The 57,671-nt window shown below is 37.4% G+C and carries 55 protein-coding genes, 6 tRNA genes, 2 pseudogenes and 1 riboswitch (1 of these 64 running past the window's edge); of the genes and pseudogenes, 7 read left to right on the forward strand and 56 right to left on the reverse strand.

Features of this window, described 5'->3' with window-relative positions; translation table 11 throughout:
* The 9 genes from B2C77_RS19550 to sigW form a co-directional block, all read right to left on the reverse strand.
* Positions 1-84 carry the beginning of an ABC transporter ATP-binding protein gene (locus B2C77_RS19550; RefSeq protein ID WP_077706568.1) on the reverse strand. The gene continues 576 nt to the left of window position 1, outside the view, so only the first 84 of its 660 coding nucleotides appear in the window; the start codon lies at positions 82-84; its stop codon lies beyond the left edge, outside the window.
* Positions 81-1,118, reverse strand: coding sequence for an ABC transporter permease (locus B2C77_RS19555; RefSeq protein WP_077706569.1), 1,038 nt, complete (start codon positions 1,116-1,118; stop codon positions 81-83). Before B2C77_RS19555 ends, B2C77_RS19550 begins: the two co-directional genes overlap by 4 nt.
* Before the next feature lie 63 nt (positions 1,119-1,181).
* Positions 1,182-2,561 carry a sensor histidine kinase gene (locus tag B2C77_RS19560; RefSeq protein ID WP_077706570.1) on the reverse strand — a complete coding sequence of 460 codons (1,380 nt, stop codon included), beginning with the start codon at positions 2,559-2,561 and terminating at the stop codon, positions 1,182-1,184.
* On the reverse strand, positions 2,561-3,250 hold the full coding sequence (locus B2C77_RS19565) for a response regulator transcription factor (RefSeq protein WP_176087408.1): 690 nt from the start codon (positions 3,248-3,250) through the stop codon (positions 2,561-2,563). Before B2C77_RS19565 ends, B2C77_RS19560 begins: the two co-directional genes overlap by 1 nt.
* 356 nt (positions 3,251-3,606) lie before the next feature.
* Positions 3,607-4,953, reverse strand: coding sequence for a phosphoglucosamine mutase (glmM, locus tag B2C77_RS19570; protein ID WP_077706572.1), 1,347 nt, complete (start codon positions 4,951-4,953; stop codon positions 3,607-3,609).
* 51 nt (positions 4,954-5,004) lie between these two features.
* Positions 5,005-6,246 carry a CdaR family protein gene (locus tag B2C77_RS19575; RefSeq protein ID WP_077706573.1) on the reverse strand — a complete coding sequence of 414 codons (1,242 nt, stop codon included), beginning with the start codon at positions 6,244-6,246 and terminating at the stop codon, positions 5,005-5,007.
* Positions 6,239-7,060 (reverse strand): diadenylate cyclase CdaA, encoded by an 822-nt coding sequence (gene cdaA, locus B2C77_RS19580; RefSeq protein WP_077706574.1) that lies wholly within the window; start codon positions 7,058-7,060, stop codon positions 6,239-6,241. Before cdaA ends, B2C77_RS19575 begins: the two co-directional genes overlap by 8 nt.
* Before the next feature lie 436 nt (positions 7,061-7,496).
* The gene (rsiW, locus tag B2C77_RS19585) at positions 7,497-8,129 is read right to left on the reverse strand and encodes an anti-sigma-W factor RsiW (protein WP_077706575.1); all 633 of its coding nucleotides are present in this window, start codon (positions 8,127-8,129) and stop codon (positions 7,497-7,499) included.
* A 15-nt stretch (positions 8,130-8,144) separates the two neighbouring features.
* Positions 8,145-8,708 (reverse strand): RNA polymerase sigma factor SigW, encoded by a 564-nt coding sequence (gene sigW / locus B2C77_RS19590; protein ID WP_073012397.1) that lies wholly within the window; start codon positions 8,706-8,708, stop codon positions 8,145-8,147.
* 146 nt (positions 8,709-8,854) lie between these two features.
* On the opposite strand from sigW, the gene B2C77_RS19595 reads away from it, so the two are divergent.
* On the forward strand, positions 8,855-9,022 hold the full coding sequence (locus B2C77_RS19595) for an aspartyl-phosphate phosphatase Spo0E family protein (RefSeq protein ID WP_077706576.1): 168 nt from the start codon (positions 8,855-8,857) through the stop codon (positions 9,020-9,022).
* Positions 9,023-9,147: 125 nt separating this feature from the next.
* Here the strand turns inward: B2C77_RS19595 and rocF are convergent, their stop codons facing one another.
* The 19 genes and pseudogenes from rocF to B2C77_RS19690 form a co-directional block, all read right to left on the reverse strand.
* Positions 9,148-10,050 carry an arginase gene (gene rocF, locus B2C77_RS19600; RefSeq protein ID WP_077706577.1) on the reverse strand — a complete coding sequence of 301 codons (903 nt, stop codon included), beginning with the start codon at positions 10,048-10,050 and terminating at the stop codon, positions 9,148-9,150.
* Between the two features lie 424 nt (positions 10,051-10,474).
* Positions 10,475-11,521: an ABC transporter ATP-binding protein gene (locus B2C77_RS19605; RefSeq protein ID WP_077706578.1), complete on the reverse strand. Its 1,047-nt coding sequence runs from the start codon at positions 11,519-11,521 to the stop codon at positions 10,475-10,477.
* A complete protein-coding gene (locus tag B2C77_RS19610; protein WP_237342805.1) occupies positions 11,518-13,257 on the reverse strand; it encodes an ABC transporter permease in 1,740 nt (579 codons plus the stop codon). The genes B2C77_RS19605 and B2C77_RS19610 overlap by 4 nt, the downstream gene beginning before the upstream one ends.
* 25 nt (positions 13,258-13,282) lie before the next feature.
* Positions 13,283-14,277, reverse strand: a pseudogene (locus B2C77_RS19615) (ABC transporter substrate-binding protein).
* Positions 14,278-15,051 (reverse strand): 5'/3'-nucleotidase SurE, encoded by a 774-nt coding sequence (surE, locus tag B2C77_RS19620; protein ID WP_077706579.1) that lies wholly within the window; start codon positions 15,049-15,051, stop codon positions 14,278-14,280.
* On the reverse strand, positions 15,048-15,845 hold the full coding sequence (locus B2C77_RS19625; protein ID WP_141130775.1) for a sugar phosphate isomerase/epimerase family protein: 798 nt from the start codon (positions 15,843-15,845) through the stop codon (positions 15,048-15,050). The genes surE and B2C77_RS19625 overlap by 4 nt, the downstream gene beginning before the upstream one ends.
* On the reverse strand, positions 15,842-16,669 hold the full coding sequence (locus B2C77_RS19630; protein ID WP_077706581.1) for a PHP domain-containing protein: 828 nt from the start codon (positions 16,667-16,669) through the stop codon (positions 15,842-15,844). Before B2C77_RS19630 ends, B2C77_RS19625 begins: the two co-directional genes overlap by 4 nt.
* 493 nt (positions 16,670-17,162) lie before the next feature.
* Positions 17,163-18,733, reverse strand: a protein-coding gene (locus tag B2C77_RS19635; protein WP_141130726.1) for an IS3 family transposase whose coding sequence is annotated in 2 segments (ribosomal slippage) — positions 17,163-18,070 and positions 18,070-18,733 — 1,572 coding nt in all. Because the reading frame shifts where the segments join, the coding sequence is not laid out codon by codon here.
* Positions 18,734-18,822: 89 nt separating this feature from the next.
* Positions 18,823-19,947, reverse strand: coding sequence for a phosphomevalonate kinase (locus B2C77_RS19640; RefSeq protein ID WP_254844010.1), 1,125 nt, complete (start codon positions 19,945-19,947; stop codon positions 18,823-18,825).
* A 12-nt stretch (positions 19,948-19,959) separates the two neighbouring features.
* Positions 19,960-20,934, reverse strand: coding sequence for a diphosphomevalonate decarboxylase (mvaD, locus tag B2C77_RS19645; protein ID WP_077706582.1), 975 nt, complete (start codon positions 20,932-20,934; stop codon positions 19,960-19,962).
* 104 nt (positions 20,935-21,038) lie between these two features.
* A complete protein-coding gene (gene mvk, locus B2C77_RS19650; protein ID WP_077706583.1) occupies positions 21,039-22,007 on the reverse strand; it encodes a mevalonate kinase in 969 nt (322 codons plus the stop codon).
* Entirely contained in the window at positions 22,004-23,293 is a 1,290-nt protein-coding gene (locus B2C77_RS19655; protein ID WP_077706584.1) for a hydroxymethylglutaryl-CoA reductase, degradative, read from the reverse strand. Before B2C77_RS19655 ends, mvk begins: the two co-directional genes overlap by 4 nt.
* A gap of 754 nt (positions 23,294-24,047) precedes the next feature.
* Entirely contained in the window at positions 24,048-24,638 is a 591-nt protein-coding gene (locus B2C77_RS19660; RefSeq protein WP_176087376.1) for a DUF2785 domain-containing protein, read from the reverse strand.
* 392 nt (positions 24,639-25,030) lie between these two features.
* A tRNA-Lys gene (locus tag B2C77_RS19665) sits at positions 25,031-25,106 on the reverse strand.
* 86 nt (positions 25,107-25,192) lie between these two features.
* Positions 25,193-25,267: transfer RNA gene (locus B2C77_RS19670), tRNA-Gln, on the reverse strand.
* Positions 25,268-25,278: 11 nt separating this feature from the next.
* A tRNA-Tyr gene (locus B2C77_RS19675) sits at positions 25,279-25,363 on the reverse strand.
* 44 nt (positions 25,364-25,407) lie between these two features.
* Positions 25,408-25,483 (reverse strand) — tRNA-Thr (locus B2C77_RS19680).
* Between the two features lie 2 nt (positions 25,484-25,485).
* A tRNA-Val gene (locus B2C77_RS19685) sits at positions 25,486-25,561 on the reverse strand.
* A 1-nt stretch (position 25,562) separates the two neighbouring features.
* Positions 25,563-25,637, reverse strand: a tRNA-Glu gene (locus B2C77_RS19690).
* A gap of 317 nt (positions 25,638-25,954) precedes the next feature.
* On the opposite strand from B2C77_RS19690, the gene fabI reads away from it, so the two are divergent.
* Complete coding sequence (fabI, locus tag B2C77_RS19695) at positions 25,955-26,731, forward strand: enoyl-ACP reductase FabI (RefSeq protein WP_077706586.1); 777 nt, start codon at positions 25,955-25,957, stop codon at positions 26,729-26,731.
* A gap of 84 nt (positions 26,732-26,815) precedes the next feature.
* Here the strand turns inward: fabI and B2C77_RS19700 are convergent, their stop codons facing one another.
* The 15 genes from B2C77_RS19700 to B2C77_RS19765 form a co-directional block, all read right to left on the reverse strand.
* The gene (locus B2C77_RS19700) at positions 26,816-27,736 is read right to left on the reverse strand and encodes an N-acetylmuramoyl-L-alanine amidase family protein (RefSeq protein ID WP_077706587.1); all 921 of its coding nucleotides are present in this window, start codon (positions 27,734-27,736) and stop codon (positions 26,816-26,818) included.
* 66 nt (positions 27,737-27,802) lie between these two features.
* The gene (locus B2C77_RS19705) at positions 27,803-28,027 is read right to left on the reverse strand and encodes a phage holin (protein WP_077706588.1); all 225 of its coding nucleotides are present in this window, start codon (positions 28,025-28,027) and stop codon (positions 27,803-27,805) included.
* Between the two features lie 19 nt (positions 28,028-28,046).
* Positions 28,047-28,319, reverse strand: a complete 273-nt coding sequence (locus B2C77_RS19710; protein ID WP_073012430.1) for a hypothetical protein — start codon at positions 28,317-28,319, stop codon at positions 28,047-28,049.
* Between the two features lie 78 nt (positions 28,320-28,397).
* Positions 28,398-28,727 carry a hypothetical protein gene (locus B2C77_RS19715; RefSeq protein ID WP_077706589.1) on the reverse strand — a complete coding sequence of 110 codons (330 nt, stop codon included), beginning with the start codon at positions 28,725-28,727 and terminating at the stop codon, positions 28,398-28,400.
* A gap of 87 nt (positions 28,728-28,814) precedes the next feature.
* The gene (locus B2C77_RS21815) at positions 28,815-28,979 is read right to left on the reverse strand and encodes a hypothetical protein (protein ID WP_164085351.1); all 165 of its coding nucleotides are present in this window, start codon (positions 28,977-28,979) and stop codon (positions 28,815-28,817) included.
* A 7-nt stretch (positions 28,980-28,986) separates the two neighbouring features.
* Positions 28,987-33,498, reverse strand: a complete 4,512-nt coding sequence (locus B2C77_RS19720) for a phage tail spike protein (RefSeq protein ID WP_077706590.1) — start codon at positions 33,496-33,498, stop codon at positions 28,987-28,989.
* A 2-nt stretch (positions 33,499-33,500) separates the two neighbouring features.
* A complete protein-coding gene (locus tag B2C77_RS19725) occupies positions 33,501-33,833 on the reverse strand; it encodes a phage distal tail protein (RefSeq protein ID WP_077706591.1) in 333 nt (110 codons plus the stop codon).
* A complete protein-coding gene (locus tag B2C77_RS19730; protein ID WP_077706592.1) occupies positions 33,833-34,306 on the reverse strand; it encodes a rhoptry family protein in 474 nt (157 codons plus the stop codon). The genes B2C77_RS19725 and B2C77_RS19730 overlap by 1 nt, the downstream gene beginning before the upstream one ends.
* The gene (locus B2C77_RS19735; protein WP_077706593.1) at positions 34,296-34,841 is read right to left on the reverse strand and encodes a distal tail protein Dit; all 546 of its coding nucleotides are present in this window, start codon (positions 34,839-34,841) and stop codon (positions 34,296-34,298) included. The genes B2C77_RS19730 and B2C77_RS19735 overlap by 11 nt, the downstream gene beginning before the upstream one ends.
* 10 nt (positions 34,842-34,851) lie before the next feature.
* Positions 34,852-36,441, reverse strand: coding sequence for a phage tail protein (locus B2C77_RS19740; RefSeq protein ID WP_077706594.1), 1,590 nt, complete (start codon positions 36,439-36,441; stop codon positions 34,852-34,854).
* A complete protein-coding gene (locus tag B2C77_RS19745) occupies positions 36,422-36,718 on the reverse strand; it encodes a hypothetical protein (protein ID WP_206193300.1) in 297 nt (98 codons plus the stop codon). The genes B2C77_RS19740 and B2C77_RS19745 overlap by 20 nt, the downstream gene beginning before the upstream one ends.
* A gap of 77 nt (positions 36,719-36,795) precedes the next feature.
* Entirely contained in the window at positions 36,796-37,161 is a 366-nt protein-coding gene (locus B2C77_RS19750) for a tail assembly chaperone (protein ID WP_077706595.1), read from the reverse strand.
* Between the two features lie 503 nt (positions 37,162-37,664).
* Entirely contained in the window at positions 37,665-38,186 is a 522-nt protein-coding gene (locus B2C77_RS19755) for a phage major tail protein, TP901-1 family (RefSeq protein ID WP_073012457.1), read from the reverse strand.
* Positions 38,187-38,522: 336 nt separating this feature from the next.
* Entirely contained in the window at positions 38,523-38,939 is a 417-nt protein-coding gene (locus B2C77_RS19760) for a helix-turn-helix domain-containing protein (RefSeq protein WP_073012460.1), read from the reverse strand.
* Entirely contained in the window at positions 38,899-39,087 is a 189-nt protein-coding gene (locus B2C77_RS19765; protein ID WP_073012464.1) for a hypothetical protein, read from the reverse strand. The genes B2C77_RS19760 and B2C77_RS19765 overlap by 41 nt, the downstream gene beginning before the upstream one ends.
* Before the next feature lie 283 nt (positions 39,088-39,370).
* On the opposite strand from B2C77_RS19765, the gene B2C77_RS19770 reads away from it, so the two are divergent.
* Together B2C77_RS19770 and B2C77_RS19775 are read left to right on the forward strand one after the other, a co-directional pair.
* Positions 39,371-39,742 (forward strand): helix-turn-helix domain-containing protein, encoded by a 372-nt coding sequence (locus B2C77_RS19770; protein WP_254844011.1) that lies wholly within the window; start codon positions 39,371-39,373, stop codon positions 39,740-39,742.
* Between the two features lie 83 nt (positions 39,743-39,825).
* The gene (locus B2C77_RS19775; protein ID WP_077706598.1) at positions 39,826-40,284 is read left to right on the forward strand and encodes an ImmA/IrrE family metallo-endopeptidase; all 459 of its coding nucleotides are present in this window, start codon (positions 39,826-39,828) and stop codon (positions 40,282-40,284) included.
* A gap of 210 nt (positions 40,285-40,494) precedes the next feature.
* Here B2C77_RS19775 and metE read toward each other — a convergent pair whose 3' ends face one another.
* The 3 genes from metE to B2C77_RS19790 all read right to left on the reverse strand — a co-directional run bounded on the left by metE (position 40,495) and on the right by B2C77_RS19790 (position 45,115).
* Positions 40,495-42,783 carry a 5-methyltetrahydropteroyltriglutamate--homocysteine S-methyltransferase gene (gene metE, locus B2C77_RS19780; protein WP_077706599.1) on the reverse strand — a complete coding sequence of 763 codons (2,289 nt, stop codon included), beginning with the start codon at positions 42,781-42,783 and terminating at the stop codon, positions 40,495-40,497.
* A gap of 146 nt (positions 42,784-42,929) precedes the next feature.
* Positions 42,930-44,777, reverse strand: coding sequence for a bifunctional homocysteine S-methyltransferase/methylenetetrahydrofolate reductase (locus B2C77_RS19785; protein ID WP_077706600.1), 1,848 nt, complete (start codon positions 44,775-44,777; stop codon positions 42,930-42,932).
* 164 nt (positions 44,778-44,941) lie between these two features.
* Positions 44,942-45,115 (reverse strand): YezD family protein, encoded by a 174-nt coding sequence (locus tag B2C77_RS19790; RefSeq protein WP_077706601.1) that lies wholly within the window; start codon positions 45,113-45,115, stop codon positions 44,942-44,944.
* Between the two features lie 158 nt (positions 45,116-45,273).
* A riboswitch (SAM riboswitch) is annotated at positions 45,274-45,378 on the reverse strand.
* Positions 45,379-45,811: 433 nt separating this feature from the next.
* Between B2C77_RS19790 and B2C77_RS19795 the strand changes: the two genes are divergently transcribed.
* Positions 45,812-46,606 carry an ABC transporter ATP-binding protein gene (locus B2C77_RS19795; protein WP_077706990.1) on the forward strand — a complete coding sequence of 265 codons (795 nt, stop codon included), beginning with the start codon at positions 45,812-45,814 and terminating at the stop codon, positions 46,604-46,606.
* A complete protein-coding gene (locus B2C77_RS19800; protein WP_077706602.1) occupies positions 46,599-48,224 on the forward strand; it encodes a hypothetical protein in 1,626 nt (541 codons plus the stop codon). The genes B2C77_RS19795 and B2C77_RS19800 overlap by 8 nt, the downstream gene beginning before the upstream one ends.
* A 123-nt stretch (positions 48,225-48,347) precedes the next feature.
* Here B2C77_RS19800 and B2C77_RS19805 read toward each other — a convergent pair whose 3' ends face one another.
* The 7 genes from B2C77_RS19805 to B2C77_RS19835 all read right to left on the reverse strand — a co-directional run bounded on the left by B2C77_RS19805 (position 48,348) and on the right by B2C77_RS19835 (position 54,439).
* Positions 48,348-49,052, reverse strand: a complete 705-nt coding sequence (locus B2C77_RS19805; RefSeq protein WP_077706603.1) for a Crp/Fnr family transcriptional regulator — start codon at positions 49,050-49,052, stop codon at positions 48,348-48,350.
* A 149-nt stretch (positions 49,053-49,201) separates the two neighbouring features.
* Positions 49,202-51,073 carry a heavy metal translocating P-type ATPase gene (locus B2C77_RS19810; RefSeq protein ID WP_077706604.1) on the reverse strand — a complete coding sequence of 624 codons (1,872 nt, stop codon included), beginning with the start codon at positions 51,071-51,073 and terminating at the stop codon, positions 49,202-49,204.
* Positions 51,074-51,474: 401 nt separating this feature from the next.
* On the reverse strand, positions 51,475-51,696 hold the full coding sequence (locus B2C77_RS19815; RefSeq protein ID WP_077706605.1) for a heavy-metal-associated domain-containing protein: 222 nt from the start codon (positions 51,694-51,696) through the stop codon (positions 51,475-51,477).
* Between the two features lie 136 nt (positions 51,697-51,832).
* Positions 51,833-52,036 carry a hypothetical protein gene (locus B2C77_RS19820; RefSeq protein ID WP_176087377.1) on the reverse strand — a complete coding sequence of 68 codons (204 nt, stop codon included), beginning with the start codon at positions 52,034-52,036 and terminating at the stop codon, positions 51,833-51,835.
* A gap of 466 nt (positions 52,037-52,502) precedes the next feature.
* On the reverse strand, positions 52,503-52,829 hold the full coding sequence (locus B2C77_RS19825; protein ID WP_077706607.1) for an AzlD domain-containing protein: 327 nt from the start codon (positions 52,827-52,829) through the stop codon (positions 52,503-52,505).
* Positions 52,826-53,542 carry an AzlC family ABC transporter permease gene (locus B2C77_RS19830; protein WP_077706608.1) on the reverse strand — a complete coding sequence of 239 codons (717 nt, stop codon included), beginning with the start codon at positions 53,540-53,542 and terminating at the stop codon, positions 52,826-52,828. The genes B2C77_RS19825 and B2C77_RS19830 overlap by 4 nt, the downstream gene beginning before the upstream one ends.
* 93 nt (positions 53,543-53,635) lie before the next feature.
* Positions 53,636-54,439, reverse strand: a complete 804-nt coding sequence (locus B2C77_RS19835; protein WP_077706609.1) for a TrmB family transcriptional regulator — start codon at positions 54,437-54,439, stop codon at positions 53,636-53,638.
* Positions 54,440-54,629: 190 nt separating this feature from the next.
* Here B2C77_RS19835 and B2C77_RS22605 point away from each other — a divergent pair.
* A pseudogene (locus B2C77_RS22605) lies at positions 54,630-54,818 on the forward strand (tyrosine-type recombinase/integrase); the annotation flags it as partial.
* 298 nt (positions 54,819-55,116) lie between these two features.
* Here the strand turns inward: B2C77_RS22605 and B2C77_RS19845 are convergent.
* The 3 genes from B2C77_RS19845 to B2C77_RS19855 are packed head-to-tail and all read right to left on the reverse strand — an operon-like array spanning position 55,117 to position 57,154.
* Positions 55,117-55,566 (reverse strand): SMI1/KNR4 family protein, encoded by a 450-nt coding sequence (locus tag B2C77_RS19845; RefSeq protein ID WP_077706610.1) that lies wholly within the window; start codon positions 55,564-55,566, stop codon positions 55,117-55,119.
* A gap of 14 nt (positions 55,567-55,580) precedes the next feature.
* A complete protein-coding gene (locus B2C77_RS22230; RefSeq protein WP_254844012.1) occupies positions 55,581-56,969 on the reverse strand; it encodes an HNH/ENDO VII family nuclease in 1,389 nt (462 codons plus the stop codon).
* A complete protein-coding gene (locus B2C77_RS19855) occupies positions 56,966-57,154 on the reverse strand; it encodes a hypothetical protein (RefSeq protein WP_077706611.1) in 189 nt (62 codons plus the stop codon). The genes B2C77_RS22230 and B2C77_RS19855 overlap by 4 nt, the downstream gene beginning before the upstream one ends.
* Between the last annotated feature and the right edge of the window lie 517 nt (positions 57,155-57,671).

A 57,671-nucleotide genomic window follows, 5' to 3' on the forward strand; every position in this document is an offset into this window, starting at 1 on the left:
CTGTAAAGAAGCATCATTTAAAGCAACATACTCTTTTGGTCCATCTTGATATACTTTATGGACATGCTCTAATACTAACGTCATGTTGCCACCCCCTCAATCGCTTCTAGTGGATCAATCTGGATCACTTGATAAAGCGATACGACTGCCCCTAACACAGATACCACGATAATAATAATCGCTGGTTGTACAATTGTTGCCATGTTCAAAATAAATGGCATATCAGCTGGGAATAATGCGCCGAGTCCAAAGCTAATCGCTGTAGCAATCCCTACGCTAACGATAGAAAGAAGAATAACCTGGGTGATTAATCCCGAAATTAAATATTTATTATTCGCACCAAGCGCTTTTAAAACACCGAATTGGTCTCGTTTTTGTAACGTCATTACATAGAAAAACACGGCTAGTACAAACGCAGTAATGACATACAAAAAAATAATCATCATGTTGAGGGAAGCTTGTTCTTGTGAATAACTTGGAATACCATGAAGAGCATCCATTTTAGGAATAGTGGAATAAGCACCATCTGCTACTGATTCCCCTTTTACCGCCACCGCATTCACTTGTTCCAAATCATCGCTTTTAACAAACACAACTGGTGTATGGCTATAACGTTGCTCTGTTGTAAACCCAGCTACGACATAGGTCGTTTCCTCACCCAACTGTAATTCATCACCTAATTGAATGCCATCCTGCTTTAGACTTTCATCCGCTAGCACTTCATTTTCTTGCTTAGGAGACCTCCCTTCCGTTACTTCCGGAATTAACATACCATCACGTTCTGTTGCAAATAATGCTAGGCTAATTTGCTTGTCTCCACCACCGACTGTTGCATTCATCATTTGGATAGAGAGCGTATTAGCCTCCTGTTCTTGATCATTTATTATTTCCTTTGCTTGATGCATTGGAATAAATGAGCTGCCTAACTCGCCTTCTGCTTCCGCTTCTAAGACAAGGGAGTCGGCTGTTAAACCTTGAATAGAAGATGCATTATCTGCAGATAAGCCTTCAGCTAAACCAGATACAATAAAAATAAGACTTACCGTTAACGTTGTAATTAAGCCGATTAAAATATATTTTGTTTTTGCAAATAAGAGTTCTCTAATGGCCAGAAACATGTTGTTCCCTCCCGTTCTGACCATAGTATAGCTCCTATATATGAACAGAGGATGAACGAATCGTTACACTTGCGGTAGGATGACGACTACCTTCGTCCCTTGACCGAGTTCGCTATCCACCATAATTGTCCCCTCGTGCAACTCCACAATCTTCTTCGCAATCGCTAATCCAAGACCCGTACCTCCTTCTTTCCTCGTTCGAGCCTTATCCACTTTATAAAAACGGTCAAAGATTTGACGCAGATCTTCCTCAGCAATGCCAATCCCAGTATCCGACACCACCACTTGCACGTCATTTTTTCGCTTTTGTACATGGATGAAAACATCTCCGCCATCTGGCGTGTAACGAATCGCATTCGTCATCACATTCATCCATACTTGATAAAGAAGCTTTGGCTCACCTTTCATCCATGTATCATGGTTATCAAATTGTATGGTTATATGTTTTTGTCTCCATTGCCATTCCAATGTGGATATAATATCTTTCCATTGTTCATTAACATGAAACGTTGTAAATTCGAACTTTTCCTCCGTTTGGTCTAGCTGGGATAGTGTTAGTAATTGCCTGCTTAAAGCAGATAGCCGTTTACTTTCTTTCTCTATAATGGATAAGTAATAACGTCTCGCATCCTCCGTTAATTCTTCTTCTTGCAGCGCTTGAGAAAATCCTTGAATCGAGGTAAGTGGAGATTGAATCTCATGAGACACACTGGACACAAAAGCTTGTCTTTTTTCTTCCGTTTGCTGTAGACTCTGACTCATTATGGAAAAGTCTTTGGCTAAACGACCAATTTCATCTTTTCGATGAACAGATAGCTTAATATGATAATTTCCGGCGGCTATTTTTCTTGTTGCTGCCTTTAGTAATTGAATTGGTTTCACTATCCATCGTGTACTAAACAAAATAAATAGAAAACTAAGCAATAAGATTAAAACAATAAGCACAGCAAAGAAAAGCCGCATTTCTCCAAATTGCTGCGCGGAATTAGGGCGCACAAATAGTGCATATTCCGATCCCTCATTGCTTTCAATAGGAATACCAATTGTATTTGCCAGCGTATGATCAAAAAAACCTGTTACAAATAAACGCCACGGATAGTTTTTTATACCATGATAGATTTCGCCAGCCAATACGCGATCTACCACTTCCCTAGAGGTTTGCTCTTCATCGAATGGCTTTCCAAAGGATCGATCACTTCCATATGGATCGGTTAAATAAAATGAATAACCTAAATCCGTTATTTCAGACAAATATTCATCCAGTGGCTGCTCACTACTTTTATATAAATCAACAATATTATGCGCAATGTCTGTAACTTTGGCATCGTTTTTTGGCTTTAAAACATATTGGTAATATCCATTACTCACAATAAAAGCAATAATAGAACTGGCAATCATAATAACGAAAGTGGTTACTATAATACGAAAATATAATGTTCGCATTAAGACTGTCCTCCCGCCTTTAGCGTTTCTAGCTTATATCCAACCCCTCGCACCGTTTGGATCGTAAAATCGCTTTGACAATGGGAAAACCGTTTCCTTAACCGTTTAATATGTACATCTACTGTACGATCATTTCCTTCATATCCTAACCCCCACACATGCTCAATTAATTGCTCTCTCGTAAATATTTGATTAGGATAACTAGCTAATTGTGCTAACAGCTCAAACTCTTTTAAAGGCAGAATAATTGTTTTCCCACCTACTTGTACTTCATAATTTTTACGATTAATACACATCGTGCCAATTTGAATCTTATCATCATGGATCATTTGAAATCTCCTGAGCAATGCCTTTAAGCGAAAAAGCACTTCTTTCGGCTCGAACGGTTTCACAATATAATCATCTGTTCCAGCACGATAAGCTTTTTCCTTATCTGCAAGCTCTCCCTTTGCCGTCAACATAAGTACTGGAATATTATAAAATGTACGCATATGTTTACATAGATCAAATCCGTCCAGCTTAGGCATCATAATGTCGACAATAGCTGCTTGTACATCTGTTTGTTCCATGATGGATAATGCTTCTTCCCCATCCTCCGCTTCCACCATTTGATAACCTTCCTTTTGTAAATACAATCGTAATAGTTCTCGAATATGCGCATCATCATCTACAACTAATACCGTAATCAAGTTTTTCACCCCTACTAACATATATTTTGCATCTACTTCTCCATCTATAAGTAAATTGAACCATTTAATTATAGTATAAATAAGCGATGACCTCAGCCAATGATGAAGAACTTAGCTTTTCGCTAAATTTCACGGTAATAAACATTTTCTTTTTCTATAATCCAGAAAAAAAAGCCGAACAATTGCATGATCATTGTTCGGCTTTTTGTATAAAAAATGCTAACCATCGCTATAGCACATCTCTTCGATTCCGTGCCTGTTCCTCAACAAACGCTACTCACAAAGTGTTCTACCAAATAGGCTTCGTTTTGCATTCGTTCTCTGCGTTATGTCCTAGCTTTTCTTATACCTTTTTATTATTCATCTCTTCCAAGTAGCTTTTCAATCACATCGACAATTCGCTTCACATATAAATCACATTCTTCCTTAGTTGGGGATTCAACCATGACACGAACAAGTGGTTCTGTACCTGAAGGACGAACGAGCACGCGACCTTGTGTACCTAGCTCCTGCTCCACCGCATCAATTGCTTGCTTTATGTCTGGATGATGCATTGCTTTATCCTTATCTGTTACACGAACATTTTTTAGTACTTGTGGATAAATTTTCATTTCATCGGCAAGTTCTGACAAAGGCTTGCCTGTCTCTTTCATAACATTGACCAATTGTAGTGCGGATAACATTCCATCTCCGGTTGTATTATAGTCTAGGAAAATAATATGCCCTGACTGTTCTCCACCAAGGTTGTAACCGCCTTGGCGCATTTCAGCCATCACGTAACGGTCACCAACTTTTGTTTTGTCGCTACGCATTCCATTTGCCTCTAATGCTTTATAAAAACCAATATTGCTCATTACTGTAGACACAACGGTACTATGACGAAGCACGCCCTTTTCATTCATGTACTTCCCACAAATAAACATGATTTGATCGCCGTCAACAAGTTTCCCTCGTTCATCTACAGCAATTAAACGATCACCGTCACCGTCAAAAGCTAAACCAACATCTGCGCCTTTTTCAAGGACAAATCCCTGCAACTTTTCTGGATGAGTCGATCCTACTCCATCATTAATATTTAGTCCATCTGGGGAAGAACCGATAGAATAGATATCTGCTTCTAGATCAGCGAATAAGTGCGTAGCAAGGGCTGAAGTAGCACCATGTGCACAGTCAAAAGCAATTTTTAATCCATCAAATTCATTATCAACCGTATCTTTCAAATAAGAAAGATACTTTTGTCCACCTTCAAAATAATCATTAACCGTCCCTACTTCTGCACCAATTGGTCTAGGGAGTTCATCCTCACCATCCAAAATGGCTTCAATTTCTAATTCCTGATCATCCGTCAATTTAAATCCATCTGGTCCAAAGAATTTAATCCCATTATCTTCTACAGGATTATGAGATGCCGAAATCATAACACCTGCTTGTGAACTAGTTGCTTTTGTCAAATAAGCAACTCCTGGAGTGGAAATAACACCTAAACGCATTACTTCTGCTCCAATAGATAGCAATCCAGCTACAAGTGCTCCTTCAAGCATATGACCAGATACACGGGTATCGCGTCCTATTACGATTTTGGCACGTGGTGTTTCTTTCGTTAACACGTAACCTCCAGCTCGTCCAAGCTTAAAAGCTAACTCTGGTGTAAGATCTTTATTTGCCACTCCTCGTACACCATCTGTTCCAAAATATTTTCCCATGTAATTTCTCTCCTTTTTATCAATTCCACCAATTCTTAAATAAAAAGCTAATCACGAAGTTTCATTAATTTCTATGGATGCTTGCTCAAATTCTGGTTCAACCGACAAGCCATCTGGTGATTCCACATTAATAGAAACGTCATGTGTACCTGGTTCTAAATCTTTAACATCAATAAACACTCGAAAGTCTTCCCGATTTAACTCTGCTATATCTGATTGTTTTCCTGTAACTGTTAATTTCATCTCTGGATCAGCTGGATTTTTAAATGCCACTTCCAGATCATCTTGTAATCCTTCTATTTCAATTGGTACTTCCTCTAACACCTTTGTCTGTTCCAATTCAACAGTAACTTCAACCTTCTTTCCATTAGAAACAGTTGCACCATCAGGTAATGCTAAGTTTGTTTCTATTGTACCCGATTTCTTAATGTCCGCTAAATCAATTTCCTCCGTAGAAACTTTTTCTAAATCTTTTAGTATACTGCTTCTCGCAAACACTTCCACTTCCTCTACATTAGCAGAAATCGTGGATAATGCATACCCCTCAGGAGGCTCGCCAGTTGTCTGGACGCTAACCGGTACTTTTTTACTTGGATTAGTAATGTTTGCTGAAATAACTACATTTTCTGGCTCTACATTCACACTCAATTCATTGCCTTGGCTATCGTAGACATTTACAGGAACTTCTCGATTATCAATCGATTCGTCTAAGCCACTTACATCGACATAAGCTTTGACAATACCAATTTTTTCAATTACACTTTTGGCACTCGTAATTGTTACCTTCTGCGGACTTACTTCATAATCACCAAGCTCATACCCATCTGCCATGTCATCTGTATTTATAAAGTCAACTTTTACTGGAAATTCTTGGGTGGATTTCTCTTCAATCATTACATCTACTCGTTTCGGCTCAATAAATACATCTAGTTTATCAGAAATATCATGTTGAAGCTCTACGGTATGTTCACCAGCCTCCAACTCTTGTAAATCTACCCATACATCAAAATTCCGATTACGTAGGGTTGGTTGTAAAACAGCTGCTGACCCTTCTAACGTGACAGAAACATACTCTGGAACACCACTAACTACATACTTTTCACTATCAATATCTATATTCACGGGAACTTCATCCAGTGTTTCTAAATTTTGCGTCTCATCTCCAGAAGGAAATGTGGAATCGCCATTATTTGGTACACTATTTTGATCAACCGTTACAAAGATATAAAAGAAAACGGCAAAAGCTAATGAAACGACACGGACAAACCACTTACTTCGAAACCAACTATCCATTTTTGTTTGCCCTCCCTTTTTTTGACTTTTTTTCAGGGGCTTTCAAACTTAATGATAGGTTCTTGTGTAATAAATCTCTTAAGCTTTCCTGACTTAGCTCTCTATGTAGCTCGCCATTTTTCGTGCAAGATATATCACCCGTTTCTTCGGATACTACAATGGTTAATGCATCTGTAACCTCACTAATGCCCATTGCAGCACGGTGCCTTGTTCCTAACTCTTTGGAAATAAAAGGACTTTCGGACAAAGGCAAGTAGCATGCTGCAGCAATGATTTCGTCACCTTTTAAAATAACAGCACCATCATGCAATGGCGTGTTTGGTGTAAATATATTTGTTAACAGTTGATGTGTTAGTTTTCCATTAATGGGAATACCAGTTTCTGCATAGTCTCCTATTCCTGTTTCACGTTCAATGGTGATCAGCGCACCAATTCGTCGTTTAGCCATATAATTACAGGATTGGATAATGGCATCAATATTCTTTTCAATAATTTCTTCTTCCGAGCGAGCACTTCGTCCAAATATATTGCCACGCCCTAATTGTTCCAATGCCCTACGCAACTCTGGTTGGAATAGAATAATAATAACGATAAGCCCCCAGTCAATCGCCTGGCTTGTAATCCACCGCACTGTTTGTAAATCCAAAACAATGCTTAACAACCACACTGCTAGTACCACTGCAATCCCTTTAAGAAGTTGAATAGCCTTCGTACCTCTTATCAGCATGATTAATTTATATAAAACATACCAGACGAGAGCGATATCCACGCCTATCCTAAGGAGCTGTATTAGGTCAAATCCCCCATCAAGCATGATGTACACATCCTCTACAGTATTTTCTTATTGCATGTTATATGCAAGCATATAATATAATGCTTCATTTCATCTAATTTTGTTAGAAAAACTTGGCTTGTCGCCAAGTCTTATAATATAAACCCTAGACACCTTTATGCTTTCCTATAGTGTAAAACTCGATTCTATTAGCGAAGTTTTAAGATAAAAAAGGTGTAATTTCCTTCTGCTATAGCGTTACATTTTACACTTTTCTTATAGTGAAAAATAAGACTATATAGCATTCCTATTGTAACATAAAAGATCCAATAAGATGTAAGATTTTATCAGGACACTTTTAGAAAAACATGTCTATGGATAACCCGAGTCTATATGGCGGAAAAAGCCATCATTTACTATACTTATCGTACAATAAAAAACCTGAATTCGGTTTTCCGTTTTCAGGTTCATCATCCTTTTAAAATGAGAAGATATTTTCGAACAATTCCTTAATGGAATACCACACCCACTCAAACATTTGATCTACATGTTCTATCTCTCCATTGATTTCACCAACAGAAGCCATCAAGCCATCACCTTCTATCGGTTCTTCAATGAGTTCACCATTAATTAACGTAACATTTCCATCAATCGTCCCGTTAATAATGAGGTCGCCATTTTTTACGACTAAGTCCCCTTCAACCGTCACATCAGCAGGTACAATTACCGTATCCCCTTGAATAACTAAATTATCCTGTTTAGAGACACTTAACTGATTATCTTGATTCCATACTGAAAACATACCGCTAATCATAAAAATAAAAAATATCGCTGCCGCAGTTAAAATTGGATGGGCTTTAAACCATCTTCTATATTTAAATCGCTTCCGCTCTGTCGGAAGGTTATTCATCACATTTGCAGTGAAATTAGCAGGGGCTTTTATTTGTTCTGTGCTTTGCAAAAGTGTAATCGTACGTTTCAATTCGTGAAAATGTTTTTGACACGCCTCGCAATTCTCCAAATGCGCACTGAGCGCCTGCTCCTGCTCTTTTGTAATATCTCCATCTAAATAACAATGCATCAATTCTACTGCTTCTTTATTACAATTCAAGTGAGTCACACTCCTTTACACGTGACGAAGCTTTTTCCTTAAGGTTTCCCTTCCACGATGAATACGGGTTTTTACAGTCCCAAGTGGAATATCCAGAATTTCACTAATTTCCTGGAGGGAAAATTCTTCAATATACCGCAACATTATGATACTGCGATACTTCGGAGGAAGCTGTGAAATTTCGTAATGAATATAGCGTTTAAGCTCAATTCCTTCGACTTCTTCTTCTGGTAGTCTCCCCTTATCGGCTATCTGGGAATACATATTCAATCCTTCCGTTCCTTTTACCTCTGCATCTAGATAATGATCTGGTTTTCGTTTACGAATACGGTCTATCGTTAAATTCGTTGCAATTCGATATAACCACGTCGAAAATTTCCTTTGATCATCAAAAGAATGGATATTGACATATGCACGAATAAAAGCCTCTTGCGCTATATCTTCCGCCTCGTGTGCATTACCAAGCATGCGAAAACAGTGCTGGTAGATCCTATTTTGAAAGAATGAGACCACATCTTCAAAAGCGGATTGATCTCCTTTTTTCACTTGTTTAATTCTATCTTTAATCATTTCATCCATATTGGTACCTCCGCTTTACTATGCGGTAATATTGTTACGATTTAACCGATCAATAAGTTTCAAAAAAAAATAATAAAATGTAAATATTTATGATTGCAAATTTCCGGCTACTATCCTACCATTATACTAGATAGGAGGATAGATTTGTGAGTAATTCTAAATTATTGGAAAGAATTGAAATGAAAAGAGAAAAAATGCTCTCTCTCAGTAACTCGCATGCATTGACCTCTGAAGCAGTAATTAACTCAAGTATTGAATTAGATGCATTAATCTTGGAATATGTAACAACAACGAACTACAACAGGAAAAATTAACAAAACACGACTACAAAAAAAAATAACACTTCTTCGTACGATTATGAAATTTAAAAAGAGAGACTATAGGGTAAAAAAGACATGAAAAAATCATGTCTTTTTATTTTAACATATTTTTACAAACTTCACTTTAATTTTTCACCAAATAATGATCCCATTAAACCGACAGCAAGCGCTGCCGTTTTATTTTTCTCATCTAGAATTGGGTTGACTTCCACAAATTCGGCGGATGTAATGATGCCTGCCTCTGCTAACATTTCCATAGCTAAATGGCTTTCGCGATAAGTCATGCCACCGATAACTGGTGTACCTACTCCTGGCGCCTCAGACGGATCAAGACCATCTAAGTCTACACTTACATGCACCCCATCAGTACGAGGACTTAAATAAGCAACCGCTTTCTCAATGACGTTCGACATGCCTATTCGATCTACTTCATGCATAGTATAAACTTGTATTCCCTTCTCGCGTATTAACTCTCTCTCTCCAGGATCAAGGGAACGAGCTCCAATAATAACAATGTTTTCCGGCTTTACCTTAGGTGAGTACCCTGCAATCGACGTTAATTGTTCATGACCGAAGCCTAAGCTTACAGCAAGTGGCATTCCATGAATGTTACCTGATGGAGATGTCTCCGTCGTATTCAAATCCCCATGCGCATCATACCAAATAACTCCAAGCTGTTCATAATGTTTAGCAATCCCAGCTAAACTTCCAATAGCAATGCTATGGTCACCCCCAAAAACTAACGGAAAATACCCTTTTTCTATTGTTTGATCAACCATCGTTGCTAATTTTTCATTTGCTTCAACTACTTGAGGTAAATTCTTTAGTTGATAACTTTGTCCGGCTGCTTGTTTGTCAGGTCGAGTAATACCAATGTCACCATGATCATGTAACGTATACCCCAATGCTTCTAACCTTTGCACCGCTCCAGCATAACGCATTGCACTCGGCCCCATATCTACCCCACGTCTGCTTTGCCCCAAATCCATCGGAACCCCAATAATTGATATCGTTGATTTCATGAAAAATGCCTCCCTTCTCCTTTATTGTAGACAAACGAAAGGTTATGACTCAACTCAACAAAAAATTGCATATATATGCAAAATTCTTATACTATAAACCTTAAACTTTTATACCTTCCTATAGTGTAACAAAGGAGAAAGCGACCGTTTAACAACGTAGCGACTGGAACGAATCAACTAAAGGTTTAGTAATCATGGTGATGCACGAACCAACGATGACTTATCGTAGAGCATTTCGTGAAGTCGCCTAATTGCTGGGCGATGGAGCCGGATGAGGCTTTATTCGGTTATGTTATAAAACACAAGCCACCAATTTTATGCTTTCTTATCTTATAACCAAACAACGAGCAACCACATTGTACATGGCTGCTCGTTGCTATTTTATAGTTTATGAAACTTCTTTTCCACTTACATTATTTTTATATCAACTTTCATCTGAAATCATCGGTATAAGTGCAACTTCCTCACCTACATGATATTGTTCTAGTATTGGAGCATGAGCAATAATTACCTGTCCATTTACTTCAATGGAGTAATGATATTCTTTGCCTTGAAATTGCTTTGTTTTAATCGTACCCGTTAATTCGTTAGCAATTTTTGGCGATAACTTCAATTGCTCTGGCCTTAAAATATACATTTGCTCCCTTTTTAACGCTTCTGCTATTCCCCAATCTTTCCAAGTTACCTTTCCTTGCTGTAGCTGAAAGACATCTTTTTTCCATTCACCTGTAAATATATTTGCTTTTCCAACAAATTTTGCTACAAAAGGCGTTTCAGGATGATAGTAGATTTCTTCTGGTGTCCCTATTTGTTCTATTTTCCCTTTATTCATCACAACAATTCGGTCCGCCATCGCTAACGCTTCGCCTTGATCGTGTGTAACGTAAACAATAGAAGCTTTTGTTAAAGCATGAAGACGTTGAATTTCACGACGCATATCCATACGTAGCTCGGCATCTAAATTGCTCAGCGGTTCATCCATTAGTAATAACTTAGGTTTGGGGGCAATTGCCCGTGCCAGTGAGACACGTTGTTTTTGCCCACCTGATAATTCTCCAGGCATGCGATCGGCAAATTCTTTTAAATTCACAGTTTCTAACACCTCTAAAATACGTTTTTCCTTAGCAGATGTAACTGCTTGATCAGCAAACCTGTGATGATCAAGCGGAAACGCAATATGCTCCTTCACATTCATGTGCGGCCATAAAGCAAAAGACTGAAAAACCATACTCACATTCCGCTTTTCTGGGGCAACCACCTTTTTTGCATTAGCTACTTCTGTACCCGCTAATGAAATTGTGCCATCTGTTGGTGAGTCAAAACCTGCCAATAATCGCAACAACGTCGTTTTTCCACAACCCGAAGGTCCTAAAATGGCAAGGAATTCCCCATCTTTTATTGATAAGTTAATATGATGAAGTGCTTGAAAACCATCAAAGCTTTTCTTTAGATTTTTGACTACGGTACTCATTTTCGCTTATCCACCTTTCTGTTCCAGCTATACTGAACAGCAAATAGTAACAAATATCCCATAATAATTAGCCCAACAATAATTGTGGAGAAGGCTGTTGCATATAAAGAATATCCAGATTGCTGAAAACTCAAAATCGACACCCCTATCGTCTCAGATGTAGACGAGTATAATATAGAAGAAACAGTTAATTCTGCTAATGCATTCAGAAATACAAGCAGCGCTCCCCCTAAAACACCTGGAGTAATTAACGGAATAAGCACCTTTTTCCATTTACCAAATCCATTCGTTCCACTTATTCGCGCAGCTTCTTCCACTTCTATATTTACTTGTTGAAAGGCGGTAACACTACTTCTAATCTGTAAAATAAGAAACCGCGTCATGTATGCAATATAAAGGATGAGCGCAGAACCATAAATCCCTGGGTTCCAACCAGGTAAAGGCTCCATCCATGCGAAAATCATCGCTAAGGCTAGTACCATTCCTGGTAATGCGTATGGAATAGTAATAGCTGTTTCCATTATTTTTGTCGTTGCACCTGAATTACGGACGCGCTTGTAAGCAAATGCAGTGCCAACGACAATCCCTACTACGGCTGTGACACCTGCTAGTTGAATACTATTTATAATAGCCTCCAACGTGGAATTACTGGTTAAAATATAGGCATAATTTTTCCAAGAAAAATTCTCCCATGCAAAATCCAATCCATAGGCACGCAAAAACGATAGCAGCCCCATTGAAATAAGAGGAAAAATACTCGTTACCGCAAAAAACAGCCAAATCACGATCTCTACGATTGGTCGCTTTTTCCCCAAATCATATCTAGGAGAATGATCGACGCTGCTTGTCTCCACTTGCTTGGACTTTCGCAAAACAAGCCATTGAAAAAATAATCCTACGACGGCAACAACGCCTAAAATCATGGAAAGAACGGCCGCACGTTGAAATGCGGAAGTACCAAAGCCGATTACTTGCTGATAAATATATGTAGATAAGACTGGAATATCTGCTGGTGTTCCAAGAAATGCAGGTATACCAAAATTATCTAAACTTCCTAAAAAAGCAATAAATGAGCCGCCAACAATTCCTGGCAACGCCATGGGAAGAATAATTTTTCTAAAAGCTTTCCACCGGGATGAGCCTGAAATTTGTGCGGCTAATTCCATTTCTCGTGGTATTTTCCGAAACACATGGACAGAAAACAAATACACTAATGGAAAATGACTAATCGCCATAACAAAAATGATGCCTGACATACTATATAAATCCCACGATATTGCGGGAAGAGATACATAGGTTAACATTCGTTCCATTAATCCACCAGGTCCAAAGAATTGCACCCATGCTAAAGATGTAATATAGGAAGGTATAATGAAAGGCAAAAACACAAAAAGCTGCACAAGCTTTTTCCAACGAATATTTGTATACGCCACAATCCAAGCAAAAGCTGTTCCTAAGATAAAAGCAATTGCCGTCGACAGCACTACAATAATCATCGTATTTTGTAAAACTTCCCATGTCCTTGGCTCTCGTAATATATCCTTGTAAAATTGAAGCGTTATTCCTTGATCAGATGAAAAGCTCTTCCATATTAATCGAACGATAGGAACGATGAAAAAGATAACTACTACGATTAGTCCGATCGTTTTCGTTGATAGTTGAAATAGGTTTGTAGGGGACGCTTGGTGCTGCGTTCCCCTATTATTTGTTTGCGACTTTCCTAGCAATCTTCTCAATACAATCACCTACAATTGGATAACCTTAGTTAGAAAACAATTGATCGAATTGTTCCTTATCGGCTGTACGATTTTCATACAATTCTTGCACAGGAGCAGATATAGCTTTAATCTCTTCAATTGATTTTAAGCCTTCTGGTGGTTCAATGCCTTCACGAATAGGCGTGTAACCAATTTCTGCCTGCATTTTTTGTCCATCTTCAGATAAAATAAAATCAACAAATGCTTTTGCCGCTTCTTCTTGATCCGTATCTGCCATAATGCCTACAGGTTCCGTAATTACCGGCACTCCTTCATCTGGATATACTAGCTAGCTGCTCGCGCTGCTAAATAATCTACAACCATTCCATATGTTTTTTGCCCAGAAGAAACGTTTTCCATTACTGCCCCATTTCCTTCTGTAATCATTGGGGTATTTGCTTGTATTTTCTCATAAAATTCCCAACCAAACGCATCATTACGAGTTAAAACACTTAAATTATATGCAGCAGCGCCAGAATATAACGGGCTTGGCATCACTACTTGCTCTTTCGCTGCTTCAGAAGTCATTGCGTCCCATGAAGTCGGCATTTCACTCACATTACCTGTATGGACGACTAAACCTGTAGCCATAATTTTTGTTCCTGTATACATACCATCTGCATCAACAAATTCATCTGCAATATCTTCTGCTTCTTTTGATTGATAAGACATAAGCAGCTCTTCTTGCTTCAAACCTTCAAATGTTACTGCATCTGCAACTAATAACACATCTGCTTGTACTTCTCCTGCTTCTTTTTCCGCTTTGATTTTACTTACTACTTCTTCTGTGCCCGAACGGAAGATGTTAACTTTTACATCTGGGTGTTTTTCATTAAACGCACCTACTAATTTTTCTGCGTCTACATCTGGTTGAGAAGTGTAAAATTCCACTTCTCCACGAATGGTATTCTCTGCGTCTGATGTTTCTTCTTTTTTATCGCCACAAGCTGCTAAAAATAGCAAGACCAATGCAAAAACAATAACCATTACTTTTTTCATTTACTTTACCTCCTTAAAATATTGAAACCAACGAGTAAGTTGATCAATTCTCCTTTTCTTTGTGTGTACTAACTCAATAGGGGAAATGGTAATAAACCCTTGCCGCAGCAGATCATAATCGGTCCCTTCATTAAGCTCTAATTCATGGTAATTATCTTTTAACCAGTAGTATATTTGACCATGTGGATCATTTAACCCCGTAAAGTTATATCGAGAGACGGTTAAATCCATTGGCACAACGCGCACTCCTTTACACAACTCTTTCGATGTATAAGGAAGATTTACATTTAACATCAAATTTTTCGGGATCTTATTTTGAATAATAACCTCTGCAACTTGATAGAATAATTGTTTAACAACGTCGAATTTTATTTTTCTACTATCAAATGTCTCCAACGATACAGATATCGAAGGAACTTGGTATAACATCGCTTCTTGTGCAGCAGCAATCGTTCCTGAGTAATATAAATCTCTTCCAACGTTAGGGCCAATATTAATTCCAGAAAATACGATATCTGGCTCGCCTTCTAACACATCCATCCCAAGCTTTACACAATCTGCAGGCGATCCATTGACTGCATAGGCTTCTGCCGTAGAAGAGAAGTCTACTTTTTTTAAATTTAATGGTTGACGTAATGTGATTTTATGACTATAGGCACTCTTTTCCGTGTCTGGACAAATTACGGTTACCTTACCAAAATGGGAAAGCAACTCAGCTAACGCCTTCACACCAGGTGCAAAAATGCCATCATCATTTGTAATTAATATGTTCAAGCATCTATCTTCCTTTCAAGCCAGTGATGATGATTCAAATACGCTATATGTTGTTTTAAAAATGCTAATTCCTTTGTTGTATCCATTCCTTCTAACACAATCGGTTTATCTAGCTTACTAAAATAAGTTAGAACCCGATGTAGCTCCACGCTCCCTTTTCCAAGCGGAACATGATATTGCGTTTTCGTAGAATCGCTTAAATGAATGCTATTCACATGTTGAAGATGTTCAAAATAGTTAATGGGATCATCCTGTAAAGGGACATGGGCGATATCTAAGGTAACGCAAAGCTCTCCATTTAACTTCGCTTGAAACTGTGTCATTTGTTCTGGATATGTCAACATTTCTTTTGGAATAACTTCCATTAATTCTTGAGATAAAGTAACCTGCTTCTCTTTTGCGTAATCTAAAAGCAATTGCGTGTTGGTTACTAAATTCTCCTGATGACATGCGGTCAAATAATTTTTAACGGTATATTTTCCAGGGTGAAATGTCATGTGCAAAGCACCTAATTTCGCAGCCAGATCAATCGATTTTTTCAACTCTACGATGGACTGCTGCTGAATACCCTGATTAAGCGAACAAATATTTAAATCCCAACTAGCAGCATGTAATGTGATATCCACTTGCTCCGCTTTAGCAGTTTCTCTTATATCCTCCGGACTAGCTTGATGATAATACATATGCTCTGCCCACATTTCTACTCCAATACACCCATATTGTTTAGCAATGTGTATCACTTCCTGTGGATGAAAACTCCAGCATAAGGATGAAGAAATATAAAATGTACTCAAGATTCTTCAGCTCGCTTTATCCAGTAGTTTTTTGAATCCGTGTCTAATTGCACACTTCCAATGGCAATCTCCTTCTTCTTTCTAGCGCTTGTTCCGTGATAGTCCGATCCGCCTGAAACGAGTAACCCATATTGCTTCGTAACTTCTAGCCAATAGACACTATCCTCATCAGAGTGCTCGGAGTGATAAACCTCAATTCCATCTAATCCATACGACAGTAATCGTTGCAAAGGAACGGACGAACGATAAATAGCTGGATGTGCTAAAAATGCTTTCCCTCCACATTCATGCACTAATTGAATGGCTTTCTCTGCAGAAAAAGCAACACGTTCCACAAATGCGGGTTTCCCTTTTTTTAACAGTGCTTGATAAGCATCATCTGCAGTAGGAAAATAACCTTGTCTTACGAGCTCTGCTGCAATATGCGTTCGTACAATCACATCGCCAGGTACATGTCGCCTAACATCTGCTAAGGAGATCGCATATCCTAGATTGTTTAATTGAGAAACGATTTTGGCAGCCCAGTTATTACGCTGTTTTGTCCTCCAATAGATGTGCTCTGTCATTTTAGGATGTTGCGGATCGAAGCAATAACCTAAAATATGCAATTCACCGTCGATACCATCCGTATTAAGCTCTATTCCTGGCACCAATGATATTCCTACATGCTCGGCTTCAGGCAAAGCAGTATGATACGCTCCGATGGCGTCATGATCCGTTATCGACAAAATTCGCACCCCTTTTGCACTCGCCTCCTTAACGATTTCTTTTGGAGTTAAAGCACCATCTGAAAAGGTGGAATGTATATGTAGCTCTGTCTTCATCTAATTCCCTCCCTCGTTTAATGCCTACTTTAAGTATAGTTAACAATTATGAAGGAAGATTAAAGGTGAAATTAAATAACAGCTACATTTTTGTAAATAAAAGTTAACATTCCATTATTTAACCTAAATAATGGAATGATCTTCGCAGCGCTTGCCTGCTGGATTTTTTGCCTTTATTCTAAATTGGCGATTTTTACTATTAAATGAATGTAAATTTTTTACTCGAAATTAATATTACTATCTTTTTTGTGCTTTGAATGTAAATGGAATGTAAATATTAAAATGAGGTTGTAAACATGACAAAGTATGCCCTATTGTAGGAAAGTAAAGAGAGACGATTGATGAAGAAAACACATGTAACTCATGCGAACCTCACTGATTCTAAAGAAGTTTTATTCCTAGATAGGAATAAAACCCTAACACAAAAAGCGCATGGATGTTGTCCACGTACATGATCTGCGCCCTGTCAAGTAGACAGTTAAAAAATAAAAAATTATGCCACAGTCTGGCGCCGGTATTCTAATGGTGCTAGGCTGTTTAATCTCTTTTGGTATCGTTCCTCATTATAAAATGTAATATACTTATCAATATCTTTTTCTAGCTCCTCAAAGTTCTTGTAATTCTTTAAGTCATAGCTTTCACATTTAAAATGACCAAAGAAGCTTTCAATTGGTGCGTTATCAATACAATTACCTACACGTGACATACTACGTTTCATCCCAGCTTCTGCCGTAAGATAACGATATTCCTTTGATGTGTATTGTGAACCACGATCGCTGTGAATTAAAGGGGCTGCATCGGGATTTGCCTTTATAGCTTCTTTTAGCGTGTTCATAACCAAAGGATTGTCATTATAGCGCCCAACCTGATAGGCGACAATCGAACCGTCATAAAGATCTTTAATAGCACTTAAATAAGCCTTGTTACCAAAGCCATACGTCATATGCGTAATATCCGTTACCCACTTCTCATTCGGATTCTCCGCAGTAAATTCACGATTCAAAATGTTTTCTTCAATATTGATATAGCTTGTCTTTGTGGAATAGCCATTCGAGCGACGAATATGCGATTTTAAGCCCATTTGAATCATTAAGCGTCTAATTCTTTTCTCGTCATATTGTTTCTTATATTTGCGATTGATCACCATAGTTATTCGACGATAGCCGAAGTTACCGTTATACTTTCTGAATTCCTCTTTCACTTTTTTCATGAGCCACTCATTTTCCCTTTGTCCTTCTGTAGGTTCATGTTTCAACCATTTATAGTATCCAGATCGGGATACATCTAAAATTTCACAGAGTAATAGAATGGGTATTGTTGTCTCCTTGTGATAGTCATGAATCGCTTGAAATTTAGCTAGATGTTTACCTAGTCGCGCTGTCCCATCCCCCTTTCGATTTCCTTCAACTTTTTTAATAAGCCATTCTCCGCCTCTAAATACTGATTACGGTGTTCCAATTCTTTAATACGAAGTTGTAATTTCTCCTCTTCGGTAAAGCTAGCCTTTGTTTCTAGTGTTTTTCCACGACGATCCTGAAGACCCTGTTTCCCATCTTTTTCATATTTACGCAGCCAGCTATATACTTGTTGATAAGAAACGTTATACTTTTTAGCCACCTCATGATAATTGCGCTCGTTCGCAATCGTATATTGCACAATTTCAATGCGTTCTTGAAGTGTGGTTTTACGCCCTTTTGTCATGGTTTCTCTTCCTTTACTAGTAGATTTTATCTCTTTCCCACTAGTATACTGGTTTATCCATTGACGTAAAACCGAATTAGATGAAATATTAAACTTCTCACAAGTCATTCTCAGACTGCCTTCTCCATTTAGATAAAATTCAACAGCTTCCCTTTTCAGTTCGCCGGAATACTTCTTCCATGTCCTCGCTTCCTTTAAACCATCCACCCCATCTGCTTCGTATTTACGCACCCATGAGTTAATCGTAGTACGGTCAACAGCGTATTCTTTAGCAATCGTACTGACAGACGCCATCCCCTCAATCACACGTAATACCGCCTCGATTCTTTCATCTAACGTATGTTTACTTCTTCTTTTAGACATAGAAAATGCCCCCAATATCGTAGTAAAGAGTTTTTATTATTTCTCTGTCTACCATAGTGGGAGCATATCACAACATCCATGCGCTTTTATCATTTCATTTCATTTATATATTTGATGTCACTAACCACTGCTCCATGCGGATAGGGATGTAACGCGAGTGGTTTTATCCCTGCTTTTTCCCAGGCTGCTAATACAGCCTCCGCAGCTTGGTTAGAAGGCATAAAAGCAATGCCACAATCGCCTCCACCAGCTCCAGAAGGCTTCCCTGAACCTCCAAATTGTTCCGCTATATCACAGAGTGTCGTTAATAACGGTGTTTCAATAGCAACATTTGCATCCCGTCCAACAGCTGCTAGCGCGTGGCGATTTTCTTTTATCCCTTGAAGCAATAACTGCGGGTTGTTCTGCTTCATTCCTGCCAACACATTCGCAACTGCCTGCTCACTATGCCTAATAAAGCTAGTAAATCTTTTAGAATTGGTTGTCTTTAACTTTAAAATTTGCTCCACCAGTTTTTTGGTAGAAGCTGGTTTTCCTGTCCAACCGATACAAACATGAACAGAATCCGGCAATGAAATGGGCTCCAAAGAAGCATACTTCCAATCTCGATGAATGAGTTCCGTTAATGTTTGTGATTCCTCGTACGCTTGCCGAAGCCATTCCGCCTGAAATGAGGAATAGTTTAGGAAACCACCATAAGAAGAAGCAGCGACATCGGCTCCCGAACCGTTACCTTGCGTTACAACATGAGCGATCGCTGCTAATTGATAAATGAGCTTTGCTTCTGGTTTCTTAGGCATAAACTTATTTAAAATGGCGGAAATAACAGATGTAGAGACAGCAGCGCTTGAACCTAAGCCATATTTCACCCCTGATTCATCATCAAGTTCGCTTTTGATCGTTAATTCAAAAGGGGGTATCGCAATATGCTGTTCATTTAAATAGTTACATGCCGTTGTCATAGATGTTTGAACAAATGTCGTTCTTTTATCTTTAGAATAAAGTTCAACTTTATCCCCATTATATTCCCAACCTATATTTTGTAATTGGAAATCCATTAAATGTAAATCGTTTGTTGCACTATCTTTTATCGTTGCATAAACAAAACGATCTACAGCCATTACAACTAATTGTTGATACGGCTGTAGTACAGCAAACTCCCCCGCAACCATTAACTTTCCGGGGGTTTTAATTATCATAGATGATTGTGGCAATAGATTCAGCCCCTATATATACGTAATCCCTTGACCTGGTTTACTCAAACGAATATCTGTAACACCTTGTAATTCGCCCAATGTTTGCTCAATATATGCTTCATGCTCAGGTAAATAAAGCACCTTTACATTAGGGCCAGCATCAATCGTAAAATAAACAGGTATACCTTGTGAGCGCATTTCCCAAACTTTTTGCATCACTACTAGCGTCGTGTCATGCCAATATGTAAATGGGGGTTTTGCACCTAACGTCGTCGCATGCATCTTCATACAGTTTGCCTCAGCAATTTCACCGACTTGTTGAAAATCACGAGCCTTAATTCCTTGTTTTATTTCCGCTAAATCATAGGAAATACTATCCAGCCAGCCTTGAAAAAATGGTGATGTTTCAACTGTTCTACGCATTCCCGCACGACTAGAAACACTTTTTTTCGTCGCAGATAACACCACAGCCGCCACACGAATATCCCAATAATTTGCTGGAGCAATAGGTATAGCGTAAGAATCTTCTCCGTCTTCACGCATCCCCATTTCCCACTCTGCAAAACCACCATAAATAGATCTACAAGCTGACCCGGAGCCTCGACGAGTTAATCTAGAGAGCTCTTTCTCTGATAAATGTAAACCTATGGCTTTCGATCCAGCCGCTGCTAACGCGGCAAACCCAGAAGCAGAGGAGGCAAAACCAGCGGCAGTTGGCACTTCATTCACCGATGTTACATTAGCAAATAGCTGTTTACCTGCCATTTGTCTTATAATATCAAGAAATGCCGTTACCCGATTGTACTGCTCTCCGGATGCGATTTGCTCATCTAATATGAATTGATCTTGGGAAAGCGACTCATCAAATTCCACTGTCGTTGTCGTATAATAGCCATCTAAAGTAAGTGACAAACTATTATTCGTAGGTAAAATAATCGCTTCATTTCGCTTTCCCCAATATTTAATAAGGGCAATATTTGTATGCGCCTTTGCAGTTGCTTTCATGGTCATTCCCCTTCTGTTTACGCTCTTCTTAGAAAAACTTGACTACTGCCATAGTTTTTATGCTGATAAAACGCCGATACGATAATATTTTCCTATAGTGGAAATTAATGATCTTGGCTCTCTTTCAACACAAATGGCCATACTGCATGTGCGCCAAATGTTCTCAGTTTCTCCGCTAATTGTCTGGAATGAACTTCATTTTGGGCAAGGGCAATGATACAGCCACCATTACCTCCGCCTGTTAACTTAGCTCCGAGCGCGCCTTCTTGTCTGGCAAAATCGATTAAACGATTTAACCCAGTGTCGCTCACACCTAAAGCTTCCAATTCTTTTTGCGCTTCATTTAGCATATGCCCCAAGATATGCTTTCCTTTTTTCTCCAAAGCCTGTTTTGCATCATGCGTCAGTTTTCCGATTCGTTCTAGTTTACGCTGAATTCGTCTTGGCGCGGTTTTTAATAAATTTGCTACGGACTCCACTGCTAGACGCGTATCTCCTACACGACCAGAATCCGCTACAACAAAATGAAAGTCCTCACTTAAGTGAATAAAATCAATCGGGTGTTCCTTTTCATACCAGACAGGGGACTGTGATGTGATTGTCAATGTATCAATCCCTGACGGAGCCCCGTGTGCAAACGTCTCCGCTATATTCGCCAGTTGCAGTAATTCTTCATCTGTATAATCCTCATCAAAATAAGCAAATAAGGATCGGACAACGGATATCGCCACAGAAGCACTGGAACCTAACCCTTTACCAGGTGGAATCGTTGATGTAATGCGTATAATCATATCCTCACAGGCTATATTTAAATAATCCATCGTACCTTCAATGCATTTTACAATACCCTCTAATGATTCTGGTGCATCAGCAATAGAGCCATGATAGAAAGTTGTATCAATCTTGACCGGTCCTGGGAAATGTTCAACGGCAGTCTCTACACCTACCAATGGAAATGGAATAGCAATAGCCGGTTGTCCGTGTACAACTGCATGCTCTCCAATTAAAATTAGTTTACTATAAGCTACACCGATAGCTGTTTTTTCTGTGGTTGTTACTTTTTCTGCACTCATTTTATATACTCTTCCACCAGTTCTTGAGCTTTGCCAACACGGATTTCGTTTATTTCTACTAATTTTTTCGACACGATATCAATCAACTCCCCAGTAGCTCCTGCTGCTATGGCAACAGAACGAGAATGTAAAGCCATGTGGCCTTTTTGTATACCATCGGTAGCTAACGCTTTTAATGCGCCTAAATTCTGTGCGAGACCGACTGCAACAATTACCTGTGATAGCTCTTGGGCAGACGATACATGTAATATATCTAACGCAGCCTTTGCCATTGGGTGAACATTGATAGAACCCCCAACGATCCCAACAGACATCGGCAACTCCAATTCACCTACAAGATTTCCCTCTGCATCAACAGACCACGTTGTCATTGAGGTATACTGTCCATCACGAGCTGCATATGCATGCGCACCTGCTTCAACCGCACGCCAGTCATTTCCTGTTGCAATAACAACCGGATCAATCCCGTTCATAATTCCTTTGTTATGCGTAACTGCTCGATACGGATCAGACGCAGCAAATTCGTATGCGTGAATGACGCCGTCTCTTACTTCTTCGCCAGAGAAGTCACCTGTTTTCAACAAATGAGGCGGGACTGTACAAGTAGCACGAGCTAAGCACCGATCGGCTAAATTCGACAATATGCGCAAATACACCTTCCCACCAGTCAACGCTTCTACTGTTGGAGCAAGCGATTCAACCATTGTATTAATAATATTTGCTCCCATAGCATCACATGTATTAATGTATAAGTGAAGAACGAGCATTTGCTGGTAGCTCGACGTAGCGTCTTCATTAAGTATCCTTACATCGATTTCTTTTGCGCCACCACCACGTTTCACAATGCTTGGATAAGAAGCATTAGCCTGTTCAATTAATGCGTCTTCCGCGTAAAGTAGAGCAGCTTTTGCTTTGTGAAAATCTGTACATCCAACTACTTGAATTTGTCCAATCATTACTCTTTCCGTAGCTTCCGTAGTAAAGCCTCCTGCTTCACGTACAATTTTAGCAATATGACTAGCAGATGCTACAACAGATGGTTCCTCAATAACCATCGGCACTATATATTCTTTCCCATTTATAAGAAAGTTCAATCCTGTTCCTAAAGGAAGGGGAAAAGTTCCAATAACATTTTCGATCATGTTATCAGCTGTATCAAGCGGAAGAGGTTCTGGTGAAGAAAGGACATGAAAAGCTTCTTCCGTAAACGCCTCCACGTTTTTTAGCAATTCTCTTCGCTTTGTAACTGTTTGCTTATAAAAACCAGGAATTCTGGAAGTCTGCATCGCCGATCATCCTTTTATATTAATATACACAACATCATATCTTAATTTTAATGTGGGCAGGTTAGGAAAACTTGCTTATCACTAAACAATGATTAACGTAAATACTTTATTCTCCTAATAATGTAACAAAAGAAAAAAGGAAATATGTCTTAGGTTTTTAACAACCATCTTGTACATAAATTCAAACAAACGTTTGAAGAAATTACAATTTTCATTTCTCCAATGCTTTTAATTAGAATTGGTTATTACGTTATTACGTCAGACGCTAAGTAAGCTATTAGCATGCCCTCAAATATTTTACCATCTTTATGCCCTCTCGCCAATCATGCTCTACGCATAATAAATAGTATCTCTATTATATAAAATCCATATGCAATTATCCGCTAAAAAAGGATGGGCAATGAAGCATGTATATACCAGTATCTCTAGCTTCTCTATTTTCTAGCACGATCAACATTTATATAAGTTTTAACGGTTCTTTGTAAAAAGAATAACGTACGTAGAGCCTAAAACATATGAACACGTTTTTATAGATATACATTTCTATAAAAAGTATATCATGATTTTGTACATTATATTATAAATTTGATTGGTTGTAGTCTAAACAAACACATAATACCACAGTATTGTTATGAATTTAAAGTAAAACTAACCGTTGTATAATAGCAACTATGAACAACAGCATATAAAAAATATAAAAGCGCCTTATTACTAGCTATGTAGCTGTGGTTTTACCCATCCATTCTATGTATTTTTAATTATTTTGCTGGTATTTATCTAAAATGGCTTGCCTAGATGCTGAAAATTCTCTGTGTTTTAACAGAGCTATGTATAAGGAATAACAAAAAAGTTTCACATTCCATTCAATACGGTATCTTTTATGAGAGAGATGGAGTTCTACTTCTAAATCTTCAATCCAATTGCGTAATTCTATATCTTTCATACCTTTTTTAATTAAAGCTTCCATAACTTGAATGAGACGTTCGTCTTCTTCATCAATATAAGGATATTCAACCAAAACACATGTCCTTATTGCATGAAGACATGCTTTTGTTTGGTTGACGTCAAATTCAGGATGTAATACACAAGTAGCTAGCAGATCACTACCATGTCCAATGCTATGTGCCCAGCCTTTTTCTTTAACATAACCACGATAGTCCTGTTCTAATAACAAGTATTCTATACCTACATGAATGGCCTGCAATACGAGCTCACTAGATAAGTTTCTAGTTGTTGCATCCTTATATAAAATTGTAGCTATTACAAGCGCTGAAAATGAGCGAGTAAACACGCTATCTCCTATCGTTTTATCTTCTATATTAAAAAACAGGTACTGTTCACTCATGCACTTTTGTAAAATATATATTGTTTGCTCTTTCGTTACGTAATCTTTCAATATCAGTTTAACGAAACTATTGTAAATAAGATCGTCTCGTATTTCAGGATCAGTATGTCCGATGTTTTCAAGCATTTCTTCTAGTAAAGAATCTAATTGACCATCTTAGAAACGATACGTATCAGTATCCAAAAAATCCCGCATCCTATGAAGGTATGTACCCACCCTAACACCACACATATACAATATTTGTTCTTGTTTTTCCCATTCCGATTTAAATCGTTGACATAACCATATGTAGCAGATAATAATAGAAGGGTTTTTTATATTAAAAAAAACAAGGTCACTAACATGTCGCAACCTTGTTTGTAATTATGTAGGAATATGTAGATTTAAAATATTGGTGAGCCATGGAGGATTCGAACCTCCGACCCTCTGATTAAAAGTCAGATGCTCTACCAACTGAGCTAATGGCTCCTATTCATTGCATTCCAGTTATAATGTCCATTCTAGCCAATTGCTCTATTACATATAGGTTAGAAAAGTCCCTTAAAATAAAAAAATGGCTGGGCCACCAGGATTCGAACCTGGGGTACACGGGATCAAAACCCGATGCCTTACCGCTTGGCTATGGCCCAACAATTTTAAATGGTGGAGGGGGAGAGATTCGAACTCCCGAACCCTGAGGGAGCGGATTTACAGTCCGCCGCGTTTAGCCACTTCGCTACCCCTCCAATAGTATGAACACATACAATAATCTTTATTCATTTTTTTTAAGTGGTGCCGGCCAGAGGACTTGAACCCCCAACCTACTGATTACAAGTCAGTTGCTCTACCAATTGAGCTAGGCCGGCAATGGTGGAGGATGCAGGGCTCGAACCTGCGACCCCTTGCTTGTAAGGCAAGTGCTCTCCCAGCTGAGCTAATCCTCCATGGTGACCCGTACGGGATTCGAACCCGTGTTACCGCCGTGAAAGGGCGGTGTCTTAACCGCTTGACCAACGGGCCAGGATGTTTTCATCTTCCAGTTCCCTTTTCGAAACTGACGAATTTTATTATACCTAGTTCTATATCATTTGTAAAGGGAAAATGTAATTTTTTTTAATTTCTTTTTTAAACCTTGTCAAATCAGCTTTTATCTTGTCAAAATAATGCGCATAGCTAACGGTTTCTTTCAAAACGAGGATTAGGTTATAATAAAAGCATTAAAATACATGTAATGAAGCATTTAAGTGCCATGTACTATTTTCTTTGTGAAAATAATTCCTTATGATAAACTTGAGGCACTTTCATGCTCGATTAAAAAGGATATTGGAGGTACGTTAATGAGTAACTTAGTAGAAGATAAAAATATTGTCATCATGGGCGTTGCCAGCGAACGAAGCATCGCTTGGGGTGTAACGACTTCATTACATAAAGCCGGTGCAAATTTAATTTTCACATACCGTCAAGATAGATCTTACGGTAAGCTAACAAAATTGCTCGAAAAGCATAAAATTGAAGCTAAATGGATTGTCGAATGTGATGTTGCAAGTGATGAAAGTATTACAAATGCATTTGCTACTATTAAAGACAAGGTAGGAGTCATTCACGGTGTTGTGCACTCTGTAGCTTTTGCCAATCGTGATGAGTTAAAGGGAGAATACGCAAATACGTCCAGAGAAGGATTTCTATTAGCACATGAAATTAGCGCTTTTTCATTAGTTGCTGTTACAAAAGCTGCTAAAGAGCTCATGACAGAAGGTGGCAGCATCGTCACACAAACCTATCTCGGTGCAGAAAAAGTCATTCAAAATTACAATATCATGGGCGTCGCCAAAGCTTCCCTTGAAGCAAGCGTCCGTTATCTTGCTGAAGACATGGGCAAATATGATATTCGTGTCAACGCAGTTTCTGCTGGTCCTATCCGCACATTATCCGCCAAAGGGGTTTCCGGATTTAATGAAAAACAAGGGCTTATTGAAGAAAAAGCACCTCTACGAAGAAATGTAGACCAAGATCAAGTGGGAGACGCAACATTATTTTTTATGAGCGAGCTATCACGCGGCGTAACTGGAGAAGTCCTCCATGTGGATTCTGGATATCATATTATTGGTGGCTAATAGGAAATCAAAAATATGAAAAGAGCGGAGTTTTCTTCCCCGCTTCTTTTCATATCCTATCCACTCTATTCCATCTACTTCCATCTACTTAGAAAAATAACGTACATAGTTTGAATTTCCGGTAATATATAACCCAGACTTTAACTTATACATTTTAGATCCATTTACATATAATTCATCATTTACCGTAAACACCTCTCCTTGGTGCACTATTTCGTATTTTGCGTCCCAGTCAGGAGCATTATATACCCATAAACTAGCAGTAATTACTTCTACAAAACTTGCACTTCCTGAAGGGACTCCACTAACGACTAGTACTTGTCCAGGATAAATGATGTCATCGGTAAGGTTATTTAACGCCTGTAACTTGCTAACAGTCATACTATGTGCCTGTGCAATCCCCCATAATGAGTCTCCTGCTTTAACCGTATACGTAGTCCCGCCTCCCTCTGGCTGTAATCCCAAATATGCAGCAATAGCATCTGCTAAAGCTTTTCCAGTAAGGTCCATCGTCGTATTATTGCGCATTTTGACAATATCAATGGTAGAATCCATAAATCCACCTTCAATGAGAATAGCGGGCATTATGGACTCCCGAAGCATATGAAAATTTGCCGATTTTATACCTCGATCACGTAATCCCATCGCCCCGACAATACTTGGATGAATAGCTCTTGCTAAAGCTAATCCACTAGATGACCCCGGATAGTAATACGTCTCTGTTCCTGTCCAAGAACCCCATTGCCCGGTATTCGCATTGTGATGATAGGATATTAAAATATCTGCATCAGCATTATTTGCTACATTCGTTCTTGTCGTTAACGGCACATCTGTATCTCCTGTAGGATCGTCCATCCGTATAACAGTGGTATTCGCATACCTATTTAAATACTTGATAGCCGCAGACACAACTTTATTATTAAATGTCCACTCCCTTTCTCCAGCAGGGCTTCGTTTACCCGGCGTATGCATTCCATGCCCAGCACCAATAGCGATTTTTGCCATTGTAAATTCCTCCTTTTAATATAATGTATTAAAAAGACAGCTTGCCCGATTGGACTAGCCGTCTGTCTATTTGGTAAGGTTTGACCTTTGTAGCACTTCTTTTTGTTGCCTTCCCCTAAGCGTAATATAATTATTTTTAAACCATGTCCACACAGAGACTATAAATGTAACTCCATAAGCAATAACTTCCTCTTCTAACAATGGTATAGGCTGTAAATTGTAATTTACTAAAAACGCATTGATCCAAACTATCGCTAACGCTATTGTTCTAACCACCGTACCTTTATCCATACGTTTACCTCCCTTTCGTTTAAATATATTGTCCAATCAAAATTAACAGTGTAATAAAAGCAAAAAGCCACCCACCCCAAAGGCGGATAGCTTCCAACACCGTAAATTTTCCTTCTGTTTTTGCTTCCATTCTCTCTACCTTTTCTTTCACAACCCCTAGCTCTTCGCGTAAACCATTATATTTCTTAATCATATTTCGTGTCTCTTGCATCTCATGTCGCAAATCTTTAAACTCACCTTGAATAGCCGCAATTTGCTCAAATAATTCTTTATTTGTGTACCATTGAGACATAATTACCTCCTTTCATGATGCAGTAAATATAAAGAAACACCTCGTTTGAGATGCTTTAAAAGCTTCTTTCCATTCTTTTTATTTATTGGCTTTAAGTTCTGCAACTTCTTTTTCTAATGTTTCAACTCTATTTAATAATACCTGGGCAACTTTAGCTACAATTGCATTCATAGACCCTGTATCAAAAGAGTAAAATTCACTCTCGTCTTCTTTTATCACTTCCAATAGTTCTTCTGGAGCGGTTTCAGGAATCAAAACACCATATGATGTTTTATCATCAACCTCCAACTCATCTCCCATATCGTATACATTATTATAAGTTTTATAACTTGCACTCTCTAAAATTCCTTTTGCATCATAAAATGTTAAATCTTCAATGTTTCTATATCTTCTCTCAATTGGTTGCATTGTAGTACACTCCTTTTAAATTATTTATTTTCTCACTTACTCAATTCAAAAAAGGAACACTTTACCTTAAAAGCGAAAAAACAACGCCTATTCAGCGTTTTCCTTTTCCTGCTGTGTATTTGCCTTTAACTCATTGATTTCTTCTTGCTGTGCAGTAATTATTGCCTCGTGATAGGCTTTTTCTTGTGACAGCTGTGCAACTTGATTACTTAATGCATTCACTACATATTGTAAATTAACTTCTTGTTCCATTTTACACTCACCCTTTTAAATTTTTCTCCAATTCATTAACTCGTCTAACTAAATCCTTTGTAACGTTAAGATTGTGGGATATCATTGCATATAGCCTTACAGCTGTTCCCTCTTCACTTAAAATTTCGTCAGGTGCTTCATCTGATACGACTCCATAGCTTTTGAAGGTGTCTATATGACAGACCTTACCATCTTGGTCCTTTCTAATATAGTTATATTTACGCATTCTTAATGCATCTAGAATACGATATGATTCACCAATCGGTAAATCTTGAATATTTCTTTTTTGACTGCGCGTCGATGTTTCATTAATATGAACTGCATTGATTTTCCACAAGTGATAATGTGCTGTTCCTACATAGCCCCAAGCGTTAGTATCAGGTTCAAGACAAGGGTTCTCATGTCCATCTATAGTAGTACGTCCTCGCATTTTAAAATAATGTTTTTGAAAACCATTACTTCGTTCATTTTTCATCACGAACCTGTGCTCTCGCGCATAATAAATCGTATTCATTTTATAATGCGTCCGCAATTCCATTCCTACGCCGTCTGCGCCACTTCCGATGACAAACGTATCATTTACGTTCATTCCTATTCCTGCTGACTTGCTCCCACTGCCTCCAAAGAAGCGAATTGTACTAGGGTCTGATTGCCCTTTTCCTCCTATATCACGGACTCCGATATGAATACGCACATTTCCTTTATTATCAATTGACTCGAATCCTGCATCATCAAGCTGTATGGCCTGTGTCCCATTTTTAACACGTATTAGTACCTTATTTGCATCTATAATACCTGAACTTATTTTGTCAGCACTTAAGCTAGAGATCATTGCATTTGTTACTCTTACGTTGGCTATCTTAGCAAAATCTATTTTGGCGTTACCTGCAATAAGGTCATTGGTAATTACGCCATCCTTAATATAAACTTTCCCGTTTCTAACGACTAAATCACCATCGATGGAAACGCGTTGTGCGTTAATTTTAATCTGTTCGGGGGATTGATTAATACTGGACACTACACCATTCTTGCTTACTTTTGACTCAATACGGTCAGCGTGTTGTTTAATAGTTGATTCTGCTGTACTAACACGCATGGTCATATTATCCATGTCTTTGTTATAAGTAGTTTCCGTTACCTTCCCCTCGATCAAGTCCGCTTGCTGTTTAAACGTGGAGTTAGCCGTACTTTTAAACTTTTCGTAGTCGGTTTTTATTGCCGAAAAATTTTGCTCAACACCTTTTGCTGTTTGCTCAATTTCCGATGCGTAGTGTTCAACAGATTCGATTTTTCTATCGGTGTCTTCGGGTGCTGGCGTCCAATCGGTTGCCTTGTTACCTTTTTCTAATTTTATATTCCTAACATGTATTACACTACCTGTTTGGTCAACGTTATCTCCGTACTCTAGAGCTTTTATAATTAGTAGACTTTTACTCTGCACCTCTCTATCTGGTATTTTCATAGTTGTTTTAATGCGTACCCACTTGCCATTTGTTTCAGGTACAGTAGTAGCAGGAGAATGTCTTTGTTTACCTGGGCTTCTAGTATCAAACGACATCAAAGCATGGGAGTTAGTAAATTCAGCTTTTACATCCATGGATAACGTGAACTCTTCACCTATTGATTTATAAAAGTTTTCGTCAGTTATATGGTCTTCTATAAATGTGTAAGCGTTCCAATAACGAGTATCATTTCCAATTATTTCGATTGTTGTTATACCATCTTTAAACGACTGCCTTACGTTCTCTCTACGGTCAGACCCCGATAGAAATATTTTTTGGCTATTTTTTAATAAATTCCTTCCGCCAACCTGAATATTATTGATTTTAGCTTCAAAATCCTCAGGCGCAGGTGTCCAGTCTGTGGCTTTATTGCCTTTTTCAATTTTTAAAGAGTGGAATTGAATTTCATTATCCCTTTTAAAATCGGAAATCCAAAAATGCATATTATAGTTATCTGCGTTTTCGTTAGTTACCTCATATACACATTCAAATTTAAACCAGTTTGTTGTTATTTTACTTATATTTCTAGATATCATTTTAGAACTATTCCCTAAAACTCTCACATTAAATTCTCTGTTCCCTTTGATATAACCAGAAAACATATATCTTTCTCCAAATGATGTAGCCTTAGGAGCTCTAGATTTAATAGGTAAATAGATAACACCTTCATTCGCTTCACTATCATTGTCTCTAGTAGCTTTAAATGTAGCTACATATCCTGATGGCACAGTTGCATCTTCTGTAATATTTTTTGTTGTGGAAATTTTATAAGGAGATAACGGATATTTGGCACTATCAAGAATAAAATTCCTTCCACCAACCTCTATCTTACCCAGCTCGCCTTTAACATAAGTTGCATCGACTTTACTTCTAATCATATCCGCCTGTTGTTCGATACTAGATTTATTACTGTTGATGTCGGTAATTATACCTTGCTTATCGGTGTTGTAAGTGGTGTTATCAACCTTGCTTGCTATGCCCTCAGCGTTAATCTGTATGGCAGCACTATTTTTATTTATTGTCGTTTCAAGTGTGTCTTTGTCTTGTTGATATTGCGTATTATCAACTTTAGCAGTAATATCTGTTTCTGTTTGACTAATACGAGATTCATGATTTTCCAGATCTGTAACGATGCCATCTTTGTCGGTCTCGTAAGTTGTTTTGGATACCACATTATCAAACTTATTATCTAATTGCTCTACCGTATAAACATCCGCTTTATTCGCTTTTGCAACTAGCCGACCATTCACCCATTCAGCATCTACTTTATTCGCCAAATCCGTAACCAATTGACCGACTTGTTCTTGATAATCTGCTATAGAAATGGCGCCTACATCTGCTGCATTTTTAGGTGCTAATGGCTTCCATGATTCGCTTTCTTCATCCCAATGATAGAGAATATTAGGGTTTTCACTTGTGTTTAACCAGTACTTATATTCACTTGGACTAGGATACTCTTCCCCTTTATAAATCCCGTATTCGATAAAGTCTGGGACAATTTCCTCTAAATCTGACAAATGTAATTGTACCGTTGAAGCACTAACCTGTTCGGAGTACTCGCTTGCTGTTCCATGTGTGTTCACGGCTCTTACTCGAAAATACCATTTTTCGTCTGTATCAGCATCAAAGTTATATGCGCCTACTTTGCCACGGAAAACAAGATTTGTAGAATCTGGGACAAACCCGTTTATTTGACTTGCATAAATCTCGTAAGCTGCTATCGCATAGGTGGATTCAAATGTCCATGACAGCATAATCTTTTTAAATAACCCTGTTGCGGAAACATCTTGTGGCGTATCAGGAACAATATCAGGAAATCTTCCATCCGTAATTGGTCCACCACCAGCATCCCAACTTGCGCTATCCTCTTTTACTTTATCAATGACCCAATCCATATCACGCTCATCTGGATGTAAGTCTAATATATTTCCTAAGACAAGGCTCCCGTCTCTCGGGTTGCCAATATCATATTTCCAAGACATAATTCTTGCTTCCACTAACACCATCGGCTTCATATCTTTGTCCCTAGCAATGCCTGTATCACCTAAGAATACGTGTTCATGTTCGTAATCTGCTATACCATAAAATGTAATGATATCCATTTCGTATTGAACCTTTGGAGCTTTTTCAGTTTGAACTGCCTCCCATGTCTTTACGAGTAGCTTTTCGGGATCTTCCCCGTCATTATCTTCAAATAAGCCAAATCGATGCATGAGCTCACCTGTTTCATGATTGAACACCCCATGGGTTTCCAGTGCTACCGAATCACCAACCCACGCTTGCCCCTTTGGTTTATCCGTGGGATCGCCCTTTTCTTTTACCCACTCTACGTCACGAAAAGTCACTTTCCCAGCGCCTTCCTCACCGGATTGTAAGGATTTCCCTTGACCATATAAAGCTGTTTTCGGATAATATAGAACCGTCCTCGTCAAATTCTTTATATCCTTATCCATTTCAAAACGTTTTCCGGTATCTGAGCCTTTACGCTGAACAATATCAATATAGCGACCGGTTATTTTGTTTCCCGCTACCTCGATGCGATCTACAATTTCACCGCCCCAACGTGATGTTAGCTTTCCTAAACAATCGTAGGCATTTTGATAGGAAAAGCTGATGTCATATAACCCTAAATCAGCTACATTACCGACTTTCCAGCGGGAATACTGTAAAATAATACCTAGCACAGCTTCAGCGGATTTATTTACCGTTTCACCATCCGTCACAATAACATCTGTTAATTCTTGCATCGCCGGCATACATTGGATGACCTTTTCCGGAGCTTCTCCGTCGATATCATCCACTTCACGAATGGTAAATAAACGAAGGTTTCCTTTTAAATCCTTAAACGCAACTTGGTTTCCACCTACGAAATAGGCAGCATCCTTATCGGACATAGGAAAAGTAATCGAAAAAGAGACGGGCTTTTCAACCGTCTCTTCAAAAATGGCCTCCACATAGTGGTTAGTGATGGCTAATAGCTCATCATACTTATTAAAAATGAAAATCCTTTCTTTCATCTCTACAACCACCTTTCCGTATACGTTACTTCTAATTGCATGGCAGGAATTGTTTTTATTTCATTTTTCCCTGGTCTTAATTGAAAGAAATCTGCATAGACAAGATCAATAGCCTCCATTTGTAACTGCCCATTAATCCATACCTTTTGTTTTGAAAAATCTACCGTCACCACATCATTCACTTTAAATGGATGGTGCAGGCGTAATTTTTCATCAGCTAAGCTGTATTCTACATACGGTATTCCTTCTTTTAAAACAGATGTAATCATAGGCGACGCGGGAGCGGTTCCATTCACATATACTTCATTTTTTTGTGCCATCTCGATCCAACGCATTATGCTTCACCCTCAGGCGGTGTTCCTTGTTGAGCTTCTAGCGCTGTGATCCTCTCTTTAATCACTTCTATTTCATTTAAAATTGCTGTAATATTCGCTTGATTTTCTTGTCCAACCGTTGCATTATTGCCAATACTTTCGTGAATCGATAAAATATCTTCGCCTAACGCTGTGATATCTGCTTTATTTTCCGTTATACTTCCCGTGTTCAGTTCAATACTTTCTCCGTGTTTCTCTAGCGATTTTTGATGGTTGGTTACTTTTGCATCCATCGCTGTTACATCGTTTTGTAATGTCGTCACATGTTCATGCACGTCATTTAAACTCGTTTGTAAAGCTTCATCCTTATTTTGTAGCCGTTCTACTTCTGCATCAATTTTATCTGCATTTTGCGCAAAGTTAGCAATAGAAACATCAATTTTATCTGTTATTTCTGGCTTTACCAATTGCAAATTTGGTGTACTAGTTGCCAATAAAATCACCCCACTTGTTATTTTTGTATGCTTCCCACGTATATTTTTTCAACGCAATCGATTTGTATGTTTCCCCGTATTTAAAAGGATCGGAGCATAAAAACACGAGCTCAGCTACTATGCTATTCGCCGTTTCTTCTGGAACATCATTTGCCGATAAAGTCGCATAAAAAAAAGCCGCTTCATCGGTAAAAGCTAACTTCTTTTGTGATTCTTGCAATAAATTATTTAGTTGGTTGTACCGCTTTCTGAACCCTTCCTTTGTTTGATCGGTTAGCTTATATTTGACCGTAATTTCTTTCGCATTCCATGTCGGTTCATTTGCTTCTAACACCCCGTGCATTCCTGGTACGTCCACTGTCGAAATTCGTTGTTCCAGATTGCTTCTCCCAGAAATGACCAATGTGGTAAAATCCCCTGATTGATCAGATAAGTCATGATCTAAATTAACTCCATTAAATATCGTCTGCAATCGCGAGGCTCTTTCACTGTTGTCATCCGCTTCCTTCGTTACTGTATCTACAAACGTATACATCCTACACCTCCTACCAACTCTGCTGTCTTGTTAGATTGGATTTTCTTGTTTGTGCATTCGTAATATCTTCTACAAACGCACTAAATTGCTGCTTGCCAATAGAAACATGGACTACTGCAGGCTGTTTTTGTGCGCTCCATTCATTTAAAAACGGTTGCGATGGTTGAACGTTCACTGCTTGATGAAGACTACGAACCTCTCCAGCTATACGTGGTAATGTAAACTGCGGGTTAAAGGAATCCTGTACTTGATCCGATACCGCACTTGCTGCAGTAACAACATTTTTTGCCATTTGCTGAATCCCCATAGCAAATCCCGCCATCGTGTCATCGCCAATATCTCGAAATAAACGGGATGGTGATTTAATGCCTAAAAATTTCAACACACCACCGACAGCATCTTTGGCAGCATTTAACACAGCATCGCCTACCTTAGAAGCATTATCTGCAATACCTTGTATCAAGCCCATAATTAAATCTTTTCCTGCTGACACCATGTTGCTAGCAAACTCCATTACCTTTCCAGGCATTTTACCAATTTGCGTTCCTACTTCTGTTACAGCTTCGGTGAGCTTTGATCGTATCGCTTGAAACACTTCCTGGAATTTTTGTCGCACTGCAGTTACAATCGCCTGTGCTTTTTCTACAGCGCTCGATACCATCGTTAAAAATCCTTGTACGACAGCATCTTTCGCACTACCAATTAAGGAAGCAATGGTTTCCTTCACTTGCGTAAATTTTGTTTTTATCGTTTGCCAAATGGTACTAGTCATGGTGGAAACAAATTCCTTCATTATATTCCAGATGTTCATAAACGTGGACTTAATCGTTTCCCAGGCCCCAGACCAATCTCCAGTAATTAGTTGCATCACTGTTCGAATAATGCCCATCACTAACTCCATAGCTATTTTTATCGTTGTTTTTATGATGTTCCAAACTAATTTAATTTGTGTTGAAATGAGTGTCCAAGCCGCGATTAAAAATGGCTTTATGATATTCATCACTGTCATAATAACCGTCTTAATTGCTCCCCAGACAGATTGGAATATTTGTAAAAGCAATGCCTGGTTTTCCGTCCACCACGTTGTCAATGATCCCCAAAGTGTCATAACAAACGTGACAATTTCCTGAACCACCGGCATCATAAATGCACGGATCGATTCCCACACACTCATGACAATATCTCGAAACGTTTGACTATTCGTCCATAAATAAGCAAACCCTACCGCCAGTAAAGTCACTAACGTTATTATTAAGGCGAGGGGATTGGCAGCTAAAATAGAAAATAAGCTCATGACTCCTTCCTTCAATGCCAACATAGTTGGTAAAAAATTCGTCATCACGGAATTAATTGTTTCAAACAAAACAGGCATACCGCTTAATATCCCCATAAACGGGTCTAGTACAGCCTGAACTTGAGCAATTCCTTCTGTCATTCCTGGGATAAACCCTAACGATTCCTGCATTTCTCCCAGCTTCGTAACGACAGGGTCTACCTTCTCTTGCAACGTTTTAAACGCATCCCCGGCTTCATTTAATCCTTCTGCTTGTACTTTAAAGCCTTGCATAAACCGCCCCGGCTCATTCGATCCTTCCGCCATAAGGCACCTCCTTTTCCGTATTCACCTGTTTAGCAATAGCTGCTAAACGTTTCATTTTATCACTCACCCGCTTAGGCTTGGTTACTTCCTTCAAATGTTTTTCATAATCAAAGAAATCTTTAAATCGCTTGTAAATAGGTACTTGCTTTTTACCTTGTTCTTTTGTTAGTGTGACTTGGTGATTAATCCATGCTTGCTTATACATCTTGTATTCCTTATCTACTTGCTGCAATCGAAATGCACGTATTCGTAAAGCATACTCCCCTAACGTGAGCACTTCAATATCTTTCAGTTTTGTAAACGCTAAAAAGCGGAAACAGTTAATAATGATATCCTCATATGCTTCTTTTGAGGTTATGCTTTCTTGTGATTGGTTGTTGCTTGCATTTGTTTGATCGTGTCCTTCATGACTGGTGACTTCCCCAATGCATCCTTTAACGCTGTAAATAATTCCTCAAGCCCGTCATTTTCTAAAGCATACTGTTCAATAGCTTTTTCGATTTGACTGTTACTTGGGGTTGTATCCAAATAGGAAATAGCTGCTCTAATAACCGCATGAATAGCAACTGGATTCCATTGCTGCAAATTCATAAACGCCATGTTCACACCCATTCCAAATTTCATCCCTTGATAATCCACTTCATACACTTTGTCCAGTTCACGAATAAATTTTATACCAAATTTCAATTCATACACTTTTTCATTAATAGTAAATTCCATGTCTCTTCAACCTCCAAAATTTAAATATAGTAACCAATGAATATAGCTGTATTCATTGGTTACTTGAACTAAGGCTCGGGGCGCCCGGTTAGCAACGTAGCGAGTGGAACGAAACGACTAAAGTTTTAGGAATCATGGTGAGACGGTGTTGACGAACCATTGATGACTTATCGTAAGGCGATTCGTGAAGTCGCCTAGTTGCTGGGCGCTGGAGCCGGACGTGGCTAAATAACTTAGTTAGTTTATCCACAGCTGCAAAATTTTATAATTTCCTAGACAACAAAAAACTTGGCTTGTCACCAATTTCTTACGGTGGAAGCCGTAGTTTTACTTACTATAAACCCTTAAAACTCTAAACATTTATATAGTGTAAAAAATCGTCAGCTTATTCTTACCCACGATAATTACATACTTATTTCTCACATAAAATTTTTACGTCAATTCATCATGCAAATTTTATACAAGATCGATTACATTTACATAAATAGGATCAGCAAGATTTATTAACCCTCAACAGGAGCTTCCGCTTTTGTATCTTGGAATGCATATTGAACTGCTGCTTGCTGCTCCTCTGTGAGTGTTGCTTCACCAAATTGTGGCTCCAGTTCTACGGTGAAGTTAGCTGAAATGGCAGCATTTTCTTCTGCACTAGCTGGATCTTCCCATGAATCTAAATAGCCTTGAGCATAAATAGCTGGAAATTTATTGTCAGCTGTTTTTAGTTCTTCATCTACAGTTACTTCCCATAACTCCAGCTTTTGTCCATGAATGACTGACTGTCGAAGCATGTTTGCAACTGGATCATCCATTGCTTGAATAGCTTCAATAGCCACTTCTGATTCCAATCCTCCGACATTAATGAGAGAACCGTCTTTCGTAATAATTCTTTCTAATTCACGAGAATAACTAAACGTATGCTCGGTTTGAAATACTAATTTAGCTGCTTCTTCTCCTTGATTCTCCAATAAACGGAATAATAAAATCTTGTTTTTACCTGCTTGCATTTTCTTTTGTGTATCTGTCATTTTCATGACCTCCTAATTATAATTTTTGATTGCTTATGCTATGGACCGACTGCAACGAAACAACTTATTTATCTCCTATACCATTTGCGAACACCTCCTTAAAGCAAACTAAAAAAGCCTTACATACCGTTCATCATGTGGGGAAGAAGACTTCTTAGATAAACGTGGCTTCCCGCCAAATCTTGATGGCGGAAAAACGTGCTTCTATTTTATTTAGTTTAACGTCATTTCGGACAATTTCCCTAAATTCAAACATCCGAATCAATTGCACATTAATCATTTTTAGATCGTATGTTCGGTAAACCTAGTATACAATAGCTTGTTTTGTGTTGTCATCTACTGAGAAGACTGTGTAAACTGTAACATCCTATCTACAATCGTCTCTTTTATCTTATAGATATGTTTTCTGGAAAGACCCATATGTTTACTAATTGCACTTATTGTCATACCATCCAGCATACATTCTAAAACAGCAATTTCTCTCGGTTCCTCTATTGCAGATAATCTTCCTTGAATAAACAATACCTTTTTCTCTAATTTAGCTAACCAACTGCTTTTTTTATCTCGTCGTATAACTTCTTTACCAACAGGGTCATTTATGGCTCCCTTTGCTCTCGGTAACGTAGCTTCCACTCCTGATGCTGCAACAAGTTTCGAGCCGATATCTTCTTCCAACATCATTCGTTGACGCTTTATTTCTCTAATCATCCAGCTATAATCTTTTATTGCTCTCTCTAACTGTTCCTTGTTCATGAAAACCAGCCCCCTTGCTAAATAATTCCTCTACGTATCTACTTCTTATTATTGGAGCCAAAACACCTGCCCTTTGGTCTTTTCGGTATTCACTTATCACCCATCGAATACAATTTTGTTCATCAAATGACATGTTTTTCTGTTTCATTCCTTCCCTCCTTGTATTCCATAATTTAACTAAAGAACATTTGTTCCTATCATACATTTCTAAAACAGAAATGTCAAATTGTGTTCTTGCTATTTAAGAAATTATTGTTTGTTAACTCGTTTAAATAATGGTATGATGAAATTGCTTAGAAAAAATTGGCTTATCGAAAAAATCTAGTCTTTCTTATACGATAAACCTTAGAAATAAAAAAACTTTCCATAAATTAGAATTTTATTTTCATGGTAGATAATTCGTCCGATGCGAGTGATGATCGTTTCCTATCATGCAAAAATTGAAAGTGGTGTTGGCATTGAATGTGGGTAAGAGAATTGTTCAATTGAGAGAGAGACAAGGTTGGAGTCAGCGCGATCTTGCGAAACAATTAGACATAAACGTTAGTGTGATGAATCGGATCGAATCGGGAGAAAGACCGATAAAAGACCATGAATTAGATAAGCTTGCTACTGCTTTGCAAGTTACTTCTGATTATTTACTAGGACGATCTAATAATCCGAATTTAACAGAAGAGGAAGCGTTTGTAGCTTTTCGTAATGACCCTTCCCTAGAAAGATGGTATAAAGAATTACCAAACAATAAAGAAGAAGATCTTAAACGACTGAAGAGGATATGGGAAGCTTTTAAAGAAGAAGAATAAACGTTTATTAGTGTATACGTCTATACACTATTTATTTTTATTCTCACAAGAACAAATGTTCGTTTTCGTTAAGGGGGTATTTGATGTATCTTTCTCGAACAGAAGATTATATTCAGCAGTTTCTTCTGGAACGTCATATTCGTAAACCAAAAGATTTAACAATCGAAAATATTGCCTCTTCGCTCGATGTATCTGTCTATTATTGGGAATATAGCAGTGAATGTGTATATGTAAATGAGAAATGCCTGATTTTTATAAATTATAACCGAAGTCCACAGGAACAATGGCAGGAATTTGGGCATGAAATAGCTCATTACCTTTGGCATGCTGGTCGCCAAGAATTTCTACCCACACTTTTTACAGAATTACAAGAATGGCAAGCAAATTATTTTAGTTACCATTTATGTGTTCCTACATTTATGTTACAACGCTTAAAACCAAAAATAACACCTAACATGATCGTAAATACTTTTCAAGTAGAATACCATTTTGCTTGTAAACGCTTAGAGATGTATCAAAGCAAACAGCTTGTTTCTATCTAATAGAGGTCATCTCTGATTTTTCTTTATGGTTACAAGCAGTCATGCGTATAGAAACCAAATTAAAAAGCAAATTTTATTTCAATAGAAAGTTTTCATTAGACGCAGGTGCGATTAACAAAGTAAAATCACTTTTTCGCACCTGCAGTTGGTTAATGACTCTGTACCTCCTCCATTTTTGACTTAAATTTCATCTTTGAAGTTCGCATTATACTATTTTTGAACAGTTAACTGTTTATTTCGCATTTCTTTTGCAGCTTGCACCATAACTTTCAAAGCGTCTATGGTTTCATCTTCTTTTCTTGTTTTCAAACCGCAATCTGGGTTAATCCAAAATTGATTAGGTGAGATCGTTTGTAATGCACGGTTCATATTTTGTTTGATTTCATAAACAGATGGAATTCTGGGACTATGGATATCATAAACACCTAAACCAATTTCTTTTTGGTACGTATTTTCTTCAAAGATGGAGACGATCTCACCGTGACTTCGTGACGTTTCAATTGAAATGACATCCGCATCAAGATCATCGATACAATCAAAAACATCTTCAAAATTGGAATAGCACATATGTGTATGAATTTGTGTTTCGGGACTAGCCGTTGCCGTTGCAAGACGAAAGACAAGTGACGATTGTTTTAAATATTCCTCCCACTTTGCTCGATTAAGCGGCAACCCTTCACGTAAAGCTGGTTCATCTACTTGAATAATCGTTATGCCCTTTGCCTCTAAAGACTCTATTTCCTTTTGCAATCCTAATGCAATTTGTTTCATAATTTCATAGCGTGGTGCTGCATCATGGACAAAAGACCAATTTAAAATGGTTACTGGCCCTGTTAGCATTCCCTTAACCGGACGTTCTGTTAACGACTGTGCGTAAGCGCTCTCCTTCACCGTTATTGGTTTATCCCAAGACACATCTCCAAAAATCAAAGGTGGTTTGACACATCGTGATCCATACGACTGCACCCAGCCAAACTCTGTCACAGTGAAGCCATTCATTTTTTCCCCAAAATATTCAACCATGTCATTTCGCTCAAATTCACCATGAACAAGAACATCGATATCAAGTTCTTCCTGAATTGTGATCCACCGTTTCATTTGCTTCTTCACAAACTGTTCATACGCATGATCCGTAATCTCACCTTTTCTCCATTTGGTACGCGTTCTTTTTACTTCAGGCGTTTGCGGCAAACTGCCTATTGTCGTTGTCGGCAGTAATGGCAATTGCAAACGCCGCTTTTGCTTTTCTATTCTTTCTGCAAAAGGTATGGATCGTTGTGCATCGTCAGTTGTTAAATGAGCTACTTTTTTCCTTACTTCATCATTGGATTGATACGTCTCTATTAATTGTTTAATTGCCTCATTCGCTTGATTTAAATCATCTTGAACGGAAACCATACCATGATTCAGACCTTTCGCTAATGTAACTGCTTCATCAAGCTTCTCATCAGCAAATGAAAGTCCGTCATAAATGACATTATCCAGCTTTTGTTCTAATGTTTTTGTTACCGGAACATGCAAGAGGGAACAAGATGGTTGAATAATAAGCTGATCATGATGAACTAGCTGTCTAATCTCTTCCATCAGCGTGCGCTTTTCTGCTAAATTAGCTCGCCAAACATTACGTCCATTAATAATTCCTGCTGCTAGCACCTTACCCTTGGGAAATCCATACGTTTTTAATAATTCTAAAGAATCTCCGTGAACAAAATCGATACCAATCGCTTTTACTGGTAGATTCACTATTTTTTCATAAGCAGTTATTTTTTCAAAATACGTTTGTAAAATAATCTTCGCACGAGGTACGTGTTTAGCAAAAGCCTGATACACTTTTTCAACTACTGCGATTTCTTCTTTCGATAATTGCGTTACTAAGATTGGCTCATCTATCTGAATCCAAGATGCCCCCGCTTCGACAAGTTCTTGTAAGACCTGGACATATAATGGTACAAATGTCTCCACAATTGTTGAAAACTCCTGCTCGTCATAACCCTTTGCCAGTTTTACAAATGTTACGGGGCCTAAAAGGACAGGCTTTCCATCAATATCTAGTTTTTCTTTAGCTTCTTGATAAAAAGTTAAAGCACGGTTCTCTACTAATGAAGGTGTGACATCATCTAATTCCGGAACAATATAATGGTAATTTGTGTTAAACCATTTCGTCATTTCAGAAGCGACGGTCCCACCTGTTCCACGTGCAATAGCGAAGTACGTGTGCTTATCTACTTTTCCACCAGTATAGTTAAAACGTTTCGGTACGATTCCAAACGTAACGGCTGTATCTAAAACATGGTCATATAAGGAAAAGTCATTTACCGGGATTAGATCGATTCCTTTTTCTTGTTGTTTTTTCAAATTACGTAAACGGATTTCTGTTGTTTTTTCAAATAATTCCGTCTCGGAAATAACTCCACTCCAAAAATTTTCTAGTGTTCTTTTCCACTCTCGATTTTCTCCAATTCTCGGATAACCAATATTCGAACTCTTTATTTTTGACATATATACTCCTCCATTTTTTATATGTGATCGAAAATCATGATTATTCACATTCTCTCTTGGGTTCTCAGGTTCTAGGATAGGTTAATGCATTTATTCTAAACGACTATTCTTTAGAATTTGATTTGTACTTACCCTTAAATCCTAAATTAATGTGAGGATAAGCTTGCTTTCACTCGCATAGAATTTGTTTTTTGATGAATATAGTTAACTAATTCGACGATCATATCATAGCGCATAAACGGAGTGATAAGATATATCCCGTAAAAATGTTCTAAAGCTGTATCAAGTAGCTCTTTCGAAATAGCTATACTTTCTTTTGTTGATTGTGCTCGATTTCCTTCTGCTGCTTTCATACGAGATCGAGCTTCATCTGTAAGCTTTATCCCCGGTACTTCATGGTGTAAAAATTCAGCATTCTTTGTAGACGTTAATGGCATAATTCCAATAAAAATCGGAGTATCTATATGTGAGGTCGCTTGTTTCAAAGCAATTATTTTATCTTTGCTATACATGGGTTGTGTCATGATGTAATCAGCACCACTTGCGATCTTTCTCTCCAATCGAGCAATCGCCTTTTCTACATTATTCACATTTGGACTAAAAGCTGCTCCTACGGTAAATGCAGTATGTTCTCTTAGAGAATGCCCAGAAAATGACATGCCTTGATTTCCTTTTTTAATTCGTTCAATTAATTTAAATGAATTCACATCAAACACGGATGTTGCTCCTGGAAAACTGCCAATTTTAGTTGGGTCGCCAGTTATTGCTAAAATTTCATGAATTCCTAAAATGTGCAATCCCATTAAATGCGACTGTAAGCCAATTAAATTACGGTCTCGGCAAGCTATATGGACTAACGGTTTGATTCCTTGCTCTTTAATAATCGTTGCAATAGCTGTATTACATATTCGCGGTGTTGCAAGCGAATTATCGGCAAGTGTTACTGCATCGATTCCAGCTTCTTTCAATGCTTGTATTCCCTGGTGGTATTCTGTCATATCTAAATGTTTGGGAGCATCTAATTCAACAATAATGGTATGTCGTTCTTTTGCTAATTCTGCCAGCGATTTTTCTTTTCGTTTCCTTTTTAACATCACCCTATCCTGCTTTGGAAAGTCTACCACTTTTTCAGTAATAGGATTAGTAGCATTCAAGCCCTCAGCTAATGCTTTAATATGGTTAGGTGTTGTTCCGCAACACCCTCCTACTAAACGAACTCCTTGCTCTCTTAATTGGCTGGCACACTCCCTAAAATAATCCGGTTCATTTTCGTAATAAAGTACACCATCGCGATAAGCAGGTAAGCTTGCATTTGGGTAAGCAGCTAAAAAAGCCCTTTTCGGTATAGGAACCGATTGTAAAGAGGTGATTATTTGCGACGGACCAAAACGACAGTTCACGCCAACGAGATCAGCACCTAAAGCTTCCAGTTGTTGTAATGCTTCAGCCAACGGTGTTCCATTTTCCAAAATCCCCGGAACATGCATCGATACATTTGCAATAATAGGGATTTTCGTTTCCTCCCGAGCAATTTCCAACACCATCTTTAATTCATCGAGATTATAATAAGTTTCTAAAATGAGCCCATCTACTCCCTCCAAAAGCAAACAATATAATTGTTCTCGGAAGCTTCGCTTAATTTCCTCTTTTGTTTCGTTTAAAGCTTGAACGCCATGAATACCGCCAATCCCCCCTACAATGGATACTCCTTTTTGCCGAGCTTCCTTTGCAATTTGCACAGCCTTTTGGTTGATCCTTTTCACCTGATCCTCCAACCCATATCGTGCTAATTTAATATAATTTGCACCATATGTATTTGTTTGAATGACTGTTGCTCCAGCATGAATATACGCTTCATGTACTTGTTGAACTTGATTTGGATGGGTTATGTTTAATTGTTCAAAACTTTGATCGATTCCATAGGAATAAAGCATCGTTCCCATAGCACCATCGGCAATTAAAATTTGATTTTGTAATTGTTGTAATAAGCTCATGTCGGTTTCTCCTCCTTTGCATCAAATCATCTGCTCATACTCATGATAGGTCTTACTAACAGTTCATGCGGAAAAATGGTTTTAACATAGTAAAAGGCATCTTTCACCTTATTAAATAATCGAAAAGGTAAAAGATGCCTTTAGTTGTCTAATCGGCATGTGCTTTATTTGGAATTTTGTAACGAATGATTGTTATTCATATTCGCAAACCGCTTTTTCTCCGTTATGTCAATTTGTGTAACCCTTCCAGCGTGTACAGTAATGACTACAGAACCGAAATCAATTGCATCTAAGCTTTTTCTTACATACTCCCATTGTACTTCATTCAATTTACCCATTTTCCCATCTTCCCTTCTCATGTTATTCAAAGTACAAGTAACCAAACTGGAACTTGTAAAAGCCTAGTGCCCTTGGAAGAAAAGCGCCTGTTCATAACAAAAAACCTCTTCCTTTTGATAAATAAGAAGAGGTGGATTATTTTATAAGTCTATCGCTCTTCTTATCTTTCAGGCATAATGCTTGCTGGAATTGGCACAGTACTTCAACAAAGTCTGTTGCCGAGGTTTCGCTGGGCCAGTCCCTCCACCTCTCTGGATAAGAAATCATCTAATATTAAATTTGTTTAATACTCTACACCGAAAGTGTATTATTGTCAATAATTTATTTATAAAATTTTTGCAAATATTAATACAAATAGGTTTTATACATACATTCTCGAAGCGCTTTTCAGACTTATTCATAGTTGTTCAATAGGATTAAACCTAATTCCATTAGCTGTCGAGCACACTTGTTTGAATATATATTAGATTTTTATGATTCCTTAACACCACCCACAAATTGACTTTTTTTGTTAGATTTTAAATCGTTAATGATAATTAGATTTAACTATCGTATAATGACCATATGAAGGTTGTGATAATTTACTTAATTTCTGTTTCACAAATACAAATGGAAGCAAATTTTTCTTTGATTCCTAGTCTCTCATGGACTAGGATACATGGTTCTAAAAATTTTCTAGGAAGCAGGTGAGTTTGATGTATACTGAAAAAGTATTGTCGTTAAGAAATTTATCCATGAGTTATGGAAGTAAAAGCGTATTAAATAACATTAATCTCGATGTATATGCTGGACAAATCATTGGGTATATTGGGCCTAACGGTGCGGGAAAGAGTACTACACTTAAAATCATGCTCGGGTTAATAGAAGAATATAGTGGGACGGTAGAACTTTTTGGAGTAGATATTGCTACAAGTGATTACTCCTACAAACGTAAAATTGGTTATGTCCCAGAAAATGCAGAGATCTATGATAATTTAACAGCTAATGAATATTTGACATTTATCGGTGAGCTTTACGGCATGGATAAAAATAAAGCGGCTGCTAAAGCTAAAAGCCTTATGCAACAATTTGACATGGAAGATGTTTTACATACACGTATTTCTTCTTTTTCTAAAGGAATGCGGCAAAAAGTATTACTTATTTCAAGCCTATTGCATAATCCCGATCTGATCTTTTTAGACGAACCACTAAATGGGCTTGATGCTAATAGTGTCATCATCATTAAAGACATCTTGGAACAGCTTGTTGCAGAAGGAAAGACCATTTTTTATTCCTCACATATTATGGAGGTTGTAGAAAAGATTAGCAATCGCATCGTCCTGCTTAAGGATGGAGAAATTGCAGCAGATGGTACATTTGAAGAATTGCGCGAACAAAATAAGCAAGGCTCTTTAGAAAGTATTTTCAACCAGATAACAGGATTTGATGAACATAAACAAACCGCAGAGAAGTTTGTTCAAATTGTAACTGATGGTGATAATCATGAGTAAATTCTCTTTAAAAATCCTTGATCTGCTACAACCTTTTTTCCATATGCTACGTATTGATTATCACATGATGCGTAAAATTCTTGAGACGAAGCTTACGATGGATGAGCGCAGAATACCGACAGTATTTGCTTCAAATGTATCAAATAAAAAAAAGGATAGCAATCAGTTTGTAAAATCATTATTTATTTATGTATTATACGGGGTCATGCTCGTTCCTTTTTTATTTTTTGGAGATAATTATATCTTCCAAATCAGCCTCATCTTTGGTATTTCCATGTTCATTTTAATGACATCCATGGTGTCTGATTTTTCCGCAGTACTTCTAGATGTTCGCGACAAAACAGTTCTCCATACGAAACCGATTGATTCGAGAACCATTAGCGCAGCAAAAATCACCCATGTTGCAATTTATATGAGTATGTTAACAGGCGCGTTTATTATCATTCCAGCTATCGTTATGTTATTTGTACATGGAATCGGTTATTTAATGCTTTTTTTAGTAGAAATTATTTTGTTAATACTGTTCATCATGACCATCACAGCACTCATATACATTTTTATTTTACGTTTTTTCAGTGGGGAGAAATTAAAGGATATTATTAACTATGTGCAAATCCTATTATCCGTAGGTATTGTTATCGGTTACCAAATTGTCGCTCGAGCTTTTGAAATAGTTGATTTTAATTATATATATAATTTCAATTGGTGGAATGTTTTTATTCCTCCTATGTGGTTCGGCGCACCTTTTGAATTTATACTAAATGGCGATACGTCCTTTGGGATAGTGATCCTTTCTTCTTTAGCAGTCATCGGACCAGTTATTTCGGTTATGTTATATTATAAATTAATGCCGGCGTTTGAGCGTAATTTGCAAAAACTTATGGACAGTACAGAGAAATCTAAACCGAAACGATGGAATATGAACGCTATGTGGGAGCATTTATTTTTTAGAAACAAAGAGGAACGGCAATTTTTCCGGTTTTCGTCCCTTATTATGGCAAGAGAACGTGATTTTAAGCTAAAGGTGTATCCAACCTTAGGATTATCTCTTGTTTTTCCGTTTATTTTCCAATTCAACTATTTAAATCTACATTCAATTGAGCAACTTTCTCGTAGTAATATGTATTTCACCATTTATTTTTGTATGATGTTTATTGGCCTTGTAGTAATGATGCTCCAATTTTCTAGCAAATATAAAGCTGCATGGGTTTTTCAAATTACACCAATCGTTCATCATTCTTCTATTTACAGTGGCACTCTAAAAGCGTTTATTATTAAATTGTTTTTACCACTTTATTTATTATTATCGATCGTTTTTTTATTTATATTCTCTATACGAATTCTTCCTGACCTTGCGATTGTCCTTATAACAGCTATTCTACACACATTAATCAGTTATAAGGTTCTAAACAATCGTAAGTATCCATTTTCAGAAGTATTTGAGTCGACACAGCAAAGTGGATCTACGATGAAATCGTTCCTACTCATGTTTGTAGTTGGTTTATTTTTCTTAGTGCATCTATTTTTTTCCAAAATAATTTACGGTGTGTATTTATATCTAGTGATTTTAGTAGTTACTACCATTATATCTTGGAGAATCGTCTTTAAAATGAAATAAGCTGGACTATTGAATATATACCTTTTAGAATTCCCCCATCTTCTAAAAAGATGGGGGAATTGAATAGAGTAGTCGTGTGGCCTTCATAAATTATTTCCAACCAAAAATAAAACATGTCCAAGCTCATAGCAACAATAAAGCGTCTGCATTTAATATATCAATTTGTTTTTGATTCTTTTTTTTGATATAATCTTTGTCTTCGAAATCCTTTAGTACTCTGCTTACAGTTTCAGGTGTTGTCCCAATGTAAGAGGCTACCTCTTTATAATTCATTGGCAAATCAATTCGATTACTTTTGGTTTCCATATTTTCAACAAGAAATAAAGCTAACCTTGCATCTACCGACTCCGTAGCAAAACGAGTTGCTTGCATCTCTGATTGCTCCAGCCTATGAGCAAATTCTTCTAGTATTTTTAAAGAAATCGAAGGGTAATCTATTATTAATTTTTGTATAATGGAACGACTAATTATACAAACCTTTGTGTGTGCCAGGGCTTCGGCATAGGCTTCGTGAACCGTATCTTTAAAAATAGCCAATTCCCCTGTGAAATCGCCAGGTTGTAAAATCCGAACGATCTGCTCTTTTCCCTCATCAGACAACCGATAAATTTTTATCTTACCTGCATGTGTAATATACAACGATTTAGCTTTATCACCTGCACGGTATATGGTCTCCCCTCGGTTAAATGTAACAGCATGAACATGGTCCATGACTTCTTCCATTTGCGGTTGATCTAAATGGTTAAAGATAGGTACCATAGCTACACAATTAGGATGAGAATGCTTGTTACAAGTACCTCGTTTAATTGGTTTTCCTTTAGAAAACATATAAATCTCCTTTCTATAAATTGTCAAAAAGTATGCAGATTACTGGTTCAAATTAGTTTGTTTTCTTTTTCAACAAACATTTTCAAAAATCATTAACTTCGCTTTCGCAAATCGGTATTCATAAATTTATCTTTATAGATATCTTGGTCTTATTTTTGATGCATATCTGTATGAAACTTAATAAGACGCATTCCATTTAATATAACTAACATTACACTAGCTTCGTGAATAAACATACCGGAAGCTAGATGAACAGAACCATTTAATACACCAACTAGCAAAAAGGCTACTGTCCCTATTGCAATCCACGTATTTTGCTTCATACTACGAACTGTCGCTTTTGCTAATGCATAAGCATGAGAAAATTGAGCCAGTTTACTTGCCATAAGCACAACATCAGCTGTCTCCATAGATATATCTGTTCCGCCATCTCCCATAGCTAAGCCAATATCAGCTGTCGCAATCGCTGGTGCGTCATTAATCCCATCCCCTACCATCGCAACATAATATCCAGATTGTTTTAATTGCTTTATATAGTCTACCTTAGCTTCCGGTAATAATTCGGCATGATAACTATCTAAATGTAAATTTCTTGCTACTAGAGCAGCCATATGGGAATTATCCCCCGTAAGCATGGTCATTTTACGAATACCGCTTTTTCTCATGTTTTGCAAAGCATCTAAAGCATCTTCCCTAATTTGATCAGCGATGGATACAGCACCTGCTATTTTTTGATTTATAGCTGCCAAAATAACGGTGTTACCTCTTTTCTCTTGCGTTTCCTTATATTGAAGCATTTCTTGAGATAAAATAATGTCTTCCTGCATCATAAGACTTTTATTACCTATAATTAGCTCCTGTCCCCCTACCTCTGCTTTTATCCCTTTTCCTTTTACAATCTGTCCGTTCTTTACATTTTCATAAAGCGGTAACCTTCGTTCATTTGCTTCTTTAACAATGGTTTTCCCTAGATGGTGTTCAGAAATCACTTCTGCTTCGGCTATGATTTGCAGTAACCCATTTTCTTTTAAATGGTGATCCCACACTTTAATTGCAGTTATCTCTGGTTTCCCTTTAGTTAATGTTCCAGTCTTGTCAAAAACAATTGTATCTACTTTGGCTAAGCGTTCCATTACTTCGCCACCTTTAACAAGCACCCCGTTTTTTGCTCCATTTCCGATTCCTGCTACATTGGAAACTGGAGCACCAATAACAAGCGCACCTGGACAGGCAATAACTAAAAATGTGATTGCCATATGAAGGTCTTGCACGATAATATACACCAGTATGGAAAGAGCAACAACAAATGGTGTATAAATCTGTGAAAATTTGTTTAAAAATTTTTCTGTATTTGACTTGCCGTCCTGCGCTTCTTCTACTAATTCAATAATCTTTGCAAACGTTGTGTCATCTCCGACCTTTTCAGCAATCAATTCGATGTATCCCTGATCAACAATGGATCCACAAAAGATATCATCATTCCTTCGCTTGTAAGCTGGTATAGATTCACCTGTCACTGTAGACTCATTGATTTGAGCCCTGCCTTTGATTATTTTTCCATCTACTGGAATTTTTGCGCCTGAATGCACAGTGACTCGTTCGCCAATCACCACCTCTTCCACTGGAACTTTAACAGTCTTCCCATCTCGAATAACCTTAGCCTCTTGTGGCGCCATATCCATTAGTTCACTCAAAGAGGATCTTGTTCTTTCTAGCGTACGTGCTTCCAGAAAATCGCCGAACAAAAATAAAAATGCCACCACAGACGATTCAATGTATTCTTGAATAAGTACTGCACCAACAATGGCAATGGTAACGAGTAATTCAATGCTAAACACTTTCAACCGTAAAGCTTGAAAGGCCTTTATAAAAATTGGAATTCCTGCAATCACTGTTGCAAAGATTAAAAAGCCATTTTGAACCCCTTTTCCACTAATTATACCTAAAAGTACTCCTAAAATGATCGATATAAAAGCTATTCCCGTTATATGCCTTTTATACCTTTGAACAAAAGCAGTCACTTCTACACCTCCTTTACAAAATGTTGGTTCGATACTTCTACCTTAATAAACCTTTGTTCTAATGTAATTGACGAGCCTCAACTTAAAAGCAATTTTCATAATTAGAAGATCATAAACAACATTTAGTAAAAAATACCCAACGAACATGTTTACTCACTAGCAAGTGCACATAACACAAGAGAAACCTATAATCGTCCTTTTTCACTTGAATGCGAAATTTCAGAATAAAGTGCATGGATCATTCTCGAAATGCGAGCCATGATGGTTTCTTTCATTCAAGAAAAATTTGGCTATCGCCAAATTGCTGTGACGATAGCTGTAGTTTTGCTTTTATTATAATCCATAATAATTTAGTACTTTCGTATAAAAAGCAAGGCCATCAGAGCCAACACTACCAACATCTAAGTTTGTTTTTGGGATAAGACAGCGTACCCTAATTTGCTAATCTTTTCTACTAATTGATCTATATCAACTTTTTTCTCATCATATTCCACTTTTGCCTTGCTTGTATTAAACAGAATCCTAGCTTTCCGAACGCCTGGCTCTTTTCCTAAAGCTATTTCAATTTTTTTAATACATGACGGACAAGTTAACGGCTCTAATTGTAATACTACATTTGCCATCATAACTTCCTCCTTAACTATAATGTACTTTTATTATAATCAGTTACATAAGGAAACGAATTGAGGTACATCAAGTTTATACTTGGATGCTGGTAGCTTTTGTTTAGTGCCTTAAACAGATTACTGCCTATTTGCTTCAATTCGCCCAAATATCATTACGATCCCCACGCATCATTGTGTGCCTTGAAATTGGAGAAATATATCTTGTAGTGTCGGTTACGTAATTTTCAAATAGTGATAGTAAATCATAGATCTGTGTCGCATAATTAGAAATTTTTTCTTTCGAGGTGCGAATGTTATGATCCCATGCTTCAACACTTTTCCCTTCATTTGTTTGCATAAAGGTCGTTATTAGGATGTTTATCCCTTTTGTCAATTTGTTTAGCAATCACCACCGCCGCTCCTGCTGCCTAATTTAATAGCTCCCCAAGCCAAGCATTCAATCGGCTAACGACTGTTTTTGAAAACTCTTTGGGCTTCTTTTTTACCTTTACTTAGAATAAAAGCTTGAATAGCTCCTACACCGCCTCCTGCTGCTTCAGACTTTCTTTTAGGTTTATCAGATTATCCTAAAAGAAAAAACATGAAAGAAAGTAAGGTTGTACAAGAGTTAAAAAACGGAAATGAGCTATGACGGTGAACTAGACGAAGAAACAATCAAGCTTGTAAAAAAAAGCACTAAAAAATGGAATGAAATAAGTTAAAGGGTGAAATTAATGAGGTTCAAGTAAATAATTTAGACCATAATACATAAATAAAACCTATCCAACATCTTCACTGCTGATATTGGATAGGAGTTTTTCTACTTAAAAAAAGAATCGCAAACTAGCCATACTGCACATTGCTACAATAACAGTTAATAATAAACTTCGAGTAAATAAAGCAACTAAAATTGTCGGAAGAGCAGCAAGTAACCGTAAATTACCTATAACATAACTAAATTCATGATTAGGAATGAGAACTTCTTGAACAACTAGTGCTGTCATAACAGCGATAGGAATATGTTCAAGCCATTCAATAACCTTACTAGGTATCTCCATCTGACTTAACATCATAAGCGGAGCACTTCTAGGTAAAAATGTTACAATTGTCCCAAAGATAACGATCACCAATAAAGTTAAATCCATTGTCATTTTTTAATCACCATCCCTATAGTTGCAGCTACGACTGTTGCAAAAATAATATGTAATCCACCAACAGTAATAAACTGACTTAAAATTAGCATCATAGCAACAGTTGTTGTAAAAACAACTAAATCTATACCCCAGCGTTTTCGACTAAGAAATTGTAAAACAATTAGACCAATAAACATTCCTGATAAGGCAAAGTCCATTCCAAATTTCTCAGGATTAGATAACCAAGTACTGAAGTATGAACCTGCTACATTCGCCACAATCCAATTCACATAAGCAGTTAAATTTAATCCCATTAACCATTCAAATTTAAGTGGTTTATTTTTTAATGTTTCGTTTGCAATAACTCCGTAAGTTTCATCCGTTAATAAAAAACCATTCAGTGCATTTTGTTTTAAACTAAAAGCTTGAAAATGTGGTGCTAATGAAGCACTTAATAATAAATAACGTAAGTTAACAATAAAAATAGCAACAACTACTGAAATTATTGGTGCTCCAACAACAATCATTCCAGCCACAACAAACTGGGCAGATCCGGCATAAAGTAGCATAGAAATAAGTAGCACCTCAAAAGGGCTCATTCCAGCTGAAGTTTGTACAACACCAGCTGCTAAACCAATCCCTAAAAAACCTAAAACGGTTGGTAAACAATCTTTTACTCCTTGCCAAAATGGTTTTACCATCATACTTTCATCTCTATTTGTATATTCCATAACAGCACTCCCTTTAGTAGTTTGTAAACTAACAACTATAAAAATTAGTTTAAGAGAACGATCCTAAAATAAGGATCGTTACTCAAAAAATTATTATTTTCCACTTACTACTCTCTTCAAGTCAGGACGTTTACGCCATAACTGATCCAGCTTTTCTGCGCCATATTTTTCTGTGATTTCTACAATCATAATATCATGTCTTATATATTCTTCCGCCACGAGGACGAGTGCAGGATCTTCTGTTTTTACCGCCCAGGCAGAACCATTATCTAAAAAGTTCGCAATAATGACTTCTTGATGATCACGAGCAGCAATCGTCAAATAACCATCCATTCGTTCACTGACAACTTCTGGCCTCATATAGTTATGATGATATGTATGACCAAATTGCATCTGTTCAGCTCCAAAAAGTAAAGAGAAGAATTCAATTCCAGATTCTTCTTGTCTCTTAATTGTCGGTTGCAAAACTTTCGCTTGCTCATGCCATAGTGAAAGTAAAACTTCTTGATGAGCTCGTTGTATAAGACTGTTCATTTCTTCTAATACAAAATCACTCGACTTAATCCGCCAAATGGTGTTCACCTCTTGTTCAGACTCAATAGATGCTAATTCTTTAGACAAAAAGGTAAACGACTCATCAAAATCTTGTTTCATTCTTTCAATTAATTGTACTGGATTTACTGGAGAATATGTAACTGGCTCCGTTGGAACAGTGTAAATAGCGCCTTTGTCTAAGAGTTTTCCTAAGACTTCATAAATCATTGATCTTGGAACTCGAGTTCGTTTGCTCACTTCGTAACCTGTAATTGGTGAGTGCTTTAGTAATCCAATATAAGTACGACATTCATAAGTAGAAAACCCTAACTTTTCTAATTGATGAATTAATTTTTTTTCCATTTAATCACCTTAGTAGTTTATTTAATAACTACTAAATTAAAGTATATGTATCACTTTGTCAAGTATATAATTGATCGTTCTGAATAATCCAATACTTCACCTTCTATTACTTGATCTATTATATATTGAATAATCCAAATAAATGAAACGAAATAATAACTTAATCCGTACTATATAACCAAATGTAAAAAGGAACACTTACTCCAACTACAAATATTTAGTAGATAAATTTATTATTAATCAACTTGGGAATATTGAATTACAAGAAATAACTCCTAGAGATATCCAGTCTCTGCATAATGATATAAAAGAACATACAAATTATCTTCTGAAAACTTACGTAAAATTCTTTCTATCATTAATGCGCTTCTTCACCTAGTAATTTAAGCATCTCAACTATTTTTTCACTGTCTTCTTGACAGGGAGCAGTTCAACGTAATAGGTGTGGGCTATTATTTTACGCTTACCATAATAACCAAAACACCTGTTACCTAATAGACAATCGAGTGCTTTATAGTTAGCTATATAAACTTAATTCATTAGATTAAAATACCATCTCGCATAATTATATGGCAATCTTTTATAAACAAAATATCATTATATAAACTCTTGATGGTACAACCATCAAGAGTTTTTCAGAGCAATCTCATTTATTAATTTCTTTCTATTTATCCACCTTAAAAATCTTCTTCCCATGCTTCTTTTGCATCCAATAACCTTTGTGATAAAAACTCATAAAAATTTTCCGCCGTATTGTAGGCATCAAGTCCTCCTTGCTTATTCCACGCTATTACTGGACACTCATCATTCTCCATATTGCTTGTATCTAAACAGTAGGCATATTCATCTATATCCTCAATAACTACTAAATTCTCACTCATTCCTAACTCCCTATAACTCTCCGTTTCAATAATAACAGTAGCAATATTAGACTTAGCCACTCCTAAAATATCTACACCATATAAACCACCAGACCCATAATTACTTAAAAACCACTTATAACTTTTTGGTAATTCCACCCCTAGCTCATTTTGGATAGAATTAATTTGACTTTCATCTACTCCCCCTGTAAAGTCATCTGATTCCTTATGCTCATTAATAAAATTGATCAATTCCTCTTTATTCATTCAGATTTCTCCTTTTATAATTCACCTTTATCTATTTGTTTAGCTCTCCATCTCCATCTCCAATATTTCGATCTAAAGTTTTCATATTGTTTTTTCAAAACAGGGTCATTTCTAAAGCTTCCTCCATTCTCCACTAAACCATGCAATATCCTATCATATTCTTTATGCATACTATTCGGGAGCTCCACCATTGACCCAGGTTCTCTTTGGATTAAATGATGAAGTTCTATTTTAGTTCCATCTTTCCAAATTGGAGGACTTCCTTTTTTCATTAATTGATAATTTGACTTCCCAGTTTTTGGATCTCTTCTCTTGTAATCAATATCTATTCTTTGATAGACGCGTCTACTAGTATCTCTAACTTTTCCATTAATTGTAGTAGTCCCATTATACTCTACAGCCTTATAGTTTTTATATTCTTTGCCCGTACCTTTAGTCTCTACCCTTTTCCCTCCGCTATTCTCCATATTAACCATCTGCGGATTGACGTGGTTCTCAAGAACTTTATCTCTTAGTATAAAGTTTGCGCCACCAGTTGAAAGGGCATAGTCTTTACCAAAAGTGAACTTCTCTGTCACTTTAGCCATTCCAGCTTTAGCTGCATCAACCTTTTTCCGATAATAGTTGCCGCTAAAAGGCTTACTACCTAATAACTTCGGCGCTTTTCTTGCTGCGCCTGCACCTAGTTTTGCAACGCCTGAAGCTCCTTTGACAGCCAAACTACCTGGTATTAAGGCAGGAATGGTCCCACCAGTAACGTACATAACTCCTTCACTTTCCACAGTATCTGTGAAGGCTTGGGCAGTTGATTCAACCGCACGTATAGGGTCTTGTAAGAATTGTATCGCAGCTCGTGTGTAGGCATCAACTGTTTCATCTGCACTTTCTTTTAACCAAGATGGCTCCACAGGATCGGGAACAACACCAGATGCGGCAACAACACCTGCATCCTTAACTACGGTTAGCAGTCCCGTGACCATGCCAGCAATGCTGTTGACTATTCCTTTTTCAAAATCATCGACAGCTTTATTAACACTACTGACAACGTCCATGACACCTTCAAAGAAGTTCGTATATTTCCTTTTTACGTTTCCGGCCAAGTTATTGTATTCATCATCTGCATTTTCAAATCTTTTTACTTTGGAATTATATAAATCCCATAACTCGTCCATATTACGTTCTAGCTTTTTTCTGGTTGCTTCAATACTCGTTTGAATTCTCTCCATATGGCGTCGGTTGATCTCACTTGCTTCTTTTTCCGCATCCGTTGGGTCATCAAACATACCGAAAAATGAAGCAGGTTGCTGATAGCTTTTGTTTAGTGCCTTAAACAGATTATCGGTAATACCGCCCTCTATTTGCTTTAGATTCGCCCAAATATCATTACGATCCACACGCATCATCGTAATTTCTTGAAATCGCTAATGTTCTGATCCCATGCTTCAACACTTTTCCCCTCATTTGTTTGCACAAAGGTACTCACTTTATCAAGTGAATCGTCCATTTTTTCTAAAGCACACTTATATGTCCGAAGTTCGCCAATAATATCATCTAAAACCCCATAATTAATTTGTAAGTCACGCTTCACAAACTATCCCCCTTCTCCCTATACTTTTAATCCCCTTGCTTTTAAGACATTTCAGTTTTCTTCCTCTATATAAATCTTAATGGTAAAATAACCCATACACCATGCATCTTTTTTCCTTGTTTTTACATAGGTGTTTTTTACTACTTAAACTTTTTTAATCTTTATTTGAATATATAAAAACACCATCTCTTGTAACTAATTTCATCTATAGTTACAGAAGATGGTATCGTTAATAAAAAAATGATGTGCTCACTTCATTTTATCCACACATCCATAATGCATTCAAAAGGCAAACATTGCCCAGCTAGACTTATGTATTTATTATGTTTATTAATACTGGTTATCTTACCTTTTATTTTATAAAAATCGTGCTTATCAAAATACTAGAATATGACAGTTAAATCATTTGCTACAGCCATTAACAGCTTATTAATTATTTCCTCTTGTTGTTGTTCGTCCAAAAGTGGCTTTTCTTTATAACCCTGTTTCTCCCAATTTGTAAATTAAATAAAAATTT

Origin of the sequence: Virgibacillus dokdonensis, assembly GCF_900166595.1 — a bacterium.
Taxonomy (GTDB): Bacteria; Bacillota; Bacilli; order Bacillales; family Amphibacillaceae; genus Virgibacillus; species Virgibacillus dokdonensis.

Coding starts and splice junctions, on each gene's coding strand:
- B2C77_RS19560 (WP_077706570.1), bottom strand. CDS start 2,561: ATGCGAACATTATATTTTCGTATTATAGTAACCACTTTCGTTATTATG.
- B2C77_RS19755 (WP_073012457.1), bottom strand. CDS start 38,186: ATGACAGATACACAAAAGAAAATGCAAGCAGGTAAAAACAAGATTTTA.
- B2C77_RS19710 (WP_073012430.1), bottom strand. CDS start 28,319: ATGTCTCAATGGTACACAAATAAAGAATTATTTGAGCAAATTGCGGCT.
- B2C77_RS19725 (WP_077706591.1), bottom strand. CDS start 33,833: ATGCGTTGGATCGAGATGGCACAAAAAAATGAAGTATATGTGAATGGA.
- B2C77_RS19825 (WP_077706607.1), bottom strand. CDS start 52,829: ATGACAATGGATTTAACTTTATTGGTGATCGTTATCTTTGGGACAATT.
- B2C77_RS19820 (WP_176087377.1), bottom strand. CDS start 52,036: ATGCAAACAAATGAAGGGAAAAGTGTTGAAGCATGGGATCATAACATT.
- B2C77_RS19715 (WP_077706589.1), bottom strand. CDS start 28,727: ATGCAACCAATTGAGAGAAGATATAGAAACATTGAAGATTTAACATTT.
- B2C77_RS19835 (WP_077706609.1), bottom strand. CDS start 54,439: ATGGAAAAAAAATTAATTCATCAATTAGAAAAGTTAGGGTTTTCTACT.
- B2C77_RS19830 (WP_077706608.1), bottom strand. CDS start 53,542: ATGGAATATACAAATAGAGATGAAAGTATGATGGTAAAACCATTTTGG.
- B2C77_RS19630 (WP_077706581.1), bottom strand. CDS start 16,669: ATGAAGACAGAGCTACATATACATTCCACCTTTTCAGATGGTGCTTTA.
- B2C77_RS19815 (WP_077706605.1), bottom strand. CDS start 51,696: ATGGCAAATGTAGTATTACAATTAGAGCCGTTAACTTGTCCGTCATGT.
- B2C77_RS19805 (WP_077706603.1), bottom strand. CDS start 49,052: ATGTTTTCTAAAGGAAAACCAATTAAACGAGGTACTTGTAACAAGCAT.
- fabI (WP_077706586.1), top strand. CDS start 25,955: ATGAGTAACTTAGTAGAAGATAAAAATATTGTCATCATGGGCGTTGCC.
- B2C77_RS22230 (WP_254844012.1), bottom strand. CDS start 56,969: ATGATGCGTGTGGATCGTAATGATATTTGGGCGAATCTAAAGCAAATA.
- B2C77_RS21815 (WP_164085351.1), bottom strand. CDS start 28,979: ATGGAACAAGAAGTTAATTTACAATATGTAGTGAATGCATTAAGTAAT.
- B2C77_RS19750 (WP_077706595.1), bottom strand. CDS start 37,161: ATGGAATTTACTATTAATGAAAAAGTGTATGAATTGAAATTTGGTATA.
- sigW (WP_073012397.1), bottom strand. CDS start 8,708: ATGGATGAAATGATTAAAGATAGAATTAAACAAGTGAAAAAAGGAGAT.
- B2C77_RS19845 (WP_077706610.1), bottom strand. CDS start 55,566: ATGAATAAAGAGGAATTGATCAATTTTATTAATGAGCATAAGGAATCA.
- B2C77_RS19735 (WP_077706593.1), bottom strand. CDS start 34,841: ATGTATACGTTTGTAGATACAGTAACGAAGGAAGCGGATGACAACAGT.
- B2C77_RS19795 (WP_077706990.1), top strand. CDS start 45,812: ATGTATACTGAAAAAGTATTGTCGTTAAGAAATTTATCCATGAGTTAT.
- B2C77_RS19790 (WP_077706601.1), bottom strand. CDS start 45,115: ATGGGTAAATTGAATGAAGTACAATGGGAGTATGTAAGAAAAAGCTTA.
- glmM (WP_077706572.1), bottom strand. CDS start 4,953: ATGGGAAAATATTTTGGAACAGATGGTGTACGAGGAGTGGCAAATAAA.
- B2C77_RS19720 (WP_077706590.1), bottom strand. CDS start 33,498: ATGAAAGAAAGGATTTTCATTTTTAATAAGTATGATGAGCTATTAGCC.
- B2C77_RS19770 (WP_254844011.1), top strand. CDS start 39,371: ATGCAAAAATTGAAAGTGGTGTTGGCATTGAATGTGGGTAAGAGAATT.
- B2C77_RS19660 (WP_176087376.1), bottom strand. CDS start 24,638: ATGAGTGAACAGTACCTGTTTTTTAATATAGAAGATAAAACGATAGGA.
- B2C77_RS19740 (WP_077706594.1), bottom strand. CDS start 36,441: ATGGCGGAAGGATCGAATGAGCCGGGGCGGTTTATGCAAGGCTTTAAA.
- B2C77_RS19775 (WP_077706598.1), top strand. CDS start 39,826: ATGTATCTTTCTCGAACAGAAGATTATATTCAGCAGTTTCTTCTGGAA.
- mvk (WP_077706583.1), bottom strand. CDS start 22,007: ATGAGTGCAGAAAAAGTAACAACCACAGAAAAAACAGCTATCGGTGTA.
- cdaA (WP_077706574.1), bottom strand. CDS start 7,060: ATGCTTGATGGGGGATTTGACCTAATACAGCTCCTTAGGATAGGCGTG.
- mvaD (WP_077706582.1), bottom strand. CDS start 20,934: ATGAAAGCAACTGCAAAGGCGCATACAAATATTGCCCTTATTAAATAT.
- B2C77_RS19705 (WP_077706588.1), bottom strand. CDS start 28,027: ATGGATAAAGGTACGGTGGTTAGAACAATAGCGTTAGCGATAGTTTGG.
- rocF (WP_077706577.1), bottom strand. CDS start 10,050: ATGAAATCAACGATATCAATTATTGGGGTTCCGATGGATTTGGGGCAA.
- metE (WP_077706599.1), bottom strand. CDS start 42,783: ATGTCAAAAATAAAGAGTTCGAATATTGGTTATCCGAGAATTGGAGAA.
- B2C77_RS19800 (WP_077706602.1), top strand. CDS start 46,599: ATGAGTAAATTCTCTTTAAAAATCCTTGATCTGCTACAACCTTTTTTC.
- B2C77_RS19605 (WP_077706578.1), bottom strand. CDS start 11,521: ATGAGTACCGTAGTCAAAAATCTAAAGAAAAGCTTTGATGGTTTTCAA.
- B2C77_RS19575 (WP_077706573.1), bottom strand. CDS start 6,246: ATGGATAGTTGGTTTCGAAGTAAGTGGTTTGTCCGTGTCGTTTCATTA.
- B2C77_RS19555 (WP_077706569.1), bottom strand. CDS start 1,118: ATGTTTCTGGCCATTAGAGAACTCTTATTTGCAAAAACAAAATATATT.
- B2C77_RS19655 (WP_077706584.1), bottom strand. CDS start 23,293: ATGCAGACTTCCAGAATTCCTGGTTTTTATAAGCAAACAGTTACAAAG.
- B2C77_RS19700 (WP_077706587.1), bottom strand. CDS start 27,736: ATGGCAAAAATCGCTATTGGTGCTGGGCATGGAATGCATACGCCGGGT.
- B2C77_RS19760 (WP_073012460.1), bottom strand. CDS start 38,939: ATGAACAAGGAACAGTTAGAGAGAGCAATAAAAGATTATAGCTGGATG.
- B2C77_RS19785 (WP_077706600.1), bottom strand. CDS start 44,777: ATGAGCTTATTACAACAATTACAAAATCAAATTTTAATTGCCGATGGT.
- B2C77_RS19765 (WP_073012464.1), bottom strand. CDS start 39,087: ATGAAACAGAAAAACATGTCATTTGATGAACAAAATTGTATTCGATGG.